The 42,309-nt window shown below is 66.9% G+C and carries 37 protein-coding genes, 2 tRNA genes and 1 pseudogene; 29 read left to right on the forward strand and 11 right to left on the reverse strand.

Translation table 11 applies throughout. The annotated features are described in order from the left end of the window. From QM685_RS34710 to QM685_RS34735, 6 genes and pseudogenes are all read left to right on the forward strand, one after another. Window positions 1-1,368, forward strand: a pseudogene (locus tag QM685_RS34710) (ribonuclease E/G); the annotation flags it as partial. Window positions 1,369-1,567: 199 nt separating this feature from the next. After that, the gene (gene moaA / locus QM685_RS34715) at window positions 1,568-2,677 is read left to right on the forward strand and encodes a GTP 3',8-cyclase MoaA (protein ID WP_415123776.1); all 1,110 of its coding nucleotides are present in this window, start codon (window positions 1,568-1,570) and stop codon (window positions 2,675-2,677) included. 11 nt (window positions 2,678-2,688) lie between these two features. After that, entirely contained in the window at window positions 2,689-3,315 is a 627-nt protein-coding gene (mobA, locus tag QM685_RS34720; RefSeq protein ID WP_415123777.1) for a molybdenum cofactor guanylyltransferase MobA, read from the forward strand. A 61-nt stretch (window positions 3,316-3,376) separates the two neighbouring features. After that, complete coding sequence (gene glp, locus QM685_RS34725) at window positions 3,377-4,696, forward strand: gephyrin-like molybdotransferase Glp (protein ID WP_415123778.1); 1,320 nt, start codon at window positions 3,377-3,379, stop codon at window positions 4,694-4,696. Between the two features lie 75 nt (window positions 4,697-4,771). Then, window positions 4,772-5,047 carry a hypothetical protein gene (locus QM685_RS34730; protein ID WP_085480927.1) on the forward strand — a complete coding sequence of 92 codons (276 nt, stop codon included), beginning with the start codon at window positions 4,772-4,774 and terminating at the stop codon, window positions 5,045-5,047. Further along, complete coding sequence (locus QM685_RS34735; protein WP_415123779.1) at window positions 5,047-5,529, forward strand: GNAT family N-acetyltransferase; 483 nt, start codon at window positions 5,047-5,049, stop codon at window positions 5,527-5,529. Before QM685_RS34730 ends, QM685_RS34735 begins: the two co-directional genes overlap by 1 nt. A 51-nt stretch (window positions 5,530-5,580) precedes the next feature. Here the strand turns inward: QM685_RS34735 and QM685_RS34740 are convergent, their stop codons facing one another. The 5 genes from QM685_RS34740 to pncB form a co-directional block, all read right to left on the reverse strand. Continuing rightward, on the reverse strand, window positions 5,581-7,029 hold the full coding sequence (locus QM685_RS34740; RefSeq protein ID WP_415123780.1) for a DNA recombination protein RmuC: 1,449 nt from the start codon (window positions 7,027-7,029) through the stop codon (window positions 5,581-5,583). Beyond that, window positions 7,026-8,015, reverse strand: a complete 990-nt coding sequence (locus QM685_RS34745; protein WP_415123781.1) for a 2-hydroxyacid dehydrogenase — start codon at window positions 8,013-8,015, stop codon at window positions 7,026-7,028. Before QM685_RS34745 ends, QM685_RS34740 begins: the two co-directional genes overlap by 4 nt. Window positions 8,016-8,064: 49 nt before the next feature. Next, a complete protein-coding gene (locus QM685_RS34750; protein ID WP_415123782.1) occupies window positions 8,065-9,501 on the reverse strand; it encodes a sodium:proton antiporter in 1,437 nt (478 codons plus the stop codon). A 100-nt stretch (window positions 9,502-9,601) separates the two neighbouring features. Next, entirely contained in the window at window positions 9,602-10,264 is a 663-nt protein-coding gene (locus QM685_RS34755) for a LutC/YkgG family protein (RefSeq protein ID WP_415123783.1), read from the reverse strand. 174 nt (window positions 10,265-10,438) lie between these two features. Beyond that, the gene (pncB, locus tag QM685_RS34760; RefSeq protein ID WP_415123784.1) at window positions 10,439-11,635 is read right to left on the reverse strand and encodes a nicotinate phosphoribosyltransferase; all 1,197 of its coding nucleotides are present in this window, start codon (window positions 11,633-11,635) and stop codon (window positions 10,439-10,441) included. Between the two features lie 287 nt (window positions 11,636-11,922). On the opposite strand from pncB, the gene fdxA reads away from it, so the two are divergent. From fdxA to QM685_RS34800, 8 genes are all read left to right on the forward strand, one after another. Next, on the forward strand, window positions 11,923-12,246 hold the full coding sequence (gene fdxA, locus QM685_RS34765; RefSeq protein WP_090684436.1) for a ferredoxin FdxA: 324 nt from the start codon (window positions 11,923-11,925) through the stop codon (window positions 12,244-12,246). 139 nt (window positions 12,247-12,385) lie between these two features. Next, window positions 12,386-12,461: transfer RNA gene (locus QM685_RS34770), tRNA-Asn, on the forward strand. A gap of 61 nt (window positions 12,462-12,522) precedes the next feature. Continuing rightward, a tRNA-Asn gene (locus QM685_RS34775) sits at window positions 12,523-12,598 on the forward strand. 226 nt (window positions 12,599-12,824) lie between these two features. Then, entirely contained in the window at window positions 12,825-13,301 is a 477-nt protein-coding gene (locus QM685_RS34780; RefSeq protein WP_415123785.1) for a CreA family protein, read from the forward strand. Between the two features lie 47 nt (window positions 13,302-13,348). Then, complete coding sequence (locus QM685_RS34785) at window positions 13,349-14,185, forward strand: AraC family transcriptional regulator (protein ID WP_415123786.1); 837 nt, start codon at window positions 13,349-13,351, stop codon at window positions 14,183-14,185. Between the two features lie 271 nt (window positions 14,186-14,456). Then, window positions 14,457-15,218, forward strand: a complete 762-nt coding sequence (locus tag QM685_RS34790) for an AzlC family ABC transporter permease (protein WP_415123787.1) — start codon at window positions 14,457-14,459, stop codon at window positions 15,216-15,218. Further along, complete coding sequence (locus QM685_RS34795) at window positions 15,215-15,538, forward strand: AzlD domain-containing protein (protein WP_415123788.1); 324 nt, start codon at window positions 15,215-15,217, stop codon at window positions 15,536-15,538. The genes QM685_RS34790 and QM685_RS34795 overlap by 4 nt, the downstream gene beginning before the upstream one ends. Before the next feature lie 250 nt (window positions 15,539-15,788). Beyond that, entirely contained in the window at window positions 15,789-16,553 is a 765-nt protein-coding gene (locus tag QM685_RS34800; protein ID WP_415123789.1) for a DUF4088 family protein, read from the forward strand. 81 nt (window positions 16,554-16,634) lie between these two features. Here QM685_RS34800 and QM685_RS34805 read toward each other — a convergent pair whose 3' ends face one another. After that, the gene (locus QM685_RS34805; RefSeq protein ID WP_415123790.1) at window positions 16,635-18,764 is read right to left on the reverse strand and encodes an ATP-dependent helicase; all 2,130 of its coding nucleotides are present in this window, start codon (window positions 18,762-18,764) and stop codon (window positions 16,635-16,637) included. Between the two features lie 258 nt (window positions 18,765-19,022). Next, a complete protein-coding gene (locus QM685_RS34810; RefSeq protein WP_415123791.1) occupies window positions 19,023-19,523 on the reverse strand; it encodes a hypothetical protein in 501 nt (166 codons plus the stop codon). Between the two features lie 300 nt (window positions 19,524-19,823). On the opposite strand from QM685_RS34810, the gene QM685_RS34815 reads away from it, so the two are divergent. From QM685_RS34815 to fumC, 5 genes are all read left to right on the forward strand, one after another. Continuing rightward, window positions 19,824-20,042, forward strand: coding sequence for an RNA-binding S4 domain-containing protein (locus QM685_RS34815; RefSeq protein WP_415123792.1), 219 nt, complete (start codon window positions 19,824-19,826; stop codon window positions 20,040-20,042). 357 nt (window positions 20,043-20,399) lie between these two features. Further along, entirely contained in the window at window positions 20,400-21,812 is a 1,413-nt protein-coding gene (locus QM685_RS34820; RefSeq protein WP_415123793.1) for an MATE family efflux transporter, read from the forward strand. A gap of 352 nt (window positions 21,813-22,164) precedes the next feature. Beyond that, window positions 22,165-23,127, forward strand: a complete 963-nt coding sequence (gene panS / locus QM685_RS34825; RefSeq protein ID WP_415123794.1) for a ketopantoate/pantoate/pantothenate transporter PanS — start codon at window positions 22,165-22,167, stop codon at window positions 23,125-23,127. 211 nt (window positions 23,128-23,338) lie between these two features. Beyond that, a complete protein-coding gene (locus QM685_RS34830; RefSeq protein WP_415123795.1) occupies window positions 23,339-24,985 on the forward strand; it encodes a phospholipase D family protein in 1,647 nt (548 codons plus the stop codon). A gap of 15 nt (window positions 24,986-25,000) precedes the next feature. Continuing rightward, window positions 25,001-26,401, forward strand: a complete 1,401-nt coding sequence (fumC, locus tag QM685_RS34835; RefSeq protein ID WP_415123796.1) for a class II fumarate hydratase — start codon at window positions 25,001-25,003, stop codon at window positions 26,399-26,401. Window positions 26,402-26,519: 118 nt separating this feature from the next. On the opposite strand, the gene QM685_RS34840 is transcribed toward fumC, so the two are convergent. After that, on the reverse strand, window positions 26,520-27,026 hold the full coding sequence (locus QM685_RS34840) for an acyl-CoA thioesterase (RefSeq protein WP_415123797.1): 507 nt from the start codon (window positions 27,024-27,026) through the stop codon (window positions 26,520-26,522). Between the two features lie 173 nt (window positions 27,027-27,199). Continuing rightward, complete coding sequence (locus QM685_RS34845; RefSeq protein WP_415123798.1) at window positions 27,200-27,340, reverse strand: hypothetical protein; 141 nt, start codon at window positions 27,338-27,340, stop codon at window positions 27,200-27,202. Between the two features lie 252 nt (window positions 27,341-27,592). On the opposite strand from QM685_RS34845, the gene QM685_RS34850 reads away from it, so the two are divergent. Both QM685_RS34850 and QM685_RS34855 read left to right on the forward strand, forming a co-directional pair. Further along, window positions 27,593-28,306, forward strand: coding sequence for an ArsR/SmtB family transcription factor (locus QM685_RS34850; protein WP_415123799.1), 714 nt, complete (start codon window positions 27,593-27,595; stop codon window positions 28,304-28,306). 195 nt (window positions 28,307-28,501) lie between these two features. Further along, entirely contained in the window at window positions 28,502-31,078 is a 2,577-nt protein-coding gene (locus QM685_RS34855; protein WP_415123800.1) for a DUF6600 domain-containing protein, read from the forward strand. 135 nt (window positions 31,079-31,213) lie between these two features. Here the strand turns inward: QM685_RS34855 and QM685_RS34860 are convergent, their stop codons facing one another. Both QM685_RS34860 and QM685_RS34865 read right to left on the reverse strand, forming a co-directional pair. Beyond that, complete coding sequence (locus QM685_RS34860) at window positions 31,214-32,185, reverse strand: thymidylate synthase (RefSeq protein WP_415123801.1); 972 nt, start codon at window positions 32,183-32,185, stop codon at window positions 31,214-31,216. 211 nt (window positions 32,186-32,396) lie between these two features. Continuing rightward, the gene (locus QM685_RS34865; protein WP_415123802.1) at window positions 32,397-33,791 is read right to left on the reverse strand and encodes a sigma 54-interacting transcriptional regulator; all 1,395 of its coding nucleotides are present in this window, start codon (window positions 33,789-33,791) and stop codon (window positions 32,397-32,399) included. A gap of 539 nt (window positions 33,792-34,330) precedes the next feature. Here QM685_RS34865 and QM685_RS34870 point away from each other — a divergent pair. The 8 genes from QM685_RS34870 (at window position 34,331) to QM685_RS34905 (ending at window position 42,267) form a co-directional block, all read left to right on the forward strand. After that, entirely contained in the window at window positions 34,331-34,804 is a 474-nt protein-coding gene (locus QM685_RS34870; protein ID WP_415123803.1) for a hypothetical protein, read from the forward strand. Window positions 34,805-34,900: 96 nt separating this feature from the next. Continuing rightward, window positions 34,901-35,449: a hypothetical protein gene (locus tag QM685_RS34875; RefSeq protein ID WP_415123804.1), complete on the forward strand. Its 549-nt coding sequence runs from the start codon at window positions 34,901-34,903 to the stop codon at window positions 35,447-35,449. 32 nt (window positions 35,450-35,481) lie between these two features. Then, window positions 35,482-36,108: a hypothetical protein gene (locus QM685_RS34880; protein ID WP_415123810.1), complete on the forward strand. Its 627-nt coding sequence runs from the start codon at window positions 35,482-35,484 to the stop codon at window positions 36,106-36,108. A 27-nt stretch (window positions 36,109-36,135) separates the two neighbouring features. Beyond that, window positions 36,136-37,527, forward strand: a complete 1,392-nt coding sequence (locus tag QM685_RS34885; RefSeq protein WP_415123805.1) for a hypothetical protein — start codon at window positions 36,136-36,138, stop codon at window positions 37,525-37,527. Window positions 37,528-37,619: 92 nt separating this feature from the next. Next, window positions 37,620-38,333, forward strand: coding sequence for a C39 family peptidase (locus tag QM685_RS34890; RefSeq protein ID WP_415123806.1), 714 nt, complete (start codon window positions 37,620-37,622; stop codon window positions 38,331-38,333). Window positions 38,334-38,340: 7 nt separating this feature from the next. Continuing rightward, entirely contained in the window at window positions 38,341-39,165 is an 825-nt protein-coding gene (locus QM685_RS34895) for a peptidase C39 (protein WP_415123807.1), read from the forward strand. A 99-nt stretch (window positions 39,166-39,264) separates the two neighbouring features. Continuing rightward, window positions 39,265-40,737 (forward strand): hypothetical protein, encoded by a 1,473-nt coding sequence (locus tag QM685_RS34900; RefSeq protein WP_415123808.1) that lies wholly within the window; start codon window positions 39,265-39,267, stop codon window positions 40,735-40,737. Between the two features lie 24 nt (window positions 40,738-40,761). Next, window positions 40,762-42,267 (forward strand): sigma 54-interacting transcriptional regulator, encoded by a 1,506-nt coding sequence (locus tag QM685_RS34905; RefSeq protein WP_415123809.1) that lies wholly within the window; start codon window positions 40,762-40,764, stop codon window positions 42,265-42,267. Window positions 42,268-42,309: the final 42 nt, after the last annotated feature.

A 42,309-nucleotide genomic window follows, 5' to 3' on the forward strand; every position in this document is an offset into this window, starting at 1 on the left:
GGCACCGCGGGCGGCCGCGACGCGGCAGCGCGCGGCGAAGGCGCGACGGGCGGCCGTCAGGCGCAAGGCCAGCAGGCGTCGCAGCGTCGCGAGGAACGCGAAGGGCGTGAGCCGCGTGGTAATCGTGAGCCGCGTGAGGCCCGTGAAGGCCGTGAGGCACGCGAGCCGCGTGAAGCACGCGAGGGCCGCGAGCGCGACAACCGTGGTGCCGAGCACGCGGAAGCCGTCGAAGGCGCCGCACGCGCCGAACGTCAGGAACGCGGTGAACGCCGTGACCGTGGCGAGCGCGTCGAGCGCGGTGAGCGTCGCAAACCGCAGGCGGAAACCGCCGCGGCGCTGACGCAAACCGATGCGCAAGCCGCCGACGAACTGGCACGAAATCAGGCCGCTAGCGGAGAAAACGGTGCACTGCCCGATCAGGAAACGGTCGCGCGTGACGGCGAAGAGCGCCGTCGCCGCCGCCGCGGCCGTCGTGGCGGCCGTCGCGAGCGCGAAGAGGATCTGAATGGCAACCTCGCAGCGGATGTCGCGGAAGCCGAAGGCGATAACGCGGGCGCGAACGACGAAGCTCCGGTGCGCGTCGCCCAGCCGGTCGAGCACGCGGCTGTGGTGAGCGAAGCGAAGGACGTGACGCCGGTCGAAGTGGTGGTCGCCGCTGTCGCGACGGAAACCGCTGTCGTGACCGAACTGCACGCGGCAGCCGAAACGCCGGCTCTGGCTGCGGAAAACGCCGCGAAGACGGAAAAGGTCGTGCCGGTCGAACAGGCTCCGGTGGCAATGGAACCGGCAGTTGTGGAACCGGCTGCACAAGCACCGGTTGAAGTACCTGCCGCGGCTCAGGCCGAGCCGGCCGCCAGCGAGACGGTTTCGCTGGTTGAACCGGTCGTCGCGCGTACCGAAGCTCCGGCGGCTGCCGAAACACCAGCAATTGCGCCGACAGTTGCGCCGGCCGTCGAAGCACAGCCGGCAGCCGAGGCTGAAGTGCAAGCCGCTGCGGCTCCGCTCGAAACCGCGGCTCCGGCCGCGGTCGTCGCGGTACCGGCAGTTGAGCCCGCGCCGCAAGCCGGAATCGCCGAACCACAGCCGGCCGTCGCGGCAGAACCGGTGGCGATCGAGCCGGCTCCGGCCCCTCTCCCGACAGCCCCGCAAGCACCCGCCCGCGGCGCCGCATCGGCCGATGCGCTGAAGCCGATCCTGGAGCAGGCTGGCCTGATCTGGGTGAACACCGACGCCGACAAGCTGCGCGCCGCGCAGGAAGCGGCGGCGCAGACGGTCAAGCCGCCGCGCGTGGTCCGTGAACGCAAGCCGCTGCCGCCGGCCGACAACACGCCGATGCAACAGATCGAAACGATCAAGCATCCGCAGTAAGCCGCGTCGTTGTCAGCAAAAAGCCCGCCCTCCCCGGCGGGCTTTTTCGTTTCCGCTTGTGCAAGCCGGGCGGGCCCACGCGGCGGCAACATGCCGCTCCCCGTATACCCCGACGGTGCCCGCAGCGCGCCTGCCGCCACGGGCATTTCCGATAGAATGAATGATCCGCTGTCCGTTCAGGCATCCGACGAAGCATTTCATGTCCCGACGCATCATCCCTGTTGCCGATCTCAGTGCGGCGCCGGTCATCGCCGGCCCGGCGCAGACGCCTAGCGGCGTGCTGCACGATGCGCTCGCGCGTCCGCTGCGCGATTTGCGCATCTCGGTGACGGACCGCTGCAATTTCCGCTGCGTCTACTGCATGCCACGCGCGGTGTTCGACAAGGACTATGCGTTCCTGCCGCACAGCGCGCTCCTGAGCTTCGAGGAGATCGAACGACTCGCGCAGTTGTTCGTCGCGCACGGCGTCGAGAAAATCCGCCTGACCGGCGGCGAGCCACTGCTGCGCAAGAACCTCGAATTCCTGATCGAGCGTCTGTCCCGGCTGAGCACGCCCACGGGCCACCCGCTCGATCTCACACTGACCACCAATGGTTCGCTCCTCGCGCGCAAGGCGCAAAGCCTCAAGGACGCCGGGCTCACGCGCGTGACCGTGAGCCTCGATGCGCTCGACGATGCCCTCTTTCGCCGTATGAATGACGCCGACTTCGCGGTCGCCGACGTGCTCGACGGCATTGCCGCCGCGCACGCGGTCGGGCTCGCGCCGGTAAAGGTCAACATGGTCGTCAAACGTGGCACCAACGACGGCGAAATCGTGCCGATGGCGCGTCATTTCAAAGGCACGGGCACGGTGCTGCGCTTCATCGAATACATGGACGTCGGCACGTCGAACGGCTGGAACATGACTGAAGTACTGCCGTCCGCCGACGTCGTCACGCGCATCGCCGGACACTTCCCGCTCGTTCCGCTCGAAGCGCACAGCGCCGCCGAGACCGCTCAGCGCTGGGGCTACGTCGACGGTGGCGGCGAGATCGGCGTGATCTCGAGCGTCACGCGTGCGTTCTGCGGCAATTGCACGCGCGCGCGGCTGTCGACGGAAGGCAAGCTGTACCTGTGCCTGTTCGCATCGACCGGCCACGATCTGCGCGCGCTGCTGCGCGGCGGCGCAAGCGATGCCGAAATCGCCACGGCCGTCGCCGAAATCTGGCAGGGCCGCGGCGACCGCTATTCGCAGTTGCGCGGCAGCCAGCCGACCGATTCGGGCGAGCCGGCCGCACGCCGCGTCGAAATGTCCTACATCGGCGGCTGAGCGGCCGGCGCATGCAAATCCCACGCGAACAGATCACCGGCCTCGTACTCGCGGGCGGCCGCGGCACGCGCATGGGCGGCGTCGACAAGGGACTGCAGCCGCTGCGCGGCGAGCCGCTCGCCGCGCATGTGATGAGACGCCTCGCGCCGCAAACCGGCGCGCTGCTGATCAGCGCGAACCGTCATCCCGATATCTATGCCGCGCTCGGCGCGCCGTATGGCGCGACGGTCGTCGCCGATACACTCCCTGACTTCCCGGGTCCGCTCGCGGGCATGCTCGCTGGCCTGCGCGCCGCCGGCTCCGCGTATCTGCTCAGCGTGCCCTGTGATTCCCCGTGGCTGCCCGCCGACCTCGCCGCGCGCCTCGCGCACGCGCTGGACGAGAACCAGGCCGACCTCGCCACCGTCACGACCGTCGACGCCCACGGCGACGCCTCGCTCCATCCGGTGTTCGCGCTGATGCGCACCGCCCTCGTGGACGACCTCTCGGCGTTTCTGGCGGCCGGCGAGCGCAAGGTCCGCGCGTGGTACGCGCGCCACAAGACGGTCGAAGTCGTCTTTACCGACGAGCGCCCGTTTTACAATGCCAACTCGTTACAAGAACTCGCCGACCTCGAACGTCATCGAGGCCCCGGCTGACATCTGCTCCGGCCGCACGGCGATAGCCGCGCCCGTCTCCGGTCGCGACGCCCAGCCCTTCATGACCACGCTTAACGACTTTTCCCGCTGCGTCGCGCAGTACGATCCTCACGCGCTACCCGTTTCGGCCGCTCAGGCGATTGTCCGGCAGTGGGCGACGCCGGTCGCGGCCATCGAGCGCGTGGCGTTGCGCGATGCGCTCGACCGCGTGCTCGCCGCCGATATCGTGTCGCCGATCGATGTCCCCGCGCACGACAACTCCGCAATGGACGGCTACGCGTTCAACCGCGCGGCGCTCGCGAGCGGCGAGCGAAGCGGCACTGCGAGCGTCGTCGAGCTGACGGTCGCCGGCAAGGCGCTCGCCGGCCATCCGTTCGCGGGCCGTGTCGCGGCGAACCAGTGCGTGCGCGTGATGACGGGCGCCTGCATGCCCGACGACTGCGACACCGTCGTGCCACAGGAACTGGTGGAGCGCGACAGCGCGGATTCCATCGCGATCCGCTTCGCCGCCAACGCGCTCACAGCGGGCGCGAACCGCCGCCGCGCCGGCGAAGACCTCGCGCGCGGCCATGTCGCGCTGCGCGCCGGCCGCATCGTGCGCGCGTCGGATCTCGGCTTGCTCGCGTCACTCGGTATCGGCGAAGTCAGCGTGCGGCGGCGTCTGCGCGTCGCGTTCTTTTCGACCGGCGACGAACTGCGCTCGCTCGGCGAGCCGCTCGACGCCGGCTCGGTGTACGACAGCAACCGCTACACGCTATTCGGGATGCTGCGGCGCCTGAACGTCGATACGCTCGATCTCGGCGTCGTGCGCGACGAACCGGCCGCGCTCGAAGCCGCGCTGCACAGCGCCGCGGCCAACGCCGACGTGGTGCTGACCTCGGGCGGCGTATCGGTCGGTGAGGCCGATTTCACGAAGCAACTGCTGCAGACATTCGGCGACGTCGCGTTCTGGAGTCTTGCGATGCGTCCCGGCCGGCCGCTCGCATTCGGCCGCGTGTGGTCCGGCGCGCAGCCCGGCGAGGGCCGCCCCGCGCTGTTCTTCGGCCTGCCCGGCAATCCGGTCGCCGTGATGGTGACGTTCTATCAGATCGTGCGCGAAGCGCTGCTGCTGATGGCCGGCGCGACGCCGCGGCCGCTGCCGGTGATTCACGCGACGAGCCGCGCGGCGCTGGGCAAGCGCGCCGGCCGCACAGAATTCCAGCGCGGCGTGGCCGAACAGGACGCGCACGGACACTGGCACGTCACGCCGACCGGCTCGCAAAGCTCGGGCGTGCTGAGCTCGATGAGCGAAGCGAACTGCTTTATCGCGCTCGGCCACGACGAAGGCGACATCGCCGCCGGCGAACGCGTATCGATCATGCTGTTCGACGGGCTCATCTGACGCCCGCGCGGCGCGTCGCCAGCCCACCACCGGCACTTCACCCACATACCATCACGACATACGGGTTTGACTTACATGAAAAAACAGATCTCGTTCATCGCACCCGGACAGACCGCCAAGGCATTGATCCTCGTATACCTGACGTTCTCGGTGCCGATCGTGCTGCTCGGCGTGGTGGTCGCGTTCGTGCGTTACGGCTCGGTGGAACTGAGCACCGTGTTCAGCGCGCTGCTGCTGAACGCGATTCTCGGTTTCGTGCTGCTGTGGATCGCCTGCCACGCCTACAACTGGGTTGCGTCGCGCTTCGGCGGCATCGAAATCCATCTGACCGACGCGCCGGAAGAAGCGTAATGCCCGCGACGATCCGCGCCGCCATGCCGGCGGACACCGGTGCGATCTTTGCGCTGACGTACGAGCTCGCGCAGTTCGAGAACCTCACGCATATCTTCGTCGCGACCGAAGAGAGTCTGCGCGACGCGCTGTTCGGCGCGCGGCCGTCGATCGAAGCGCTGGTCGCGCAAGACGCGGGACACATCGTCGGCTATGCGCTCTTCTTCCACAATTATTCGACCTTCGCCGGCCGGCGCGGGCTGTATCTCGAAGACGTCTACGTGCAGCCCTCGCAACGCGGCACCGGCCTCGGCACCGCGCTGCTGCGGCGCGTCGCGGCGGTGGCGGTGGAACGCAATTGCGCACGCTTCGAGTGGACCGTGCTCGACTGGAACGAGGCGGCGATCGGCTTCTATCAGAAGATGGGCGCGACGGTGCTGCCGGACTGGCGGGTCGTGCGCGTGACGGGCGACGCGTTGGAGCGGCTGGCTGACGGGGGCTGAGAGTCAGCCGCCGTCCATCCGATACCTCGCGCCATTCAAACACCTGACTTCTTACTTCTCATCGGGCTCCGCACCCGAAAGCGCATCGCCGAGCAAACCGCTCGCCTCGTCGCCCGGCAATGCCTCGACGTCGCGTAGCTTGCGATTCATCATGCGCGTGCGCGTTTCTGCGGCTTCAATGGAACGCGTGACGGTCTCAAGTTGCGCTTTCGTCTTCGCGAGCACGTCGCCGAATTTGCCGAACTCCGTCTTCACCGCGCCGAGTACCTGCCACACTTCGCTCGAGCGCTTTTCGATCGCGAGTGTGCGAAAACCCATTTGCAGACTGTTGAGCAACGCGGTCAGCGTGGTCGGCCCCGCAATCGTCACGCGATAGTCGCGTTGTAGCAGATCCGTGAGCCCCGGCCGGCGCAGCACTTCCGCGTACAGGCCTTCGGTCGGCAGGAACAGCAGCGCGAAGTCGGTCGTATGCGGCGGCGCCACGTACTTCTCCGCGATCGTGCGCGCCTCGGCGCGAATTCGCGCTTCGAGCGCGCGCGACGCTTCTTCGACCGCCGCCGGATCGGCCCGCTCCTGCGCTTCGATCAGACGTTCGTAGTCCTCGCGCGGGAATTTGGCGTCGATCGGCAGCCACACGGGTGTGGTCGCTCCGCCCGGCTCCGGGCGCCCCGGCAGACGGATCGCGAACTCCACGCGATCGGCGCTCCTCGGCACCGTCGCGACGTTCTTCGCGTACTGGTCGGCGGTCAGAAGCTGTTCGAGCAATGCTTCGAGCTGCACTTCGCCCCATGTGCCGCGCGTCTTCACATTGGTGAGCACACGCTTCAGATCGCCGACACCGGCCGCGAGCGTCTGCATTTCACCCAGGCCGCGATGCACCTGTTCGAGCCGATCGGACACGAGCTTGAACGATTCGCCGAGGCGCTGCTCGAGCGTCGCGTGCAGCTTTTCATCGACGGTGCGGCGCATTTCCTCGAGCCGCGCCGCGTTGTTCGCCTCGATGTCCTTCAGGCGCTGCTCGATCGTCGCGCGCACTTCGGCGAAGCGCCGGTCGTTCGCCTCGGTGAGCTGCCCGAGTTGCAGGCTCAGCGTGTCGCCGAACTGCTTGAGCGAGCGGCCCTGCTCGTCGCGCGCCTGCTGCGCCTGCGCCTGCAGGCTCTGACGCATCGCGTCGAGTTGCTGCGCGAAGCCGTCGATCTTGCCGCCCTGCACCGTCGTCATGCTGCCGAACTGCGCGGCGAGCGTCTGCTGAAAATGCGCGAAGCCGCTGCTTTGCTCGGTGCGCGACACGCGCGCCGTCTCGGCGATGTCGTTGCGCAACTGGCGCTCGAGCCGTTCGTACGCGTGCGCCTGCGCGTCGGTGGCGACATCGAGACGTTCGTTGAGCTGCTCGAATTGCTCGTCCTGTTGCGCGCGATGGTTCCCGCGCATCAGCAACGCGAGCGCGATCACCAAGGCGACCGCCAGCACCGCGACGGCCGCCACCAGAATCATCGTCATGAACGCGCCTTGCCGATCACATCGGGGTTGATCGGGTTCGGCGGCTGGCCGGCGCGCGGCCCCTCGCCGAGCGCGGCGATCAGGTTGTCCGCGGCGAGATTCGCCATCGCGCGGCGCGTGGCTTCGGTCGCGCTCGCGATGTGCGGCGTCAGCACGACGTTCGGCACGGTCAGCAGCGCCGGATTCAGCTTCGGCTCGCCCTCGAACACGTCGAGACCGGCCGCCGCGATGCGCTTGTCACGCAGCGCCTCGGCGAGCGCCGCATCGTCGACGATGCCGCCGCGCGCGATGTTGGTGAGCGTCGCGGTCGGCTTCATCAGCGCGAGTTCGGCCGCGCCGATCGTGTGATGGTTGTCCTGCGTGTACGGCAGCACCAGCACGACGTGATCGGCGCGCCGCAGCAGATCCTCTTTCGACACGTACTCGGCATTCAGCTCGGCCTCGATCCGCGGCGCGACGCGTGAGCGATTGTGATAGATGACCCGCATGTCGAAGCCCTGCGCGCGTCGCGCGAGCGCCTGGCCGATCCGGCCCATGCCGATCACGCCGAGCGTCGAGCCGTACAGGTCGTTGCCGAGGAAGCCGTCGTAGCTCCACTTCTGCCAATGCCCGGCGCGCAGCCAGTGCTCCGATTCGGCGATGCGGCGCGCGGCGGCCATCATCAGCGCCCAGCCGAAGTCGGCGGTCGATTCGTTCAGCACGTCAGGCGTATTGGTGCCGAGCACGTTCGCCGCATTGAACGCGGCCATGTCGAAATTGTTGTAGCCGACCGCCATGTTCGACACGACGCGCAGACGCGGCGCGGCGGCGAGCACGCGCGCGTCGATCATCTCGCCGGCGGTCAGCGCGCCGTCCTTGTCCGCGAGACGGCGCGTCAGTTCGTCGGCGGGCAACACGTCGCCCTCGTTCCAGTCGACGTCGAAATACTGTTTGAGCCGGTCGATCACATCGGGAAAGATCGAACGGGCAACGAGGATTTTCTGCATTGCAATTCTCCGTGCGGCACGTCGAGCGGGGGGCGCCTCGGCGTCGCAATCAGTGTCGAAAAAAGAGCCAGCCGGTAGCCGCGAAAAGCGGCAGCAACACCGCGCCGGACCAGCCCAGATACGCAAAAAAGCTCGGCATGCGCACGCCGCGCGATTGCGCGATCGCCTTCACCATGAAGTTCGGCGCGTTGCCGATGTAGGTGTTCGCGCCCATGAACACCGCGCCGGCCGAGATCGCCGCGAGCGTGGTCGCGCCGGTGGTCATCAACGTTCGCGCGTCGCCGCCGGCCAGGTTGAAGAACACGAGATAGGTGGGCGCGTTGTCGAGAAACGACGATAGCAGGCCGGTCGCCCAGAAGTACATGATGTCACGTGGCTCGCCGGACGGCTCGTTGACCAGATGGACGATGCCCGCGAACGCGCCGGCCTCGCCCGCGCGCAGGATCGTGATGACCGGCACGATCGTCACGAAGATGCCGGCGAACAGTTTGGCGACTTCCTCGATCGGCGCCCAGTCGAAATCGTTGCCCGCGCGAGCCGCGCGCGGCGTCAGCGCGAGCGACAGCAGCGTGACGCCGATCAGCGCGACGTCACGCACGACGTTCTGCAACGCGACGTACGTGCCGAATACGTCGAACGTGACCTGCGGGCGCCATAGTCCGCTCATCAGCACGAGCGCGATCACCGCGGCGAGCAGCACGAAATTGACCTTGCCGTCGATGCCGAGCGGCGCGCCCTCGGGCGTCGGGTCGAGAAACGGCAAACGCACTTCCTCGCGCCGATGGAAGTAATACGAATCGAGCGCGTGGAAGACCGCGAGCAGCACGCCGCTGACGAACAGCATCGGCGCCACGAGATGCGTGGTGGTCCAGAAAAAGCTCACGCCCTCGAGAAAGCCGAGGAACAACGGCGGATCGCCGAGCGGCGACAGCGCGCCGCCGACGTTCGCGACGAGAAAGATGAAGAACACCACGACGTGCGTGACATGGCGGCGATTGTCGTTCGCGCGCAGCAATGGGCGGATCAGCAGCATCGCCGCGCCGGTCGTGCCCATCACGCTTGCGAGCAACGTGCCGAGCGCGAGAATCGCGGTGTTCAGGCGCGGTGTGCCGCGCAGATTGCCGCGCACGCAGATGCCGCCCCCGACGGTATAAAGCGCGGTCAGCAGGATGATGAAAGGGATGTACTCGTCGAGCATCGCATGCACGAGTGCGCCGAACGCCTCGGCCGTCCCGAACTGAAATGCGAACGGCACGAGGAACACGAGCGCCCACGCCGCCGCGATCTTGCCGAAATGGTGGTGCCAGAAGGCGGGCGCGACGAGCGGAAAGATCGCGATCGACAGCAGCACGCCCGCGAAGGGCACGCCCCACAGCGCCGAAAGCGTTGCGCCGTTGGGCATCGCCGCCCACGTCGGCTGCGACCAGAACGCGAGCATCGATGCAAGGATCAGCCACGGGCCCGCGCGGCCGGTGTGCCCTTTCATACTGTCGCGGCGCTTGCGATGGCGGGCAGCCGCCAGCGTTGCGCGCGCCGCGAGTACCGCGTGGGCCGTGTATGCGTTGAGGCGCCGCCGCGCGCCGCGCTCAGACACCCTGAACAACGATCGCATGCACCCGGTAAGGGCCGTGCGCGCCCAGCACGATGGTCTGTTCGATATCGCCGGTGCGCGACGGCCCGGAGACGAAGTTGACCGCGCGTGGCAGCTCGCCGCGTTCCTTGCGGATCAGCCCGAACGCCTCTTCATGACCCGCGACGATGCGCGATGCCGGTACGATCGCGATATGCGTTTCCGGCAGCAGCCCGGCCGACGCATACGTTTCCGGCCCGGACAGCAGCACGAGCGTGCCGGTCTCGGCGGTCGCGCAGAAGCAGCCGGTGAGACCCACCACGTCGTTGTCTCGAGGTTTGCGGAATTCGACGGCGAGGCCCGCCTCGGCCCACGGCAGATCGCGCAGCGTTTGCCACGCGATGGTCTGGAGCGGCAAACCGTGTTGCGTCAGATACCGATGCGCGGCGGCGGGTACGTCGGCGAGGGTTTGAACGGTATCGACGGTGGTCTCCATCTTCCGCGCTTCTTCGATGAAGCGTGCGCACAGATCGGCGGGTATGTCCGGACGCGGACCGACGGGATGGCGCGCGAGGTAGTCCGCCGCGGCTTCGCGTTCGGCGGCGGATGGCTCGGGCTCGCGCCCTTGCGCGGCGCGGATGCGCGCCAAAATGTTGTGGCGGGCAATCGATGTGTCCATATGCGAAATCCTCGTGTCGACAGCCGTGCCATATGGCGACGAGATGGCGAGGATTATACCGGCCGCCCTTCCCGCGAACACCCTGGCCGAACGGCATATTGCCGTGTGCCGCGCGCGCGGCGACACTGTTACGACGAACCGCGAAGCGCGCCGGAACGCGCACCGAAAAACGCGCTACTTCGCTGCCTCTTCCTCGGGCTGAGCGATACCGAACACCTGGCGCAGATACGCGAGATAGGCCTTGTCCTCGCACATGTTCTTGCCCGGCGAATCCGACAGCTTCGCGACCGGCTGACCATTGCAGCGAACCATCTTGATGACGATCTGCAGCGGGTTGTAGCCGAGGTCGTTGGTCAGGTTGGTGCCCACGCCGAACGCGAGCTTGCAGCGGCCGCGGAAGCGCTCGTATAGCTGCAGCACCTTCGGAATGTCGAGCGCGTCGGAAAAGACGAGGATCTTGGTGCGCGGGTCGCAGCGGTTCGCCTCGTAGTGCTTGAGCAGGCGCTCGCCCCAGTCGAACGGATCGCCGGAATCGTGGCGCGCGCCGTCGAACAGCTTGCAGAAGTACATGTCGAAGTCGCGCAGGAACGCCTGCATGCCGTACACGTCGGACAGCGCAATACCGAGGTCGCCGCGATATTCCTTCGCCCACATCTCGAAGCCGAAGATCTGCGAGTCGCGCAGCCGCGGACCGAGCGCCTGGCAAGCCTGCAGGTATTCGTGCGCCATCGTGCCGAGCGGCGTGAGACTGTGCTTCATCGCGTAGAAGACGTTGCTCGTGCCGGCAAACTGCTCACCGAGGCCGTCCTTCAGCGTCAGGATCACCTCTTCGTGCCATTGCTTCGAGAAGCGGCGGCGCGTGCCGTAATCGGCGATCTTGCAGTCGGCGAATTCCGGACGCGCGCCGAGCAACTGGATCTTCTCGAGCAGGCGGCCGCGCCCTTCGTGGTAATCGGGCGTTTGCTGGGTGTTGCGAAAATAGACTTCGTTGACGATCGCAAGCACCGGAATCTCGAAGAGGATCGTATGCAGCCACGGCCCCTTGATGTCGATGTCGATTTCACCATTGCCCTTCGGCGAAGGCGTGATCGAGATGTACTTCTCGTTCAGATGAAACAGCGCGAGAAACTCGATGAAGTCGCCCTTGATGAAGCGCATGCGCCGCAGGTAGTCGAGCTCGTCGTCGGTGAAGCGCAGTTCGCAGAGCTTGCGCACTTCGTCGCGAATCTCGCCGATGTACGGCACCAGATCGACGTTCGGCGTGCGGCAGCGGAAGCGGTACTCCACGTTCGCGGCGGGGAAGTGATGCAATACCACCTGCATCATCGTGAACTTGTACAGATCGGTATCGAGCAGCGAAGTAATAATCATGATGGTACGAACTGGACCGCCGGAAAACGGAAGGGCTCGCAGGCCCCTTTCAACGGATGCGCGTACGGCAGCCGTGCGCGCCAACCTGATGCAGGTTACCCGCGCATGTTACCCGAATGCGCGCGCCTTCAGCGTGCCAGCGGGCGCTCATGCAGCCGGCCATAAACTAATCACTAAAACATATATAAGAGGCGCTGTCCGACGCTTCATGCGCCTCTTGACGTTACGTTACAATAACGCTTTTGGCGTGCGCGCCTTCCCTGATTCCGCATGCAGGAGCTGCCTGAATGACTCACGTTGTGACCGAAAGCTGCATCAAGTGCCGCTATACCGACTGTGTCGATGTGTGCCCGGTGGACTGCTTTCGCGAAGGTCCCAACTTCCTCGCGATCGACCCCGATGAATGCATCGACTGCGCAGTGTGCGTGGCCGAGTGCCCGGTGAACGCCATCTATGCCGAAGAGGACGTGCCGGGCGACCAGCAGGACTTCATCGCGCTGAACGCCGACCTGGCGAAGAACTGGCCGAGCATCACGAAAACCAAGGCGCCGCTGCCGGAAGCCGACGAATTCAAGGACGTGAAGGAAAAGCTCGCGTTGCTCGCACGCTGAGCACGCTCGCCTCCCGCCTGCCTCCTCAGGGTTGCCTGTTACCACCCCGCCCAATCAGATCTGGCTCGAATAAGCGCTGGGTATTGACAGGCGCTTAAGCTACTCCTACAATTTCGCTTCTCTGCTGTTGTTGTTCTGTTCCTCGATAGCTCAGTCGGTAGAGCGCCGGACTGTTAATCCGTAGGTCCCTGGTTCGAGCCCAGGTCGAGGAGCCAAGAATTGCAAAAGCCCGTTAACCATGACGGGTTTTTTTATGTAGATCAGGTTGTCTGCTGTTCCTCGATAGCTCAGTCGGTAGAGCGCCGGACTGTTAATCCGTAGGTCCCTGGTTCGAGCCCAGGTCGAGGAGCCAAAATTTTGAAAAGCCCGCATCCGTGCGGGCTTTTTTGTTTTAGCGCTCGTATTTCGCCCAGCCGGTTCGCACAGCCGGATATCGCCGGGCGCGGCACATCGGGACGGCCATGCAGGTTTGCATCGCATTGCCCGCGCGCCGTTATACGATGGCGGCTTCGCCGCGCGCATACCTCGCGTATTCCGTGCTCCCCCACCCGATTCCACGCATTCGACCCGGCAATCTCATGAAATCCACCTCGCTACGCATCGCGCTCGCCGCCGCCGGCGCACTGCTACTGTCCGCGGCGCACGGCGAAGAAGTCGCCAGCGTCAATACGAATTTCCACGTTACCGGTTCCGACCGCGTGGTCGTCGAGGCTTATGACGACCCCATCGTGCAAGGCGTCACCTGCTATGTGTCGCGTGCGCGAACCGGCGGCGTCAAAGGCACGCTCGGCATCGCCGAGGATCCCACCGAGGCGTCGATCGCATGCCGCCAGGTGGCGCCACTGCATTTCACCGGGCCCGTCAAACAGAAGGACGACGTGTTTTCGGTGAGCATGTCGCTGATCTTCAAATCGCTGCACGTGGTGCGCGTGGTCGACACGAAGCGCAATGCGCTCGTCTATCTGACCTATAGCGATCGCGTCGTGAGCGGCAGCGCGAAAAACAGCGTCAGCGCCGTGCCGATGCCGCCCGGCACGACGATCCCCGTCAAGTAACAACTGAGGCGCCGCGCTACACTGATCGGTCCAGCCGGACTTTTGTCATGACCGCCACCCGCCGTTTCCGCGATTCCGCCCGCTACTGGCGCACGCCGCTGCTGCCCGGCGCGGATCTGCTCACCGCCGAATATCACGACCACGAGTTCGCGCCGCATTGGCACGACGCGTACACGATCCCGGTGATCGTCGCGGGCGCGGAGAGCTATCGGTATCGCGGCGAGAATCATGTCGCCGAAGCGGGCAGCGTGCCGGTCATCAATCCGGGCGAGCTGCATACGGGGTCGAAGGCGGTCGAGGCCGGCTGGCGCTATCGCGTAATGTACGCGCCGGTGGAATTCCTCCGCGGGCTCGCCGACGAAGTCGCCGGCAAGCCGCAGGCACTGCCGTGGTTCGCGCCCGGCGTGATCCGCGATCCCGATCTCGCGACGCGGCTCGCGCACGCCCACCGTCTGCTCGAAGCGGGCGGCGACGCCCTCGCCGCCGAAGCCGCGATGCTCGACGCGCTGTCCACGCTGCTGGTCCGCTATTCGCGGACGCGCCCGGCGGCCGCGCGCCTCGCCGCCGACGACACCCGCATCGCGTTGATGCAGGAGCGTCTGACCGGCGATCTCGTCGAGCCCGTCACGCTTGCCGAAATCGCGAAAGCGGCGGGTCTGTCGCCGTTTCACGCGGCGCGGCTGTTCACGCAGTCGACCGGTCTGCCGCCGCACGCGTGGCGCAACCAGGTGCGCTTGCAGCGCGCGCTCGCGCCGCTGCGCGCCGGCATCTCCGTGACCGATGTCGCCGCCGCGAGCGGCTTCACCGACCAGAGCCATTTCACGCGGCATTTCCGGCGTATGTTCGGCGTGCCGCCGGGGCAGTGGCAAGGGACTCATCGCTAACGGTAGCGCAACGCGAATTCGCGTTGCCGCGCGACGGGATCTCCGCAACCAAAGTGCCCCCCGGCCAGAGCCGTTCACGCGGCATTCCTGATGCAGATTCGGCGCGCCGCCGGAGCCGCGGCAAAGAACCGATCGCGGCGCACCAGCCAGTACGGCCCTCCCCCGCGCCAGCCGCCTGCCCTCTTCGGCGCATCCAGAACCGTCCGGCCGCAAGAACGTACAAGTCCGATCATCCCTCCGCCGCTATGCTGCCGGAATCAAGGAGGCCAGATTGACCGATTCCACCCAAAGCCAGCCCACCCGCTCGGGCCATCTCAAAGAATTCACCGCCGGCGCGCGCGACATCATCCCGATGATGGTCGGCGCCGCGCCGTTCGGCGTCATTTTCGGCACGCTCGTCACGTCCGGCCCGCTGCACCTGTGGCACGGCCAGTTGATGTCGCTCGTCGTCTTCGCCGGTTCCGCGCAGTTCATCGCACTCGGCCTGATCGCCGGGCACGCGAGTTTCGCCGTCATCTGGGCGACCACGCTCGTCGTCAATCTGCGTCACGTGCTGTACAGCGCGACGCTCGCGCCGCACGTCGCGCACCTGCCGACGCGCTGGCGCTGGGCGCTCGGCGCGCTGCTCACCGACGAGGTGTTCGCGGTCGCATGGGAACACTACCGGCATCGCGAGCCGGGTTCCGTCGGTCCGTACTACTTCTTCGGCGCCGGGCTCGCGATGTATCTGAACTGGCAACTATGGACCGTCGCCGGCCTGCTGTTCGGCGCGGCTTTCCCGGGCCTGCAGTCGCTCGGTCTCGACTTCGCGATGGTCGCGACCTTCATCGCGATCGTCGTGCCGCAACTGGTCGCGCTGCGCTATATCGCGGCAGCTGCGACCGCGGGCACGCTGGCGTTTTTCTGGCAGACGTGGCCGTATAAGCTCGGCCTGCTCGGCGCGGTGTTCGCGGGCGTCGCGGTCGGCGTGCTGCTGTCGGTGTCGCGTCTCGATCCGCGCGGCGCGCGCCGCGCCGCGGAGGCCACGCGATGAACTACGTCGTTCTGATCGTCGGCATGGCGGCCATTACCTGGCTGATCCGCGCGGCCGTGTTCGTGCTCGGCGACCGGCTGGTGTTTCCGCCGCTCGTGCGCACCGCGCTCGGCTTCGTGCCGGTCACCGTGCTGACCGCGATCATCGTGCCGATGGCGGTTTCGCCGCACGGCGCCAATGCCGAGCTGACCTGGCGCAATCCGCAACTGGTCGGCGCGCTCGCCGCCGTCGTCGTCAGCGCGCTGACGCGCCGGCCGCTGCTGACGATCGCGGTCGGCCTGACGGTGTTCTTCGTCTGGCAGTGCGTCGTGCTGAAGTAAACGCGCGCGTTTCTTTTCCCCCGTCAGCCTGACCGGCGCTACCCGCGCACCGCGCGAGCGCCCTCAAGTTTCCCTCAACCCCGCCGATATGCAGTCGAGGTCCGCTCATCGGGATTCGTCTCGCTGGTCAGGCGGCAACAGGCTGAAATCAGGCGCCGGTATCGGGCGTCGCGTCGCCCCGCGGTCCGCATGCGGCCGGGCTGTACGGCGACGGGCACACACCGCGCGGCAGGATCAAACGGGATAACACATGGGTCAAATCACCCTCAAGCTCAAGGACGAGACCATCGCGTCGCTGCGCAAGGACTTCGAGGCCTTTCTGCGGGTATCGCTAAAGCTCGATCCGCAGTTCGCGACGCCGTCGTTCGAGGATTTCTTGCGCGCGAAGCTGCTCGACAACATGGTGCCGCTGACCGAGCACGCAGTGCAGCGGATGCTGCAGGGCGGCCAGTACGCGTGGGCCAAGCGCACGCTCGACAAGGAGTTTCCGGACGTCGTCGCGATCCTGATGCGGCAGGCGGGTGAGTTCGGCTTCGGTTTCGCGGCGCGCTCGGAATGGACGCCCGAAGAGCTGGCCAAGCAATGCCGCGACTGGGCCTCGGCGATCGTCAAGGAAGCGGAAGGCGACGCGGCGCTGGTCGATCCGCTCGCCGCGCAGATCAGGAGCGCGGCACAGGACATCCAGGCGCTCGAGGAAGTGATGCAGACGCCGGCCTGGCGGCTCTTCGAATCGCTGCGCCAGCGCGTCTACGAGGCGAAGGTCGCGTGCGAGACGAGCGTGGGCAGCACCGCGCGCGAGAAACTCGGCGAGCTGCGCGGGCTGCTGCGGCTCGGCATCTCGCACGGCACTTTCCAGAAACAGGAAGCGCAGCAGATCATGGAATATCTGCGGCTGCTGAAGCCGGAAATCTTCGTCGAGGAGCCGGACGACGTGTTCTCGCGGCTCGCGGCCTGGCTGCGCAATTTCTTCGTGCCGCCGCGTCCGGTCGCGCAGCAGCAGCGGCAGTCGCGGTAGCGCGCGGCGGGGTTTTGCGGGCGGTCCGGCACGGGTCACCTCACAGCGGAGCGGTCTTTCAGCCAGCGCCGCTTCGCGCGCTCAATCCCACATCTTCCTGAGCTTCGCCGCAATCTCGATCTTCGCCTGCGCGGCGGCGGCGAGTCCCGCCGCGCTCGGCGCGCTCGCCACCGGCACGCGGGGCCACGCGTAGGCGTCGAACAACGGCAGCATCGGCGTGGAGATGAAGCGCGTGCGCGACGCCCACACGTGACGGTCGCCCAGATGCGTCTGGTTGTGCACGTAAAAGCGCTGCGGCACGACGATGTGCAGGTCCTCCTTCGCGCGCGTCATCGCCACATAGAGCAGGCGCCGCTCCTCGTCGATTTCCTCGTCGCTGCCGGTGCCGAGATCCGACGGAATGCAGCCGTCGACGCCGTTCAGCACGAACACATTGCGCCACTCCTGACCCTTCGCCGAATGGATCGTCGACAGGATCAGATAGTCCTCGTCGATCAGCGGCACGCCGGATTCGTCGCTGGTCGCATCGGGAGGATCGAGCGTGAGCTCGGTCAGAAAGCGTTCGCGCGACGGATACGTGCCCGCGATGCTCTCCATCTGCAGCACGTCCGCGTGACGGATCGCGGCATCCTCGTGATTGCGCTCCAGATGCGGCTCGTACCAGCGCCGCACCATTTCGAACTCGGCAGGCCACGGCGTCTGCCGCCCGTACACGCTCGACATCAGCTTGACGAACGGATGCCAGTCCTCCTGCGCCCGCGCGGGCGCGGCAAACGCGGCCAGCACGCCGCCGGCGCTCGCGACCGGATCGCCGCCGCCGGCCCGCGCGCCGATCTCGTCGAGCAGCTTCGCCGCGGTGGCCGGCCCGACGCCCGGCAGCAACTGGACGACGCGAAAGCCGGCGACGCGGTCGCGCGGATTCTCGGCCCAGCGCAGCACCGCGAGCACGTCCTTCACATGCACCGAATCGAGAAATTTGAGCCCGCCGAATTTGACGAACGGAATATTGCGGCGGGTCAGCTCGATCTCGAGCGCGGCGCTGTGATGCGCGGCGCGAAACAGCACCGCCTGCGACTTGAGCTTCATCCCCTGTTCGCGCGTCTCGAGCACCTGTTCGACGACGTAGCGGGCCTGCGCGGCTTCGTCGGCGACCGTGACGAGACGCGGGCGCTGCGCCGATGCCTTGTCGGTCCACAGATTCTTCGTGTAGCGCTCGCTCGCGAGTTCGATCACCGCGTTCGACGCCGCGAGAATCGGCGCGCTCGAGCGGTAGTTGCGCTCGAGCGTCACCTGGCGCGCGGGCGGGTCGAACTGCGCGGGGAAATCGAGGATGTTGCGCACGGTCGCACCGCGAAACGAGTAGATCGACTGCGCGTCGTCGCCGACTACGGTCAGGCCACGGCCGTCGGGTTTCAACGCGAGCAGGATCGACGCCTGCAGACGGTTGGTGTCCTGGTATTCGTCGACGAGCACGTGATCGAAGCGCGCCGACATATCCGCGGCAATAGCCGGCTCGGCGGCCATATGCGACCAGTAGAGCAGCAGGTCGTCGTAGTCGAGCACGCTCTGCTTCTGCTTGGCGTCGACATATGCGGCGAACAGCCGGCGCAGATCGTCTTCCCACTCGCGACACCACGCAAACGCGCTGTCGAGCACCTGGCCGAGCGACGCGCCGGTATTGACGACGCGCGAATAGATCGCGAAGCAGGTGCCCTTGGCCGGGAAGCGCCGCTCTTTCGCGGAGAGTCCGAGCTCATGGCGCACGAGGTTCATCAGGTCGGCGGAGTCCTCGCGGTCGTTGATCGTAAACGCGGGCGCGAGACCGATCAGATCGGCGTATTCGCGCAACAGCCGCGCGCCGACGCTATGGAACGTGCCCGACCACGTGAGCCCTTGCGCGAGCGCGGCGCGCGCACCGGGCGCGCCGGCCGTGATGCGCGTGACGCGGCGGGTCATTTCGAGCGCCGCGCGGCGCGAAAAAGTCAGGAGCAGGATGCGATGCGGGTCGGCGCCCTTCACCACCAGATTGGCGACGCGGTGCGCGAGCGTGTTGGTCTTGCCGGAGCCGGCGCCGGCGATCACGAGCAGCGCGCCGGGCGGCGCGTGCGGTATATCGGTTCCGTATTCGACGGCTTCGCGCTGCGCGTCGTTGAGCTTCGCGAGCCAGGCGGCGGTATCGAAAGGCGGAGCGGATTCGGCGACGGTGGACACTGATCGGTTGGCGCGTGAGTGGATTTTTCAGGATGCGACGCACACTGTATATCCATACAACTCACAACGACAAGCGCTCTTTTTTGCAGGTCAGGTGTGGGGGAAACGGACGGGCTGCCGGAGGCTTCGCGGCATGCTAGTGCTTTTTCGTGTCCTTCAGATTGGCCTCGGCGTTGACCTTGTCGGCATCGGCCTGCTCGCCAGGCGACGCGGCGCGCAAGCCTCGCCGAGGCTCACGCGCCGCCGGGTCCGCCAGGCTCAATGCTTGACGTCGGCGCCTTCGGCTTGCGTGGCAGCCTGCCCTTCCATGTTCATCTTCATTTCGTTATTGGCAGTCTGCTTGTCCGCCTTCTGATTCAGCTTCGCGCCGCGCACCTGCGCCTTGTACTGATCCTTCGCGGCCTTCTGCTGCGCCTTCATCTCCGCCTTCGACGCCTTCTTCGACGCGCGATACTCGGCATTGGCCTTCGCATCGGCATCGCGCTTCTGCACGAGCGGGTCGGTCGAGCCCGACGCCGTCAGGCGGTTCGGCGGCGGAGGCGGCTGAACGCCCTGCGCGGCGGGCGCCGCATCCGGCTGCATACCTTGCGCGGACGGCGCCGGCGAAGGCGCGACGCCGGCGGCACCTTGCGTCTGCATCTGCGCCTGAGCGCCGATGCCCGCGGCCGGCTGCGCGGTCTGATCTGTCTGCGCGACGGCGGCAGTCGCGGCAAAAGCAGTGAGGGCGGTACCGATCAGGAGCGAACGGATCTGGGTCATGGTTATCCTCTCTAAAAGTTGTGGTGACACGGGCGAACGGTCCGGCGTCGCGATGACGTGGTGTCCCGCGCGCCTCGCCCGGTCTACACGCCGCTGAGCTTCCGGGATGGATTCCGGCAATCCAGCGGGCTTTGCTTGCAGCACTGCACTTTAGGAGTGAAATTCATCCGTTACGACCAGTGTTACGGAGCGTTTCACTTTCCGACAGGTGCATAACATCTGCTTTCAATTGCTTGCGGGCCGGCCGGTTGCTTTATGATGCGAACCCCGACCGCCACGCTGCCCGAAGGCGCAAAAGCCATGCCCAACCTCAATTTCACACTCACCGGCGACTACGTCGAACTGCACAATCTCCTGAAGATAACGGGCCTCGCGGACAGCGGCGGCGCCGCGAAGATGATGGTCGCGCAAGGAGCGGTCACGGTCGACGGCCGGGTCGAAACGCGTAAAACGTGCAAGATCCGCGCGGGCCAGGTGGTACTGCTCGGCGACACGCGGATCGCGGTGCACGAAGGCTGAGCGCGGCCCGAAGCCGCCTGCCTTGACTGCCTTAGGCTGCCTTAGGTTGCCTTAAGCTGCCTTGAACCACGGAATCCTCCCGAAACACCTCGAATAATCCGCCGCGCACCATAATCGTGCGTTCGCCATCGACATCGGCCAGGCGAGGCAATAAGCTGTCGGTTTCGACAGATAAACGACGGACCACGCCACCGGCCAGCAGAATCGGCTAAGCGGCTCGCCAGCGCGCCGCGGATTTTCCCCGCCGCCCACTGCCCCGCCGAGCCGCGGAACCCGACAGCGCGCAGATCGACGCCACGCGCCGCCGCTTCCGCCTCCTCCGCCTCGCTGCCGCCACTTTCCGCCACCACGCGTTTCATGACCCAATCCGGCTTCGCCCGGGTGGCCACCCGGCCGCCTACTTTCTCCCGCCACGCGGCCGATACCGCGCGGCTCGCCGCGCCGCTCGCGATCGCGCAGCTCTCGCAGATGGCGATGAGCGTCACCGACACGATCCTGCTCGGCTCGCTCGGTCCCGACGCGCTCGCCGCCGGCGGCCTCGGCGCAAACCTCTTTTTCGTCGTCGTCACGCTGCTGCAGGGCGTGCTGACCTCGGTCAGCGTGAGCGTCGCGCACGCGCGCGGCGCGCAGAACGACAGCCGCGTGCCGCATATCTACTGGACCGGTTTCGTGCTGTCGGTGCTGCTGTCGGTGCCGGCGTTCATCCTGCTGTCGTTCGCGTCGCAGATCCTGCTCGCGTTCGGCGAACCGGGCCTGCTCGCGCACAACGTCGGCAAATACGCGGCCGTGCTGCGCTGGGCCGCGCCCGCGAGCCTGATCGGCGTCGGCCTGATGCGCTCGTTCCTGCCGGCGATCGGCGCCGCGCGGCGGCTGTTGTGGGTCTCGATTGCGAGCGTCGGCGTGAACGGTTTCCTGAACTACGGGCTGATTCACGGCGCGTACGGGCTGCCGCGGCTCGGCTTTCTCGGCTCGGCGGCCGCGACCACGATCACCGTGTGGCTGACCGCGCTCGTGCTGATGGCGCTGCTGCATCTGCGGCCGCGCTTCCGGCATTTCGTCGTCGCGACGCGGCCCAGACTGCCGCTGATGGGCGAACTGTTCGGCATCGGCTGGCCGGTCGCGATCACCTACGGCGTCGAATCGACGCTTTTTCTCGCGACCGGCCTGATGGTCGGCCTGCTCGGCGAGTCTCAGCTCGCCGCGCATCAGATCGCGCTGAACGTCGCGTCGGTGGCGTTCATGGTGCCGCTGTCGATCGGCCAGGCGGCCAACGTGCGGGTCGGCTACTGGGCCGGCGCCGGCCAGCCGCTCGCCGCGCGTCACGCGGGCTTCGTCGCGCTCGCGCTCGGGGTCGGCTTCATGACGATGTCGGGAGTCGTGCTGATCACCGCGCCGCACTGGATCGTGGGCCTCTATCTGCATCTCGACGATCCGGCCAACGCGCCGACCGTCGCGCTCGCCAGTTCGCTGCTCGGCGTGGCCGCGATTTTCCAGATCGTCGACGGTATGCAGACGGTCGGCTCCGGCTGTCTGCGCGGTCTGAAGGACACGCGCGTGCCGATGATCGCCGCGTCGTTCGGGTACTGGATCATCGGATTCCCGACCGGCTATACGCTCGCGTTTCATTTCGGGCTCGGCGCGCGCGGGCTGTGGTGGGGGCTCGCGGCCGGGCTGGCGAGCGTCGCGGTGCTGATGACACTGCGGTTTCACAAGCTGAGCTTGCGGCAGGTGCCGCGCACGCCGGTCGCGCCGCCGGCGACGCCGGTTTGAGCGAACGCTTGCGCGTCCGGGCGTGCTGAAACTCCCGGCTTGCGCTCCGCCCCGAGCGTCACTCCTGAAGCGCTCCCTGCAAAAGGTAAAATGCCAGCCTCGGCACGGCAGCATTCACCCACGCTATCGCGCCGCGACCCGCCAGGCGCCGCGCCTCACGAAGACTCCGCGCCGGCCCCGCACAGCCCACGGGCCCACCACCGCCCTCACGGCTTGCCGCTTCAGTTTGCCGTTCCGGCTTGCCGCCTGGGCGCGACCGCTGCCACATGCGGCAACTGCGCGCGGCCAAAGCCCAGTCGCGCCTCGTAGCACCGCTTTCTCGCGATAAAACATAAACAAGGATCCATCCGCCATGCTTGCCCGTGTCACCCGCCTGTTCCCGCTCTGGGCCGTGCTCGTCTCGATCGCCGCCTACTTTTCGCCCGCCTCGTTCTCCGGCGTCGCGCCGCACGTCACCACGCTTCTGACGATCATCATGCTGGCGATGGGCGTCACGCTGTCCACTTCCGACTTCCTGCGCGTGTTCACGCGCCCCGCGCCGGTGATCGCCGGCATCGTGCTGCACTACCTCGTGATGCCGCTCGCCGCGTGGGTCATCGCGAAGGCGCTGCGCATGCCGCCCGATCTGACCGCCGGCATGGTGCTGGTCGGCAGCGTCGCGAGCGGCACCGCATCGAACGTGATGATCTACCTCGCGCGCGGCGACGTCGCGCTGTCGGTGACGATCAGCGCGCTGTCGACGCTCGTCGGCGTATTCGCGACGCCGCTGCTCACGCGTCTTTACGTGGATGCGTCGATCGTCGTCGACGTGCGCGGCATGCTGATGAGCATCCTGCAGATCGTCGCGCTGCCGATCGTCGTCGGTCTCGTCGTCAACCATCTGTTCGGCAAGCTGGTGCGCAAGATCGAGCCGATCCTGCCGCTGATCTCGATGGTCGCGATCGTGCTGATCATCGGCGCGGTGGTCGGCGGCACGCAGAAGAGCATCGCGTCGGTCGGCCTCGTCGTGATGGTCGGCGTCGTGCTGCATAACGGTATCGGGCTGCTCGGCGGCTACTGGGGCGGGCGTCTGCTCGGTTTCGACGAAGCCATCTGCCGCACGCTCGCGATCGAAGTCGGCATGCAGAATTCCGGCCTCGCCGCGACGCTCGGCAAGCTCTATTTCACGCCGCTCGCGGCGTTGCCGGGCGCGCTGTTCTCGGTGTGGCACAACCTGTCGGGCTCGCTGCTCGCGGGCTTCTGGGCGGGCCGTCCGGCGAAAGGCTCGACGCATCCCGACGGCGAGCGCGCGCTGAACGCCGCGGAGCGCGTCTAATAAGCGCGCGAAGCGGCATGTTTTGTTCCGCCGCATCGAGCCCATCCGGCCCACGCGGCCGCATCGCTTCAGCTATCCGGCTTACCCCGCGCCGGCGAACAGAAACCGGCCGCCCGATTCCCCTTAGAATGGATCGCTCGACAGCGCGGACACACCGTCCGCGCCAGCCAGCCGCCACGAGACGCTTGCGAACAAAGAGGGAGAACACCACGTGCAGGGGCATCTCGAACAGAATCAGAACACGCTGCGCCGCCCGCGGGCATTCGGCACCACCAGACTTTTTTTCCTGTTGTGCTGTACGGCGGCACTGCTGACCGCCTGCGCGACCAGACCGCCCGCCACCGCATTCGATCGCGAAGTCACGCACGCGCTGCCCGCCACCGCGGACACGCCGTTGCGCCAGGCGCTCGCGCCGCTCGAAGCAAAGCATCCGCGGCAATCGGGCTTTCGCGTGCTGTCGAGCGGTACCGACGCGCTGCAGATGCGCATCGCGCTCGCGCGCGCGGCGACGAAAACGCTCGACATGCAGTACTACATCGCCAACGAGGACACCACCGGCAAGCTGCTGCTCGGCGCCGCGCTCTATGCAGCCGATCACGGCGTGCGCGTGCGCATGCTCGTCGACGATCTGAACTTCAAGGATATCGACCGCGTGATGGCGGGGCTCAACACGCATCAGAACATCGAGATTCGCGTGTTCAATCCGTTCGGCAGCGCGCAGGAAGGGATGTTCGAGCGCACCGCGAACCTGTTCACGCAGATCGGCCACTTCACTCGCCGCATGCACAACAAGGCGATGATCGCCGACAACCAGCTCGCGATCGTCGGCGGGCGCAATCTCGGCGACGAATACTTCAGCGCGAGCGAAACGCTGCAGTTCCGCGACCTCGACGTGCTGGCGGCGGGCCCGATCGTCGCCGACGTGTCCGCGAGTTTCGACGACTACTGGAACAGCGGCCTCGCCTATCCGCTGCGCGTGCTCAACAAGCAGACGTTCGACCCGAAGGAACTCGACCAGACGCGCGACGACCTGCGTCAGCACTGGCGCGCCAATGCCGATCCGTACAACGCGAAGCCGCTGAACGCGACGCCGCTCGCGTCGCAGATCACGAGCGAGCAGTTGGGCCTCACGTGGGCATCGGCCGAATTCAAGGCGGACCTGCCGGAGAAGATCGAGCATCCGTCGCCGGACTACGTGAGCCCGCCGATGGAACGGCTGCGCGAGCTGATGCAGGACGCGCATCACGACTTCCTGATCGTGTCGCCGTACTTCGTGCCGCACGAGGCGGGCGTAAAAGCGGCCGGCGAGCTCACGCACCGCGGCATCCGCATCGCGGTGCTGACCAACTCGCTCGCCGCGACCGACGCGGTCGCCGTGCAGGCCGGCTACAGTCCGTTCCGCGTGCCGCTGCTCGAGCAGGGCGTCGAGCTGTACGAATTCAAGCCGGACGCGCAGGCGCCGTTGGGCCTGACGGGCTCGCGTTCGCGCGCGAGTCTGCACGCGAAGACCTACGTGATCGACCATCGGATTCTCGTGATCGGCTCGATGAATCTCGACCCGCGCTCGGCCAATCTGAACACCGAACTCGCGCTCGTGATCCACAGCCCGGAACTCGCGAATCAGGTCGCGCAAATCTTCGAGCGCGCGATCCAGCCCAGCGAAAGCTATCACGTGACGCTGGCCGACCCGGCCCAGCTCGCGTATCTGCGCTCGATCGGCGCGCCGTTGTCGCCGCTCGTGTGGACCGACGTCGAGAACGGCGAAACGCGCACCTATATTTTCGATCCGCAAGCGGGTTTTTACCGGAACGCGCTAACGGGTCTATTCTCGTTGTTGCCTGTCAACTCAGAACTGTGAGAACCGGAGTGAAACATGACTGAAGACGTACGGATGGAACGCGACACGTTCGGCGAAATCGCGGTGCCGAACGCCCGCCTGTGGGGCGCGCAAACGCAGCGCTCGCTGCAGAACTTCCGGATTTCGACCGAGAAGCAGTCGCCCGAGCTGATCACCGCGCTTGCGGTCGTCAAGCGCGTGGCGGCCGAGGTCAATCTCGGTCTCGGCGTGCTCGACGAGCAGAAGGCCCGCGCGATCATGCAGGCGGCCGACGAGATCATCGACGGCAAGCATCCGGGCGAATTTCCGCTCGCCGTGTGGCAGACCGGCTCGGGCACGCAGACCAACATGAACCTCAACGAGGTGATCGCGAACCGCGCGAGCGAGCTGCTCGGCGGCGAGCGCGGCGAGGCGCGCAAGGTGCATCCGAACGACGACGTCAATCGCGGCCAGTCGTCGAACGACGTGTTTCCGACCGCGATGCACGTGGCCGCCGCGTATGCGATCGTCAAGCATCTGCTGCCCGCGCTGAAGACGCTGCGCGATACCCTCGACAGCAAGGCGAAGGCATTCGACGACGTCGTGAAGATCGGCCGCACGCACCTGCAGGACGCGACGCCGCTGACGCTCGGCCAGGAATTCTCGGGCTACGTCGCGCAGCTCGAGCACGGCATCCGTCACGTCGAGTCGGCGCTGCCGCATCTGTATGAACTCGCGCAGGGCGGCACCGCGGTCGGCACCGGGCTGAACGCGCATCCGAAGTTCGCGGACAACGTTGCCGCGGCGATCGGCAAGCTGACCGGCCTGCCGTTCGTATCGGCGCCCAACAAGTTCGAGGTGATGGCCGGCGCCGATGCGCTGGTGTTCGCGCACGGCGCGCTGAAAACGGTGGCCGCGAGCCTGAACAAGATCGCCAACGACATCCGCTGGCTCGCGAGCGGCCCGCGCTGCGGCCTCGGCGAACTGTCGATTCCGGAAAACGAGCCGGGCAGCTCGATCATGCCGGGCAAGGTCAATCCCACCCAATCCGAAGCGCTGACGATGCTGTGCGCGCAGGTGTTCGGCAACGACGTCGCGGTGAATATCGGCGGCGCGAGCGGCAACTTCGAGCTGAATGTGTTCCGGCCGATGATCGCGCACAACGTGCTGCAGTCGGTGCGCCTGCTCGCCGACGGCGCGCACAGCTTCAACGACAACTGCGCGGTCGGCATCGAGCCGAATCGCGAGCGCATCGATACGCTGCTCAACGAATCGCTGATGCTGGTGACGGCGCTCAATCCGCACATCGGCTACGACAAGGCCGCGCAGATCGCGAAGAAGGCGCACAAGGAAGGCACGACGCTGAAGGCGGCGGCGCTCGCGCTCGGCTATGTCAGCGAGCAGCAGTTCGATGAATGGGTACGGCCGAAGGATATGGTCGGGCGGACGGCGGGGTGAATGGGTAGGGGTGCGTGAGCGGCGGCGCGGCGAAGTGCATGCGTGAGGTTTCGCGCGAACGTCACGTGCGTGGCCATCCGCGGCGAACTGCGTGGCCGCCGCCCGCACGCCCCTTTGCTCAGATCTTCCCCTGCGCCACTTCTTCAGGCTTCAGCTCGACGATCGCGTCGAGCGCTTCCTTCACATCCATCGCATATTTGGCGAGGCGTTTCTGCTCGTCGGTCTGCGGCACGAACGCGGGCACCGGCAACGGATGACCGTTCTCGTTGACCGCGACCATCACGACGAGGCAGTCCGTGGTTTGCAGCAGCTCGCCGCCCTTCGGATCGCCCGCCTGCACCGACACGTGAATATGCATGCTGGTGCGGCCCGTCGCGACGACCCGCGCGCGCAGTTCGACGAGGTTGCCGACCAGGATCGGCCGGCGAAAGCGGATGTTGCCGACGCTGACCGTCACGCAATAGCGCCCCGACCACACCGCCGAACACGCATAGGCGGTCTCGTCGATCCACTTCATCAGCGCGCCGCCGTGCACCTTGCCGCCGAAGTTGACGGAACTCGGTTCGGCGAGAAAGCGGAACGTGGTTTCCGAACGCTCCATCGGTACTGTGGGAAGAGTGCTCATTTTGACTCCGGTCACTCGGATGCATTGAAAGGAGGCGATTATACGAGCGCAATATTGTGTACGGCGGCGGCGTCGCTTGGAGAGCGATTGGGGGATGGCCGGCCGCGGGGCGCGGCGGCCCGGTGCGTTCGCGTTCAAACGCGGGCTCGAACGTGAATGGGCCGCGCGTCGCCCTAGTTGTGGACGCTGATGCCTTCGTCGATCGTGCCGTACATGGTGATGCTGCCGCTGCCCGCCGAGCCCGAGCCGGCCCCGCCCTGTGCGCAGGCGCTGAACAGCAGAACCGCCGTGGCGGCGGCCAGAAGAGTTTTCATCACGACGTTTTCCCGCAAGGACAGATTCCGATTCTAGCCTGGCGGCACGGTATGACGCCGGAACGCATGCGATGGAAAGCATCGCGTCGGGCTTCGGCGCGCTGCCTGAGCGCTCCTTGCTGCTCGGCCGACTTTCCGTAGTCTCCGTATTTCATTGTTCACGTTGGGCTGAAACATCGAATTGCGCAGCCCGGTACAGTGGAAAACATCGCAGCGCGATCTGCCATCCGCCGCCGAACCAGGAGACTCACGATGACCTCCCCCATCGCAGACGACCAGAACCATTTCCCCGGCCTGAGCCGTATCGGCGCGCTGCTCGCCGACCCCGGCCGCGCCGCGATGCTGTGGGCGCTGATGGACGGCAGCGCCCGCCCCGCCGGCGAACTGACGATGATCGCCGGGCTGTCGCCGTCGGCGGCAAGCGCGCATCTCGCGCGCCTCACCGACGGCGGGCTGCTCGCGCTCGAGGTGCGCGGGCGGCATCGCTATTTCCGCATTGCGTCGCCGGAAATCGCCGCGTCGATCGAGGCGCTCGCCAACGTCGCGCAAGTCAGCGCGCCGCAACGGGCCGCGCCGCGCCCCGCGCGCACCGTGCCGCTCGAGATGCGCTACGCGCGCACCTGCTACGACCATATGGCGGGCGAGCTGTCGGTGCGGATGTTCGAGCGGATGCTCGAGCGCGGTCTGCTGACGCAGCACGGCGCGTCGCTCGACGCCACCGCGCAGGGCGCGGCCCGCTTCGCCGACTGGGGCATCGACCTGTCCGCGCAAAAGAGCCGCCGCCGACGCTTCGCGTGCACCTGCCCGGACTGGAGCGTGCGCCGCCCGCATCTGGGCGGCGCGCTCGGCGCGGCGCTGCTCGATACGTGGTCGGCGCACGGCTGGGTCGAACGGACCGAGCGGCCGCGCGTGCTGCGCATCACGCCGGCCGGCCACCAGTATTTCGACGCGTTTCTGGCTCCGTGAGCCGTTTGCTCGTATGTAATGGGGCCGTTTCATCCGGAATACTGCAAACAGCGCCGCCGGACCGCCCCCTCCCATCGAGACCTTTTGTTACATGCCAGCGAATTAACTTTACAAAAGTGGGGGCCTTGAAACATAGGCGGCGGGTACAGTGACTGAACGGACCCGGCGGATTGCCGCGTCCGCCGGAGATCAGTCATGACACCCATCACGCAGCCCTCAAGGCAACCCCGAATCAAACGCCAGATTGCCGGCTATACGCTGATCGCGGCCGCCGTCCTCGCGCTGGCCGCGCAAGTCGGATTCGCGCAGGAAGCGCAGCCCGCGCCGCCCACGGCCGCGGCCGCAACCACGCCGGCCGGCGATCCGCCGGGACGCGTCGCGCGTCTTAACTACACGGCCGGCACCGTGACCACCGAGCCCGCCGGCGCCACCGACTGGTCGTACGCGCAGATCAACCGCCCTCTCACGACCGGCGACCAGCTCTGGAACGACCAGAACGCGCGCTCCGAGCTGCACATCGGCTCGACCGCGGTGCGCCTCGGCCAGAACACCAGCCTCGACGTGCTCAATCTCGACGATACCAGCGCGCAACTGAAAGTCGCGCAAGGCACGCTGTCGACGCACGTGCGCGAACTCGCGCCGGGCTCGTCCTATGAAATCGACACGCCGAACCTCGCGCTCGGCGTGAACGGCCCCGGTGACTATCGCGTCGATGTCGCGCCGGACGGCAGCAGCACCACCGTCACCGTGCGCAGCGGCAGCGCGATCGCGTACGGCGACGGCGGCCAGGTGCCGGTCGCGGCGGGCCAGCAGATCCGCTTCGCCGGCACGAACCTGCAACAGCTCGCCGACGCGCGCGCGCCCGCTCCCGACAGCCTCGACCAGTGGGCGGCCAACCGCGACGCCACGGAAGACCGCTCGGTGTCGGCGCGCTACGTATCGCGCGACATCCCCGGCTATGAAGATCTCGACGCCAACGGCACGTGGCGCGACACCCCGCAGTACGGCGAAGTGTGGGTGCCGCGCGCGACGCCGGCCGGCTGGGCGCCCTATCACGATGGCCACTGGGTCTGGCAGGCGCCGTGGGGCTGGACCTGGGTCGACGACGAACCGTGGGGCTTCGCGCCCTACCACTACGGCCGCTGGGCCCAGGTCGACGATACCTGGGCGTGGGTGCCGGGTCCGCTCGAAGTCGAAGCGCCGCCGCCCGTCTACGCGCCGGCGCTGGTGGCGTTCGTCGGCGACGACGACGGCGGCGTCGACTGGGGCGTGAATCTGGCGATCGGCGGAGCGATCGCGGCCGGTGTCGCATGGTTCCCGCTCGGGCCGGGCGAGCCGTGGCATCCGCACTGGGGCGGTCCCGACCGCTGGAGCCCCGGGTACTACAACCGCGTGAACCGCACGACGATCATCAACGACTATCACCGCGACGTGAACATCCACAACACGTACGTGAACTATCGCGTTCCCGGCGGTGTGACGGCCGTACCGGCGACGGCATTCGTGCACGGTCAGCCGGTCGGACGCTTCGCGCAGAAGGTCGATCCGCGTCAATGGCACAACGCGCGCATCAACCCCGGCGCGCCGGGAATCGCGCCGGTGCGCCAGAGCTTCGGGCCGGATCTGCGGCGCGCGAATTACCGGCCACCGGCGAGCGTTGCCGCGCGGCCGGTCGTCGCGACGCGCAATCCCGCGATGCCGGCTGCGTATCGCGACGACCTCGCGCAGCGTTTCGCGAAAAGCGGCGGACGGGTGCCGGGCGGCGGCCAGCCGGTCGTGCGGACGTCGGTGCCCGCGCATCTGACCGGCGCATCGCCGATCGCGAACGTGCGTGTCGTGCAGTCGCATGTGCCGGGACGGCCGCCGGGGATGGCCGCGGGAGCACCGGGTACGCCTGGCGCCGGCGCGCCGCATGGTATCGAGCAGGCTGGTCAGCGGCCCGGCGAAGGGCCGGCGCCGGGCCCGCACGGCGAAGCGCCACAGGCGCGGCCGGGCATGCCGTCGCAGATGGCCGCCAACGGGCGTCCGCCGCAGCCGGGCGCAATGATGGGACAAACTGGGCAAACGGCACATCCGTCGAATGGCGTGCCGCGGCCGCCGCAGGCGGGAGGCGGCAATCTGCCGGTCGCCAATGCGCAACCCGGCGCGCAGCAGCACGGCGCCCCCCAGCAATGGGGCGCGGTCGGCCGATCCGAGCCGGCCTGGACCCGGCCGCATACGCCGATGGCCCAGCAGGCGCCGCATACGGCTCAACCGGGCGGCCCGCAGCAGCCTGGCGTGCCGCATCCGGTGGAGAACCCGGCCGCGCAGCAGCAGGCGCATCAGCCGGGGGGCCGGCCGCAGCCGATGCAGTCCATGCAGCAGCCGCCGCGCGCCGAGCCGCAGCAACAACAGGCCCAGCAGCCACGCTTTGAACCGCGGCCGCAACAGGTGCCGCAGCCTCAGCAGGCGCAGCAGCCGCGTCCGCAGCCCATGCAGCAACCGCGCCCCGAACCGCAGCCTCAGCAGGCGCAACAACCGCGCTTCGAGCCGCGACCGCAACAGGTTCAGCAGCCGCGCCCCGAACCGCAGTTCCGACAGGCGCAGCAGCCGCATTTCGAGCCGCGTCCACAGCCCATGCCGCAGCCCCGTCCTGAACCGCGCCCGCAGATGCAGCAACCCCGTCCGCAGCAGGTACAGCAGCCGCGTCCGCAACCGCAGCCGCAGCCGCAGCCGCAACACGCCGAGCAGCACCAGGGCGGCGGCAATCGCGACGAGCATCACAAAGGCTGAGCGCCCTGCCCGCCGCCCCATGTCCGCGGCAGCACGCGGACACGGAAGCGACAACAAAAAACCCCGCGATTCGAAAAAATCGCGGGGTTTTTTCATACACGGCGTGGGCGCGTTACAGCGCACCATCACCTGACATCAGATCGCCATCGGCGCCGTCAGCGGCTCATGATGTCGATAGCCGACCAGCGAGAAATCCGCCGGCTCGATCTTCTCGAGCCATTCCGGCTCGTACACGCCGGTCTTCGCGTACTCGGGTACGCGGTCCGAAATCGCGAGCCGCGGGCTCTCGTACGGCTCGCGCTTCAGTTGCTGGTGCAGCATGTCGAGCTGATTCTCGTAGATGTGCGCATCGCCGATGAAATAGCTGAACCAGCGCGGCGTATAGCCCGTCAGCCGGCCGACCAGATGCAGCAGCGCCGCGCCTTCGGTCAGATTGAACGGCGTGCCGAGCCCGACGTCGTTACTGCGGATGTACAGACACAGCGAAATTTCGCGGCGCGCGACGTTCGGCAAAAACTGGTAAAGCAGATGGCAGGCCGGCAGCGCGATCTGATCGAGCACCGCCGGATTCCATGCATGAAACAGAATGCGCCGGTCGGCGGGGTTCTGCATGATCGTGTCGAGGCACTGGCGCAACTGGTCGATCGCCTTGTACAGCAGCACCTTCGGGCGGCCGTCTTCGTCGAATTGCGTGATCACGCGAAAGCCGCGCGAGCGCGCATCGGCGAGCTGCGCGCTCGCGCCGGCGTCGAGCACCTTGTACGCGGGCCACTTGCGCCACTGCACGCCGTACACGTCGCCGAGATCGTCGGGGCCTTCGCGATACGGATTCGCGAGCCATTGTTCGTTCTGGTTCGCGTTGCCGTCCCACACCTTGCAGCCGAGATCGCGGAAATCCGCGGCGCTGCGCGACGCGCGCAGAAACCCAACCAGCTCGCCGATCGCCGACTTGAACGCGAGCTTCTTCGTCGTGACCGCGGGGAAGCCTTGCTGCAGATCGAAGCGCAGCATCGCGCCCGGCATGCTGATGGTGCGGATGCCGGTGCGGTTTTCCTGCCACGTGCCGGTATCGAGAATCGTGCGGACGAGGTCCAGGTATTGTTTCATGCGGTTTCCTTCAGCACGGCGCCTGAAACTCGAGATGCGCCGCGGGATTGAACAAAACCCGATTCTAACAAGCGCGACCGCACGACGCCCGGTCATGGCGTGGCGCGTTGGAAATCGTGGGGGAAGTTCGGAACGGATGGAAAAGCGCGCCGGGAAGGACGCGCAGCCGCGCCTATCCCGTACCCTCGGCGGGCGCGTCGCCCGCGCGACTTCAAAGATGCTGCACCGAAGCCGGCAAATCGCCGTGCGGCGTCGACATCGGCTCGCCTTCCATATGGCGCATGCCATGCGAGCACAGCAGCCGGTACAGCGTCACGCGCGAGATGCCGAGTTCCTGCGCCGCGTCGCCGAGCCGTCCGCGATGACGCAGCAGCGCAAGCTCGATCGCCTGACGCTCGGCCGCTTCGCGCGCCTGCGCGAGCGACACCGGCACGATCTCGACATACTCGGCGAGCTCGAGGTCGCGCGCGGTGATCGCGCGCCCTTCCGACATCACGATCGCGCGCCGCACCCGGTTGATCAGCTCGCGCACGTTGCCCGGCCAGCCGTAGTTATGCAGCGCCGCGATCGCGTCGGGCGCGAAGCCGCGCAGACGGCGGCTCGCATCTTTCTTGAAACGCTCGAGCATATGACGCGCGAGCAGCTCGATGTCCTTGCCGCGCGCGCGCAACGGCGGTTCGTCGATCTGCAGCACGCACAGCCGGTGATAGAGGTCGGAGCGGAAGCGTCCTTCGATCATCGCCGCGGTCATGTCCACGTGCGTCGCCGAAATGATCCGCACGTCGACGTCGATCGCCGTGTGTCCGCCGAGCCGCTCGACCTTGCGCTCCTGCAAAAAGCGCAGCAGGCTCGCCTGGCTTTCGAGCGGCAGATCGCCGATTTCATCGAGAAACAGCGTGCCGCCGTTGGCCGCTTCGACCCGGCCGATCTTGCGCTGATTCGCGCCGGTAAACGCGCCGCGCTCGTAGCCGAACAGCTCGGATTGCAGCAGATGAGGCGGAATCGCGCCGCAGTTGATCGGCACGAACGGCGCGTTGCGGCGCGCCGAGCGCTCGTGAATCGCAACCGCGGTGAGTTCCTTGCCGGTGCCCGATTCGCCGGAGATGAACACCGGCGCGTCGGTCATCGCGACCTTGCGGATCGAGCGGAACAGCGCGAGCATCGCGTCGCACGAGCCGACCATCTCGCCCTCGGCGCCCTGCGAGCCGTCGTTCGACGCGGTTTCGCCGAGCGAGATCATGCCGTACGCATGACCGACCGAATCGACGATGCGATCGCCCGAATACGGCACCGTGACGTAATCGAAACAGTAGTCGCGCACGAGCCGGCGCAACGCGGCGTCCTGCAATTGTCCCGCGGTAGTGGCCGCGACCCAGCCGACGTTCGGCATGGTCAGGCAGGATTCGAAAGCGGCGATCTCGTGCGGCTGGAAATCGCTGGAAAGATCGAGCAAACCGCCCGCCGCCATACCGGCGCGAACTGCCCTGCGCGCATCGCGCGCCGATCCCACGACTTCGACATGCCAGCCACGCTGCAGAAAACGCGTATTCAGCTCCGCGCTCGGATCGCGCGAAACGTAAATCAGTTGCCGCGTTGCGGGTTCCATTATTCAGATCCTCTCGTCAACGAACGTTAAGGACGACGCATGCACCTGAAACTGCAGTTCAGACACGCTGACTCATTCGGGATTCGCAAATCGCAAAAACCGAACGGCCATTCCATTCCGTGCGGACAGCTGATCCCCAAGAAAGCGGCGTGTGTGTTTGAGACGGCCTGTTATGGGCCTTTTTTAAAATCCAAAGCTGTTTTTCGAGAGCTTACTATACGCGCGCCGCTTCGAAAACAATTATGCGAATTTAATCAGGGACCCTTTGCCCATCAAGGCTTGGCGGCCGATAGCGATTTATTCAGCCTACCAATAAAACATTTGTGGAAGCGCTTTTACCAGTGTTCGTCAGAAGGTAGTTCGTACCTTTCCGTTTAACAAATTATAGGTATTTTCTGCTGTGCCGTTTCAGTGCTGAAACGTTTTTTTCCGATTTCGACGGCATTACTTCGGGTTATGTGGGTCGGGTCCAGACGTATCAAAGGATTGCGAGCGATGGCACATGTTTCGCTAAATGGCGTGCACCAGGGAGACACATCATGCGCCTCGCTTTCCGCATCGATCTGATTAGCCGTGCACCGTGCTTGGCAATTTTCGCGGCGCTCGTATTAAACGCGCTGCCGCTGGCCGCCAGTGCCCAGACAACCCCAGCCGCGCCGGCCCAATCCGCCACGCTGGCGGAATCCGGCGATGCCGCCGGCAGTTCTTCCGCCAGCGGGCAAATCGCCGCGCCGCCCCTTACGGATACCGACAGCCAGGTCGCCGCGAACGCAACCAGCGCACGCGACGATGCTGCATCCGTGAACGATATTTCGCTCGACGATCAGGTGCTGTCGCGGCAACGCGGCGGCGCGGTCGGCATGTTGATGGTGGCCGCGACACCGCAGTTGATGCAAGGCGGCGGCAACCAGGTGACGTTGTGGGACGAGATAGCCCCGCCCTCGCCGCTGCCCATTCCGGTCGACGCCGCGCGCGCCGCCCAGGGCAACGTCGCGACGTACCAGAGAAAGTAGCCCGAACCAGCAGGCAGTACAGGACCGGCCGGCCCGCCCGAGACAACGCGCGGCAAAGCGGCAGGACCCAGGACACGAGAGAGAAAGGACCGGGACATGACGACGAACCTTCTGACGCCGCGCGCCGCCGGGCTGCCGGCGGCGTCGCCGGATGGCACGCGCGCCCGGCCAGGTGCGGTAAGGCTCGGCGCCGCCGTTCTCGCCGCCGCCTTCACCACGGGCTTTGCCGGCCACGCGCGCGCCGAACAGGTCGCCAATCCGGGCGACATCATCGTCGAGCGCAGCGTCACGCCGCGCGATGCGTTCGTCCCCGTACCGCGCGATCAGGATCCGGTCGCCGTGCGCGCCACCACGTTCCCGTCCAACTCGTTCAATCCGGCGATCGCCACGCTCGTGGGCGACGCCGACCTGACGAACGCGCACGGGTCGACCGGCGTCGCTTCGGGCGGCGTGCTCAGCGGCACCGGCATGCAGGCGGTCACGCAGATCCTGAGCGGCAAGGCGACCGGCAGCAACGTCGCGCTGAACGCCGGCGGGATCGGCGCACCGGCGCCGGGGATCGGCGGCACGATCAGCTCGTCGGTGACGGGCGCGCTCGCGCCGCTGTCGAACGTGCTCGGCGGCGCGCTCGGAGGTTTGAAATGAGTTCGCTTATCCACCTCCCCTTCGGCCGCGTGATGAAACCGCTGCGGTGCGCTTCGCTCTGCGTGTGCGTCGGCGCGTCGGGCCTCGTCGCGGCGCAGGCGCACGCCCAGGCCCAGCCGCAGCCGGCCCCGGTGATCGGCGCGACCGCGACGATCGGCACCGGCGCGGGCGCGGGTGTCAGCGGCGCGTTCACGGTCAACGAAACGGCCGGCCTCGACAACGCGCAGGCCAACCAGATCACGGTGACGAACGGCGCCGTGGCCGGCAACGCGAACGCGAGCACACAAAGCGCGTCGGTGGCCGCGAACGTCACGCACGCGCAGGCTTCGATCGAAGCCAACGCCTTTTCGAATACTTCCGGCGCGGTGCTGGTGAACCAGTCGGCCGGAGCAGGGAATCTGCAGCGCAACAGCACCCAGTTGGGCACTGCGGCGCTCGGAGTCGAGACCGTCTCGGATGGGGAGCTATCCGCGACGGCCCCGAAAAACGGGAGTCTGGGGCAGTCCAACGCCATTCGCAGCGTCCGCGAGGCCAGCATTTCCAGCGAGGCCTTCAGGAACGCAAACGGAATCGTGCAGATCAACCAGGCAGCCGGCGCCGGTAATGCCACGGCAAACAGTTTTGTGCTCCGTCCCCCGGCGGGCACTCTTTTTAACTGACCACACTTAAAAGTATCGGAGCGAATCATGAAGCGCACTCTTATTGCAGCAGCCGTGCTCGTTGCCGCATCCGGCAGCGCGTTTGCCGCGCCGCAGAAGGCCTACCTGTTCAACACCACGGCCGTGGGCGAGATGGTCGGCGTGGAAGGGCTGGTCGGGCTGTATGGCTGCGTGCACGTATCGAGCACGGCCGGCGCGGTAATCAACAACAACCAGTCGGTCAACGTAAACGCGTCGCTCGATCCGCAGGCGCAGACCTACACCACCGGCTCCGTCACGACGCGGCTGAACAACAGCTACACGTCGGTCAGGGGCGGCGGCTCCGCCTTCGCGTTCACGACGCAAAGCCACTCGACGTCGAGCTCCGGCTCGCAGGGCTTCCAGGCCTCGGGCGGCTATGCGTACGGCAGCCAGAGCGCCGGCGTGACGGGCGGCGGCTATGAAACGAGCCAGCAGGCTTCCGGCATCGCGGGCGGCTTCACGCACACGAGCCAGAACTCGGGCGGCCATATCTCGGCGGGCGGCTCGATCGGCGGCGGCTACAACTACAACACCCACAACACGCCGTCGCACGGCAACGGCTCGTTCAGCGCGGGCGGCGGCCTGCAGGCGGGCTACCGCGAGTCGGGCTACTCGAACAGCTCGGGCGTGGCCGGCGGCTTCGAGGCAAGCGAGGCATCCGGTCGAGGCAGAACGTGGGGCTATACCGCCAGCGAAGGCTCCGGCTTCGCGACGGTCGGCGAGCACTCGTCGGGCTACTCGCGCAGCCACTCGTCGTCGACCGACGCGTATGGCGCCGCATGGGGCGTCGACGCCAGCATGGCGACGACCGACGTGACGACCCGCGGCTCGGTCACCCAGCACATCAACAACCAGGCGGCCGGCACGCTGAACGCCACAACCGGCACCGACGCGGCCACCAACGTGTCGGGCAACCTCGGCGTGAACATCGCGGAAGGCATCAGCAACGCGCAGAGCAACGACGTGTCGCTCGCGTCGGTCGACATCGGCAACGTGTTCGGCAACGCGCAGGACTTCAACAGCCAGTCCACCAGCGGCACCGCCCGGATCAACAACTTCAACCTCAACGCGTCGGTCGGCAACGGCTCGCTGGCGGGCGTGACGGGCAACGTCGGCGTGAACGTCGCGTCCGGTATCGGCAACGTGCAGAACAACAGCCTTGCCGGCGCCGTGACGACGACCTCGCCGGGCAAGGCGATGACCACCGCGATGAACGCCACGGACGACAACTCGCAGAGCGCCGGCATGACGGTCCGCGGGCAATTCCAGGGCACCGCCATGCTCGGCAACGACACGCTGCACGGCGCGTCCGGCAACATCGGCGTGAACATCGCCGGCGGCGCGGGCAACCTGCAGCACAACGGCCTTGCCATCGCGGCGCTGAACAGCGGCAGGTAAGCCGGCGGCAGGCAAGCAGAAGCAACCAGAGCAGTTGGAGGACGCGCCGGCAGCCACAGAAGCTGCCGGCGCGCATCGGGCAGGAGACCAGCATGACCGGGTTCAAGGGGTTCCCGGCGCTACGGTTCGCCGTTGCGCTGGCAGGTTGCGTGCTGTGCGCGGACCACGCGTTCGCGCAATCGAGCATCGACACGTCCACGCTCGTGGGCGTGCCGCTGAAGAAGCCGATCCGTTCGATGAAGGATCTGCGCTACAGCCATATCGTCAATCAGCAGTTCGACTACAGTTGCGGCGCCGCGGCGCTCGCCACCCTCCTCAAGTACGGCTACGGCATCGACATTCCGGAAACCGAACTGATCCGCCGGATGATGGTTTTCTCCACGCCTGAAGTCGTCGTCAAGAACGGCTTCTCGATGCTCGACATGAAGAAATTCGTCGAGACCATCGGACTGCGCGGCCGCGGCTTTCGCGTCAACGTCGACGCGCTGCACCACCTTCAGATCCCCGTGATGGTCCTGATGAACATCGACGGCTACGAGCATTTCGTGATCGTCAAGCATGCGCAGGACGGCCGCGTGTTCATCGCGGACCCGGCGCTCGGCAATCGCATCGTGCTCGAAGAGGACTTCGCGAAGACCTGGAACGGTCTCGTGTTCGCGGTCCTCGGCAAACCCTTCAGGGAGGATTCACCGCTGTTGCAGGACAACGAGTCGCTCGCGCTGAAGCTGCGCGCCAACGCGCTGGCAGCCGGCACCGCCGCGACGCCCTTTTTCGAGTACGGCTTGAACAAGGCAGACATGTTCTGAACCGACCATGAAGTCACACCTCAACCCGCTCGGGCTCGTCCTCTGCGCCGTCGCATGCGGCGCAAGCGGCGCCGCCCATGCGTCGGACGGCGCCGCCTCGCCGCCCACGCTCGAGCTTTCCGTCCCGCACGAGCCCGCCGGCGCCGCGCTCACGGTGCAGGTCGTCGGCGACGACGTCCTCGCGGCCCAGACCGGCAAATACGCCGGCGCGCCGATGATCTCCGGCTTCGTGCTCAACGTCATTTCGCAATGGCGCCTGCCCAACGGCGTGAACGCCCTCGCCCAGGGCACGCTGAGCGCGGCGCGCAACCCGGCCGGCCAGATGACGAGCTCCGTCAGCACGTCCGCGAGCGTGACCGGCGGCTCGCATGGCCACGGCGGCCATCCGGGAGACTGGGGAGCCAATCCCAATGCGTACGCGAACGGCGGCCAGAGCGTCAGCGTGAACGGCGTGTCGCAGATCACGCAGGTGGCCGGCGACCGCAACAGCGGCACCAACTCGGCGCTGATCGATTTCAGCAACAGCGCGATGACGCCAACCCCAACCGCGCCCGCCAACACGCCGGCGGCGATGGCCAGCAATTCGACCGGCTCGGTGAAAGCCGGCATTTCGTTCGGCGGCAACGGCGTCAGCGTCGCGCTGCAGACACCCGCTGGGCTCGCCACCCAGACCATCGCGCCGAGCAGCGGGCAGATCGCCCAGTTGCTGCAGATTGCAGGCAATAACCAGCAAGTCGCCAACGCCCTGCAACTGCACCTGCAAACACAACAGATGCCGGCCGCGATGCTCCGCCAGCTAGGCGTGCTACAGGCATTGCAAAACAGGAGATGACGAGGCGGGCCGCCACCCGCCATCGGCAGCATAAGCAGTCAAGACACGGCCGCGCCCAGCAGTCGGACCGGTGCGGCCGGACCACCGGGGGAGCAGAAGATGAAAAACGTGTTATCGACCAGGGCGCCGCGCATGGCGCTGGCCGCCATTCCGGCCGCCGCCATGCTGTTCGCCTTTTCGCAGACGGCGAGCGCGCAGGCGCTCGCCGGTCAATCTCTGGAAGATCGCCTGAATACTCTGATGCGGATCGTCGACGAACAGCAGCGGCAAATCCATTCACTCGAACGTCAGGTCACTGATCTCGAGATGGCGCAACGCGGCCGCGGGGTGCCGGGCGCGGGCGCGCCCGCGGGCAGCGAGGCGGTCGCCGAACAGCCCGGCGCCGATGGCCTGCCGGTGCCGCTGCCGCCGCTCGCGCAGGTCACACCGGGGGCGCCCGCGCCGGGCAACGCGACCGGCACCGCGACCGGCGTGCCGGTCAGTCCGCCGTCGCCCGAGGGTGGCAACGCAGGCGGCAACTCGGGAAGCAATGCAAGCAGCAGCGCGAGCAGCCTGCCGCCCGCCACCGACGGCAGCGGCGCGGTCGGCCAGACCCAGCGCGCGGCCGAACCGGTGCGCACCCAGGCCGAGCAGGCGGTCGTGCAGCGCGAACACGCGCCGCTCTTCGATCACAAGCTGACGATGGACTTCGGCATCAGCGATACCTACTACGATCGCCGCCAGTTGCAGTTGTCGGGCTTCCTCGCGCTCGACGCGATTTTCCTCGGCAACATCAATCTCGGCCAGACCAAGTCGCACCAGGTGATGGCGGACCTCGACACGCGCTATGGCCTGACCGACCGGATCAGCGTCGACGTCGACGTGCCGTACCTGTACCGGCGCAGCAACTTCATCGTCGGCGGCGCGGGCGGCGCGGCGAGCACGCTGTCGGACGCGACGGTGTCGAGCCATGCGCTCGGCGACGTGAACTTCGGCATCTACTACCAGTTCCTGAAGGAAACCAACAGCATGCCGGACGTGGTCGGCAGTCTGCGCTTCAAGGCGCCGACCGGCACCTCGCCATTCGGCCAGAAGGTCGTGCAGGTCGACGCGAACAACACCAATCTGGTCGCGCCGACCGAACTGCCGACCGGTACCGGTTTCTGGAACATCACGGCGGGTGTGTCGGTGCTGAAGACCTACGACCCGGTCGTGCTGTTCGGCAGCGTTTCGTATACCTACAACGTCGCGCGTTCGTTTGCGGACATCTCGTCGGTGCAGGGACAAACCGAACCGGCGACGGTCAAGCTCGGCGACATCGTGCAGTTCGGCGGCGGCGTCGCGCTGGCATTCTCCGACAAGGATTCGGCCAGCGTGTCGTTCACGATGGCGCTCGAACCCGAATCGAAGACCCGCGCGCCGGGCGGCTCCTACCAGAGCGTGCCGGGCAGCGAAACGACGGCCGCGGTGATGAATTTCGGCCTGAACCACGTGGTGAACAAGCACCTGACCATCAACGGCGCGGTGTCCGTCGGGCTCACGCCCGATGCGCCGAACTTCGTGGTCGGCGTGCGGTTTCCCTACACCTTCTGACGTATCAACGATGCGAGGTCGAACGTGCGTGAATCACCTCATCTGACCAGTGTGGCTTCCGTGGCGGCAGCGGGAGCGCATCTGTCGCTCGCGTCGCCCGGGGAACGCGGCGGCGCCGTGCCCGCCGATGCGCCCGCGGCGCAGGCGCACCTCGAGCGCCTGCTGCTGTATGTCGCGCGCACGCCCGACGAAACGCTCGTCGCGCATCTGAAAAGCCGCGGCTGGCGGGTCGTTGCCGCGCGCTCGGCGCACGAACTCGGGCGGCTCTTGAAGCCCGGCATGGCCGGCGCGGGCATCGTCGATCTGGCGAGCTTCGCGCCGCGCGACATCGGCGGGCTCGAGACGAGCCTGCGTCAGCAGCAGGTCGGCTGGATCGCGCTCGCGACCGCCGAGCGGCTCAACGATCCTCTGGTGCGACGGCTCGTGCGCCATTACTGCTTCGACTTCGTGAAACTGCCGGTCGCCAACGCGACGATCGACTATCTGGCCGGCCACGCGTTCGGCATGGTCACGCTCTGCGATCCGGAACTCGCGCCGCCCGTCAGCGAATCGGGCGACGAGGAAATGGTCGGCACCTGCGAGGCGATGCAGCAGCTCTTTCGCACGATCCGCAAGGTCGCGAACACCGAGGCGAGCGTGTTCATCTCCGGCGAGTCGGGCACCGGCAAGGAGCTCACCGCGCTCGCGATTCACGAACGCTCGCCACGCCGCAAGGCACCGTTCACGGCGATCAATTGCGGCGCGATTCCCCATCATCTGCTGCAATCCGAGCTGTTCGGCTACGAGCGCGGCGCGTTCACGGGCGCGAATCAGCGCAAGATCGGCCGCGTCGAGGCAACCGATGGCGGCACGCTGTTTCTCGACGAAATCGGCGATCTGCCGCTCGAAAGTCAGGCGAGCCTGCTGCGCTTCCTGCAGGAAGGCAAGATCGAGCGGCTGGGCGGCCGGGAATCGATTCCGGTCGACGTGCGGATCATCTCCGCGACTCACGTCGATCTCGACAGCGCGATGCGCGACGGCCAGTTCCGCGCCGACCTGTTTCATCGCCTCTGCGTGCTGCGCGTCGACGAGCCGCCGCTGCGGGCGCGCGGCAAGGACATCGAAATTCTCGCGCATCACATCCTGCACAAGTTCAAGACCGACAACGCGCGCAAGATTCGCGGCTTCACGCCGTCGGCGATCGAGGCGCTCTACAACTACAACTGGCCCGGCAATGTGCGCGAGCTGATCAACCGCGTGCGCCGCGCGATCGTGATGGCCGAGAACAAGCTGATCTCCGCCGAGGACCTCGATCTCGCCGGCTTTACCGAGCAGGAGAGCATGACGCTCACGCAGGCGCGCGAGGCCGCGGAGAAACGCGCGATCGAGGCGGCGTTGCTGCGCCACCGGCATCGGTTGAACGAGGCGGCGGCAGATCTGAATATTTCGCGCGTCACGCTGTATCGGCTGATGGGCGTGCATGGCCTGCGCGAGGAGGGGGGCGCCGACGACAAGGGCGCATCCGCGGCCGATGAGCCGGTGCGGGAGTGAACGGCCGGCGGGTGCGCGGCCCCGGCCCACGCCGCGCGCGGC

Origin of the sequence: Paraburkholderia sp. (genome assembly GCF_047605525.1) — a bacterium.
In the GTDB taxonomy this organism is placed as follows: domain Bacteria; phylum Pseudomonadota; class Gammaproteobacteria; order Burkholderiales; family Burkholderiaceae; genus Paraburkholderia.

Bases quoted from the DNA above. Each gene is read 5' to 3' on its own strand.
- QM685_RS34810 (WP_415123791.1), bottom strand. From the start codon at position 19,523: ATGACCCAGATCCGTTCGCTCCTGATCGGTACCGCCCTCACTGCTTTT.
- QM685_RS34735 (WP_415123779.1), top strand. From the start codon at position 5,047: ATGCCCGCGACGATCCGCGCCGCCATGCCGGCGGACACCGGTGCGATC.
- pncB (WP_415123784.1), bottom strand. From the start codon at position 11,635: ATGATTATTACTTCGCTGCTCGATACCGATCTGTACAAGTTCACGATG.
- QM685_RS34795 (WP_415123788.1), top strand. From the start codon at position 15,215: ATGAACTACGTCGTTCTGATCGTCGGCATGGCGGCCATTACCTGGCTG.
- QM685_RS34885 (WP_415123805.1), top strand. From the start codon at position 36,136: ATGAAGCGCACTCTTATTGCAGCAGCCGTGCTCGTTGCCGCATCCGGC.
- QM685_RS34890 (WP_415123806.1), top strand. From the start codon at position 37,620: ATGACCGGGTTCAAGGGGTTCCCGGCGCTACGGTTCGCCGTTGCGCTG.
- QM685_RS34730 (WP_085480927.1), top strand. From the start codon at position 4,772: ATGAAAAAACAGATCTCGTTCATCGCACCCGGACAGACCGCCAAGGCA.
- QM685_RS34900 (WP_415123808.1), top strand. From the start codon at position 39,265: ATGAAAAACGTGTTATCGACCAGGGCGCCGCGCATGGCGCTGGCCGCC.
- QM685_RS34800 (WP_415123789.1), top strand. From the start codon at position 15,789: ATGGGTCAAATCACCCTCAAGCTCAAGGACGAGACCATCGCGTCGCTG.
- QM685_RS34750 (WP_415123782.1), bottom strand. From the start codon at position 9,501: ATGAAAGGGCACACCGGCCGCGCGGGCCCGTGGCTGATCCTTGCATCG.
- glp (WP_415123778.1), top strand. From the start codon at position 3,377: ATGACCACGCTTAACGACTTTTCCCGCTGCGTCGCGCAGTACGATCCT.
- QM685_RS34875 (WP_415123804.1), top strand. From the start codon at position 34,901: ATGACGACGAACCTTCTGACGCCGCGCGCCGCCGGGCTGCCGGCGGCG.
- QM685_RS34850 (WP_415123799.1), top strand. From the start codon at position 27,593: ATGACCTCCCCCATCGCAGACGACCAGAACCATTTCCCCGGCCTGAGC.
- QM685_RS34740 (WP_415123780.1), bottom strand. From the start codon at position 7,029: ATGACGATGATTCTGGTGGCGGCCGTCGCGGTGCTGGCGGTCGCCTTG.
- QM685_RS34780 (WP_415123785.1), top strand. From the start codon at position 12,825: ATGAAATCCACCTCGCTACGCATCGCGCTCGCCGCCGCCGGCGCACTG.
- fdxA (WP_090684436.1), top strand. From the start codon at position 11,923: ATGACTCACGTTGTGACCGAAAGCTGCATCAAGTGCCGCTATACCGAC.
- QM685_RS34785 (WP_415123786.1), top strand. From the start codon at position 13,349: ATGACCGCCACCCGCCGTTTCCGCGATTCCGCCCGCTACTGGCGCACG.
- QM685_RS34845 (WP_415123798.1), bottom strand. From the start codon at position 27,340: ATGAAAACTCTTCTGGCCGCCGCCACGGCGGTTCTGCTGTTCAGCGCC.
- QM685_RS34820 (WP_415123793.1), top strand. From the start codon at position 20,400: ATGACCCAATCCGGCTTCGCCCGGGTGGCCACCCGGCCGCCTACTTTC.
- QM685_RS34865 (WP_415123802.1), bottom strand. From the start codon at position 33,791: ATGGAACCCGCAACGCGGCAACTGATTTACGTTTCGCGCGATCCGAGC.
- QM685_RS34880 (WP_415123810.1), top strand. From the start codon at position 35,482: ATGAAACCGCTGCGGTGCGCTTCGCTCTGCGTGTGCGTCGGCGCGTCG.
- QM685_RS34860 (WP_415123801.1), bottom strand. From the start codon at position 32,185: ATGAAACAATACCTGGACCTCGTCCGCACGATTCTCGATACCGGCACG.
- QM685_RS34895 (WP_415123807.1), top strand. From the start codon at position 38,341: ATGAAGTCACACCTCAACCCGCTCGGGCTCGTCCTCTGCGCCGTCGCA.
- mobA (WP_415123777.1), top strand. From the start codon at position 2,689: ATGCAAATCCCACGCGAACAGATCACCGGCCTCGTACTCGCGGGCGGC.
- QM685_RS34855 (WP_415123800.1), top strand. From the start codon at position 28,502: ATGACACCCATCACGCAGCCCTCAAGGCAACCCCGAATCAAACGCCAG.
- panS (WP_415123794.1), top strand. From the start codon at position 22,165: ATGCTTGCCCGTGTCACCCGCCTGTTCCCGCTCTGGGCCGTGCTCGTC.
- QM685_RS34815 (WP_415123792.1), top strand. From the start codon at position 19,824: ATGCCCAACCTCAATTTCACACTCACCGGCGACTACGTCGAACTGCAC.
- fumC (WP_415123796.1), top strand. From the start codon at position 25,001: ATGACTGAAGACGTACGGATGGAACGCGACACGTTCGGCGAAATCGCG.
- QM685_RS34840 (WP_415123797.1), bottom strand. From the start codon at position 27,026: ATGAGCACTCTTCCCACAGTACCGATGGAGCGTTCGGAAACCACGTTC.
- QM685_RS34870 (WP_415123803.1), top strand. From the start codon at position 34,331: ATGCGCCTCGCTTTCCGCATCGATCTGATTAGCCGTGCACCGTGCTTG.
- moaA (WP_415123776.1), top strand. From the start codon at position 1,568: ATGTCCCGACGCATCATCCCTGTTGCCGATCTCAGTGCGGCGCCGGTC.
- QM685_RS34745 (WP_415123781.1), bottom strand. From the start codon at position 8,015: ATGCAGAAAATCCTCGTTGCCCGTTCGATCTTTCCCGATGTGATCGAC.
- QM685_RS34755 (WP_415123783.1), bottom strand. From the start codon at position 10,264: ATGGACACATCGATTGCCCGCCACAACATTTTGGCGCGCATCCGCGCC.